Consider the following 57671-nt stretch of genomic DNA (forward strand, 5'->3'; position numbering starts at 1 on the left):
ACCCACGAGAAATTACGTGACCGACTGGATCGGGATTTTGCGAAATATGAGCAGAAGCACCTTCACAACGGGATGATGGATCTCCTGCCAAAACGTCTGATTGACATCGTACTGAGCGCAGCGCAGCTTTCTCCCGACAGCATCGTTGGCCATATATCTTCGAAGCAGCGTGAATGTCTCGTTCGAACACTGCAGGAACTTCCGCTGACCATCGTGGGGACGCGACCTCTTTCCGAGGCGATCGTGACCGCAGGGGGCGTTGCAACACGTGAGATCAACCCGCGCACCATGGCATCAAAGCTGGTGCATGGACTTTATTTTTCCGGAGAATTGGTTGATGTGGATGCGTATACGGGTGGATATAATCTTCAGGCAGCATTTTCGATGGGACATGCTGCTGGAACTCACAGTGTATTGATGGAAGGTGGTTAAATAATGGCTGATGTCAAGACAGTCACTGCCGCAGCACACGGATGGCAGGGGACGATTGATATTCCGGGGGATAAGTCGATCTCGCATCGCAGCGTGATGTTTGCAGGACTCGGGAATACGCCGGTGCACATCAAAAATTTTCTCCATGCGGCGGATTGTCTCTCGACCGTCGGCGTGATGCGGGCACTCGGCGTCAATGTTGAATTTCTGAACGAAAAGGAACTCATTGTTACGGGCAGGGGACTGCATGGTCTCTCTGAGCCATTGACCGTGCTCGATGCAGGCAACTCGGGGACGACGCTGCGCCTGATGATGGGCCTCCTTTCCCCGCAGCCCTTTCTTTCCGTGTTCAGCGGCGATGCTTCGTTGACGCGCCGCCCGATGGGCCGTGTACTCCGCCCGCTCTCAACGATGGGCGCACGAATTTATGGACGGAACGAGAACCATAACCTCCCGCTTACCATTGTTCCGGCAGAGAAGAAGATGCACGGCATCCATTATGACAGCCCTGTTGCGAGTGCACAGGTAAAGTCCGCCATTCTGCTTGCGGGACTTTATGCGGATGCACCAACCACTGTCACGGAGCCGTACATCTCACGCGACCATACCGAGCAGATGCTCACGGGGTTCGGTGTCCATCTTGAGCGCTGTGGAACGAGCGTTACCGTCTTTCCCGTGGAGGAGGACAGCTTCCATGCGCCGAGCGAGATCACGGTGCCGGGGGACATCAGTTCGGCGGCGTACTTCCTTGTCGCTGGGACGATCATCGCAGGCAGCCGTCTGCGCCTGAATAACGTCGGAATCAACCCCACACGTACGGGGATACTGGATGTGCTGAGAGATATGGGGGCGCATATCACCGTGCAGAATGAGCGTGAGAGCGGCGGGGAACGCGTTGCTGATCTCCTTGTTGAGGCAGCGCCCCTGCACGGCGTTTCTTTTGGCGCAGAGATTATGCCGCGGCTGATCGATGAGATTCCTGTACTCGCCGTCGCTGCACTATTTGCCGAGGGCGATACAATCATTACAGGAGCGGGTGAACTCCGCGTCAAGGAGACCGACCGCCTCCATGCCATCGCGACGGAGCTGCAGAAGTTATCTCCCGAAAGCATCGAGGAGCGCGAGGACGGCCTCGTGATTCACGGAAAATCCGAGATACGGCGGGCGCAGGTCAAGAGCTATGACGATCATCGCATGGCAATGTCGCTCGCTGTGCTTGGTGCAGCAGGGGAGGGAGTTCTCATTGAGAACTCCGAAAGCGTGAATATTTCCTATCCGACATTTTTTTCCGAGATCGATCGGCTGTGAATGAGGAGGATTTCGTATGAAACGTGTTATAGCAATTGATGGACCGGCAGGCGCCGGGAAAAGCACCGTTGCCAAAATTGTGGCAGAAAAGCTCGGCTATACCTACATTGACACGGGCGCGATGTATCGCGGTGTGGCATGGAAAACACTGCAGCAATCGAAGGAAGCGACCGATGCGGACATCCTGCAGGCTGTCCATGACATCGATGTACGGCTCGCCTGCACAGAGAGCGGGACACGCGTCACCGTCGATGGAACGGATGTGACGCATGAGATCCGAACGCCTGAGGTCACACACATCGTCTCGCGCGTCGCTGCCCTCGGCCCGGTACGGGAAAAGATGGTCGAGCTCCAACGTGCGATGGCAGCAGATGGTGCCGTCGTGATGGATGGGCGTGATATTGGGACGAACGTGCTCCCCCATGCTGATGTGAAGGTATTTCTCACGGCATCTGTGGAGGAGCGGGCACGCCGCCGTTATGATGAGATGAAGGAAAAGGGCTATGCAGTGGATTTTGACGAGCTGAAACAGGAGATCGCCGCACGTGACAAGCAGGACAGTGAGCGTGTCATCTCGCCGCTGCGTCAGGCAGATGATGCCGTTTTGCTTGACTCGACAACACTCTCCATCGACGAAGTTGCCGCGCGGATTATGGAACTCGCAGAATAGGCAGGCGCATATATGTTTTATGGATTTTTGCAGCATCTCTTTCGGCTGATTTTCTACATTATCTTTCGCACGCGTGTCTATGGCCGCGAGAACATCCCAGCAGAGGGAGCCGTGATTCTCGCCGCCAACCATGCAAGCAATATTGACCCGCCGCTGATGGCAAGTCTCATCGATCGTCCCGTCAGCTACATGGCAAAGATCGAACTCTTTGAGAACCCCATCTTCGGTGCGGCGATTCGCCGCTGCCATGCCTTTCCCGTGAAACGTGGCGCATCTGACCGCGGCGCGATCAAGGCGGCAGTTAATGTCCTAAAGGAAGGACGCATTCTTGGACTATTCCCCGAGGGGACACGCAGCAAAACTGGAGAACTCCAAAAGGCGGAAGCAGGCGTCGCGCTCATCGCCGCCATGACTGGGGCTCCGATCGTGCCCGTTGCCATCCTCAATTCCCATCGTATTTTTTCCAATGGCGGACTGATTCCACAGCTACGGATCATGTACGGCGCACCGATCATGTTTCACGGCGATCGCAAGAGCAAGGAGGAGCTGGATGCCTTCTCCGAGGAGATCATGGCACATATTGCACGGATGAAGGATGAACTCGTAAAAAAGTGAGGCGATCTCATGGAGTTATTCGATGTCTTACCGGAGCGCTTCTTCGGGCTTCTCGCGGGGAAATGTCGCCGCATCTATGCGGAAGCTGGACTTTGTCTCTATGAACAGTACCGTCTTGCCCAGTTTGGTATCGAGCAGGAGATTCTACGAGACAAGTTTCAGGAACTCATCGAGAGCTGGGCAGAGGCGGGCGTAGCCTATGAGGACGATGTTTTTTCGGAAAAGGACAATGCCATAGAGGAGTCGCGTGCCAAAGCTAACCACATGATTCGCCGTATGAAGGAATTCGGTTGGCTGGATTACGAACAGCGCGAAAACTTCAAAATCTTTATTTTGCTCCCACACTACAGCAGTCGTTTGTGGGGGCTTTTTGCGAATCTGTGCGAAGGCCGAGCCGTTGAATACCAACGCTTTGCCTTCACTACATATCAGGTGCTTTCAGGTGATGGAGCAAAGGTACAGCCAAGCATGGCAGTACTCGAAGCGGAGCGCTTGGCAGAGGAGTTTGTTGAAGAGTTGCGCATCCTGCTGAACAACATTAAAAGCAAAATGGAGCAGGTATCTTCCCAAACGAGTCTACAGGATGTACTCTCCCATCATTTTGTCGAATATCGGGCGGATATTGTCGATCGAAGTTATCACCGCCTTAAGACCTCAGATCACGTTTCCCGCTACCGTATCCATATCCTGCAGGAGGTGCAGGACATACGGCAGAATAAGGAGCGTTTTCGCTCGCTTTGCGATGATGCTGTTCGACGTCAGCTTGCCGAATCGATGGATGCGGCAGAATATCGTATGAAAGCGTCGCTTCAGGCAATCGAGGAAATCTATCGAGGACTTGATGATATGTTTGCGCAGATCGACCGACGACACAATCAATATGTTCGTGCCTCCTATGAACGTGCACTCTATTTGCAGCAGGAGGGAAGCGCTCGCACGGTGAGTATGATCGCGGGGATTCTCATGGCAGTCGCTGAGGCACACGATCAGAGACGGGATATTGATGAGCTTCCGTGTATTTTTCGTCTGCAAACAACGAATATGCTTCTTCCGTCATCACGTTACGTACCGCGCAAAAAACGCGTCCTGCGCCCAAATACGGACACACCCGTACGCAGTGTCGATGAAACACTGCGTGAGCGGGTACGCCGCGAAAGTGCAGAGCGCGTCGCACGCAGTATATCACGGCAGAAAATTGAAACGTGGATTTTGAATGTTCTTGGGCAACGGAGTTCCATGGAGATTGGCGAATTGCTCGCGCTGCTGAGGGAAACTGAATCTCCGGATCTCCTACAACTGCTCTACGTTTATCTCTATGGATATGATGATTGGGCAAAGTACCGGCTAGGCAAAAATAAGGAGATCGAGGAGCAAGATACGGTACGATACAGCAATCGCACCGTCAGGCGCAAGGGGAAAATAAAATGAAACTTGAGCTGCTGAACGAGGAAGAACGTACTCGTATTCGGAGTGTCATACAGGCATTGTTATCGTGCAATTTTTTGACACGCGAACACGATGCTGCACTTTATATTGCGGCACGTCGCTATCGGGAAGAGATTGCGGAGTACTTTCAGGTCATCGGCTGGGAGTTTCGTGTAGACGAACGTTATGAGATCGTATGGCTTCTCTCCACGGGCATGGCACACAGACGGGCTCTGACCATGGAGGAAAGTATATGGCTGCTTGTACTGCGCCTCATCTACGAGGAAAAGCGGACAAGTCTAAACCTGAGCGCGTTTCCAATGACGACGCTCGCAGAGATCCGCGCCAAATATTTAGCACTTCACCTGCCCGATCTCAAGAAAACGGCGATACAGCGCCTGATCCAGCTCACGAAGCAATATCGCCTCGCAGATGTGTTGGATCGGGATCTCTCCGAAGAGTCACGCATTCGACTTTTCCATACACTCGCCCTTGCTGTAGACGGGGAAGAACTTTCAGCCCTATATAGCAGACTTGACGTCTATCGACAGAGGAAGGAGGAGGACCATGAAGACGCTGCGGAAAATGAAGGTGATTAACTGGCATTATTTTGATGAGGAAGAGATCGCCTTCGGCGCGGCAACAATGCTGTCAGGACACAGCGGTGCAGGTAAGTCCACACTGCTGGATGCGCTGCAGTATCTCTTTATCGGAAGTCAGACACAGACGCGCTTCAACGCTGCAGCGACGCAGGAGGCACGGAGGACTCTGCTGCACTACCTGCGAGGCAAAATCAAGGCAGAGGGCGTACAGTATCTGCGTGCGGACGAATTCACCTCCTATATTGCACTTGAGTTTTATGATGATGTAAAGAGAAACTCCTTCATTGTCGGATATGTGGTCGATGTCTTTCATGATGACAGGATGCAGGAGGAATTCTTTCTCATCGATCAGCATACGCTCTCGGATCTTGACTTTCGCAATACGGACGGCACACTCTATACGCAGGAGACATTCCATCGCAGGTATGCGCACGGCAGCAGTGTGTTTGAGACGGGGAAGAAACAATGGCAGAAACGCTTGATGAACCGTCTGGGGCAACTGTCCTCGCGTTTTTTGCCGGCGTTCTCTCGTGCGATTGCCTTCCGCCCCATCGACCAGGTGCGCGATTTTATCTATGAATATGTCCTTCTTCCCCGCGATTTGAAGCTAGATGTTCTGCGCGAGGTGTTCTATTCCTATCAGAAATTCGAGCGTGATCTGCAGGATCTGCGTGCTCGAAAGCATGAACTGGAGATGCTGAAAGAGCACTACGATACCTACTGTAAATTGCGGGATACGGCGTATGAGCAGGAATTCGTATTGCTGTCTTTTCGGCATAAGAACGCCGAGGAGAAACTGGATGTGGGACACCAGCAGAGACAGACCTGTCGTGATCGATTGGACGATTTACAGACGAAACTGCATGCACAGGAACGCCTCTCAAAACGCAGAAACCAGGAACAGCAGGAGGCGTATGCTGCCTGGCAGGGAAATGACGAAAAGCGCAGACGGGATGAGCTGCTGGAGACACAAAAGGAACGGGTGGAAAAATACCGTTCGCTCACAGACGCACGACAGCTCATGCGTAAGGAACTCATGTGTGAGTTCGAGGAAGTATCCGCACTCGGCGCATATCCCGCAGGAGAGTTTTTTCGTCTGCCAGAGGGAATGCCACAGGCGTTGGAGGAACTCGCGCGGACTCTCAAGTATGCGGCAGAAGATACCATCCAGACAACACAAATCGAACAGATCCAGGAGCAGCTGAAGGCGGGCGGCGAAATACTTGCTGCTGTCAGCGATCTATGGCAGCGCGGCAATCTTCTCTTGGAGCAGGCACAGAGTGAAGCTGTCCAGCGGTGGGAGGAACTTTGCTCGGAGATTGAAGGTCTGAAACGGAGGCAACGCAGATATCGTCCGGAGATGATGCGTCTTAAGGCTTTGCTTGAAGAGCGACTTGCGGGTCGCTCTAAGGTCTATGTGCTCTGTGAGGAGATTGAGATTTTGGACGAAGAATGGCGTGATACGTTGGAGGGGTATCTGAATACCCGGCGATTCGACCTCCTCGTGGAACGAGAATTTTTTCGCGAAGCACTGCACATCTATGAAACAGAAAAAAGAGAACGCAACATAGAGGGCGTTGGTCTTGTGAATACGGAGGCGGAAAAAAAGTATCTCGGCCAACAGGAAAACAAATCCATCGCCGCACTCCTGCTGACGCAGAATCCGCTCGCACAGGCGTGTATTGATCACCTGCTTGGAAACGTGATGCAGGCGGACAATGAGCAGGATATGCTCAGGTATAGAAGCGCGGCGACAAAAAGCTGTATGTCCTACAAGGGCTTGGTTGCGCGTCAGATACCACGACGCTTCTATGAGATTCCATACATCGGTGCAGGTGCTATAGACCGCCAGCTTGAAATTCGTGAGCGAGAACTTGCAGAAGTAAGGCGGCGCCTAGTCATGCTTGCTGAAGAGGCGGACCACATGAAGCGGATCTCCTCCGTTCTTCATGAGCCGCTGCATCGATACGCAAACGCTGCGAAGAGAATGAATGTTCTTGCCGAACTTGACGCCTGTAAAGCAGACCTTGAGCGCATTTCTGGAGAATTGAATGCCATGGATCTCAGTGAGGCAGTACGCCTGAAATCTGTCTATGAGGAATCCAAACGACGCGCCGAAGAGGCAGCGCATGATTGTGCAGAGACGATGCGGGCACAGGCACATGCTGAATCCGAGCTAGATCAAGCAGAACGGTCTATACCAATCCTAGAACGTACGGCAGCTGCTGCGGCAGAGGCCGTCGAGTCATGGCGGGAGACTTATCCTGATCTCTGTACTGGCGCAGAAGCACGTCTTACCTCGCTCATGCAGGAGGCGCGTGGAGGACGGAGCATGGAGGAACGTCTGCAAAGCTATGAGATCAGCCGACGAGGGAATGAGACCCGGCGCGACAACATGTGGCAAAAACTTCTCGTTGCGCGAGAGCATTATGGGCTCGCGCACGGAGATACGGGACATGTCTATGATCCAGATCACAGTTATTACAAAGAGATCCTAGAGCGACTCTCTGGGACGGATATACCTTCCTTTGAGGAGAAGGCACGTGAGGCTCTCGCTCAGTCGGAGATGGAGTTTAAGGCTCATTTCATCTTCAGTATGCGCGAGGCGATTGAAAGTGCACGTTATGAATTTCGTGAATTGAACTATGCCTTGAATCAGTTTCAGTTCCACAAGGATAAATACAGTTTTCTTGTTACGCCAAGTGCGAAGTACAAGCCGTTCTATGATGCAGTGATGATGGCGGATTGGGAAACGGCGGGCGGGCTCTTTGCCGATGCAGACACAGCGGCAAACGAACAGGCAATGGAGCTGTTTGACAAGCTAGTCAAAGGAACACCTGAGGAGCAGGAAGAGTTTTCAGATTATCGGCGGTATCTGGACTATGACATCCGTATCACAGATACGGCAGGTCAGAATTATCTTTACTCTAGAGTCCTCCGGCAAACGTCGGGCGGAGAGACGCAAACTCCTTTTTACATTGCAATTCTCGCCGCTTTTCAACAGATTTACAATGATAAAACAATACGCCTGACTGTCTTTGATGAAGCATTCAACAAGATGGATGAAGAGCGTATTAAATCATGCATCGAACTGATAAAACGGATGAAAATGCAGCTGATTGTTGCTGTTCCCGATGAGAAGTTGGCAGCAATCGCCCCGCTGATGGATCAGTCAATTATTGTCACCAATGTGGGAAATCATTGCTTTACTGACGAATTGGGGGATGTTGCAACGTGGGAGAAAGGGCTGAATCATGGAGCTGATGCCTCTGCAGATGCACTATGAGGATATTATTCTAACGATCTTATTGGAAAAGTACGAAAATAGTAAAGCAGCAGTTGGGGAGCGGGGGCGTCGTCCACAGTTTCGTATCCTGAAATCCGCACTTTCTGCTGACTATACCGACGAAATGGATGTCGATAAGCGGGAAGCGATTCATGCAGCAGCGTGTGAACTTGAGCGTCAAAGACTGATTGTCGTCGTCTGGGAACGCCACGGGACAGGACGGATAGAGCGTATCCTTCTTTCTGCAAATGTATCTACTCTGTATCAACGGATGGGGAAAGTCATGCCTTTGATACGGGTGAAAGAATATCAGACAAAGCTTTTAGCTCTTGCAAATGCACGTACGCCGTGGGTGCAGAATTTTTATGCCACGATGATGGAATCACTTGCAGATAACGTGATTCCCGCGATCTTACCCAAAGAACAGATTCTTTACGCGAATTTGATACGCGCTATCCTTGCTCTTCCAGCCGAAGGCGAGAGCGCCATCCCAAGACGTGTATTTAGCCAGCGTATTTTCCGCAACAGCAAGTATTTTGAACAACACATAGAGTTTCCGCTGCTCCGTCTCTTACGTCGATTTGTCGATGAACCATGTGAGTCGGACGCAGAGTATTTGGATGCAGCTGGGATTGCCGTGACACAAGGAAAGGTGTGGATCGCAGGAAATCTAACTTTTCTGCTTGGTGATCGACGATATTTCCTCGCAGATTTTCCGGGTGGATTGATGCTTACCTACGATACAATCACTGCCATGAAAATAGATGTGCTTCCCCCTGAAATTCTGACCATTGAGAATCTGACAAATGCAGAAACTCTGACACGAACGGTAGATACCAATCACCTCCTCATCTATACGGCAGGATTCCCAAACCGTACGGTACAAGCTCTTCTTTTAAAAATTGCACCCCTCCATCGGACTTTCCATATACGCCACTGGGGAGACATCGATTACGGAGGTATCCGTATCTTTGAATTCCTGCGAGGACGGTACTTTCCGACACTCGGCCAATATCGTATGGACGTAGATACATTTCGTGCATATTTACCATTTGCGCAGAGCCTCACCCCTGCGCAGAGAAAACGTCTTTCGGGGTTACTCGAGCAGAAAGATTTTTCAACGTGGCATAGCCTCATTCGTGTGATGCTGGCCGAGGGGAAGTGGGTTGAACAGGAAGTCATGTTATGGCAGGATTCGTCTGAGATGGATTCCCTGAACGAAGAGTAATATTCTGTGAAGGATTCAGTCAAGATCGGGAAACATCGTCAAGAGATATCACAGGACTTTATCGGTGCGTCATTAACATAGTCCATAGAAATTATGCAGAAAATTTACAGACAGAAAGAATATGATGTGTTCACTGGAGGGGATATAGTTTGCAGGTAACTGTGTTAGCGAGTGGAAGCAAGGGAAATTCCGTCTATATAGAGCTGGACGGGGTGCGTCTTCTGATCGATGCCGGTATCAGTGCGGCACGGATTACCAAGGCGCTCAGAGCCAATGAAATCGATCCGCAAACCATTGACGCCATACTCCTTACCCATGAGCATATCGACCATGTGCGAGGTCTAAAGACTCTGTCGAAGCAATACCACTTGCCGATCCTTGCGACCCGTGGGACTCTTGCTGGAATTGACGGGGGTGCCGCGTTTGCGGAGGATATGCATTGTATCTCTGGGGATTTTTGCGTCGGTGATGTTACCATACACCCATTCCCCATTTCCCATGATGCGGCAGATCCCTGCGGATTCCGCGTGGAGGGCTCATGTTGCTGTACACTTGCTACCGATCTTGGCGTTGTGACAGATTCCGTGCAGGAGGCGATGGAGGGGGCTGATGTGCTCGTCTTCGAGGCCAATCACGATACAGATTTGCTTCGTAAAGGAAAATACCCTTGGCCGCTCAAACGGCGAATTCTCTCCAACCGTGGACATCTTGCCAATGCCGAAGCGGGATGGGCACTGACGCGCATGAAGAAGATACCGCACAAGGTTTTTCTGGCGCACCTTTCGGAGGAAAACAATGGCCCCGATCTTGCTTTCAATACGATCAAGGATATTCTCACAACGCGCGGTATGACGATAGATATCGAATCCTGTCTTCCTGAGGGCGGAGCGAAAGTTAAGCTATAAAGAGGAGCTGTTATGATGAATTTACATTTCAAATGCCATCAGCGCAAGGGCGTTGTTTTGACCGCCGCCGCAGTATTGGCATCCCTTGCAATCTTGGGTGGTTGTTCCATGGGCACGGCTGCCGACACCCGAACGACAGGGACAAAACCCGCACAGACCGTGGATGTTTCCAATATCTCTGATGCGCGCAATACACCCGTAGTGCGTGCGGCAAAAGCTGTAGGTCCTGCTGTCGTTGGGATTACGAACAAGGCTGTGGCACGCGACTGGTTCAATAATCCGGTGCAGACAGAGGGCGTCGGCTCCGGTGTTATTTTTCGCAGCGACGGCTATATCGTCACGAACAATCACGTAATCAGTGGGGCAAAGGAAATCATCGTTTCTCTCGCAGATGGACGATCACTGAAGGGAAAATTGATCGGTCAGGATGAGTTTACCGACCTTGCTGTGGTGAAGGTGGATGAGGACAATCTTCCGACAGCCGTATTCGGTGATTCGGACGGCGTGGTTGTCGGAGAGCCTGCTATTGCTATTGGCAATCCCATGGGGCTTGAGTTTCAGGGCAGCGTTACGGCAGGTGTGATCAGTGCCTTGAACCGAACCCTTGACATCAGTGACAAACGCGTCAAGCTCTTTCAGACAGATGCAGCAATCAGTCCGGGCAACTCCGGCGGGGCGTTGGTCAATGCTGATGGAGAGGTCATCGGAATCAACAGCGCGAAGGTCGCAGCGAGCGGCGTAGAGGGAATGGGCTTTTCCATTCCGATCAATACCGTACAGACAATCGTAAATGAGCTGATTGAGAAAGGTTATGTGGCACGCCCCTATCTCGGTGTATCCGTCTTCGATCCGGACACGGCAGCTCGCTACGGCTACCAGCTGAACATCGATAAGGGCGTCTATATCTTCCGTCTGACACTCGACGGTCCCTGCGGTAAAGCGGGCTTCCAACGCGGAGACATCATCCTTGAGATTAACGGAGAGGAAGTCAACAGCGTTGCTGACCTGCGGAATAAGATTGCCTCCTATAAGGTCGGTGACAAGGTGGCGGTAACCTATGAACGAAACGGTACGAAGAACAAGGCAGAGGTCGTTCTGGAAGAGATGCCGCAGGAGGATCGTTGAAAATTACGATTGTCTGCGCGGGGAAGCTAAAGGAGAAATATTTACGCGACGGTATTGCAGAGTATGAAAAACGTCTCCGCCCTTATGCCGATCTGCGTACGATCGAGATCATCGAAGAACGCATGAAGGATCGACCTTCTCCCGCGGAAAAGGATGAAGTTCTTCGCCGCGAGGGCGAACGGCTGTCTTCGCAAATCCCACAGGGGGCTTACCTGATCGTTTTGGATGTGGGAGGCGAGGAGATGTCTTCCGAGAAATTTTCCGCACGGATCGATCGTCTGATGCTCATGGGAGAAAGCCATATTGCATTTCTAATTGGTGGTCCCTTTGGACTGTCTGATGAATTGCGCCAACGAGCAGATCTGCGTCTGTCCTTCTCACAATTTACCCTGCCGCATCAACTGATACGGCTGTTCTTAATGGAACAGATCTATCGCTCGTTCAAGATCAGCCGTCATGAACCATATCATCTATAACTTGAGAAGAGTGTTCCTTTCTCCTCATTGAACGGGGGGGAGGGGAACACTCTTTGTATTTGTAAATGCATATTGTATTCATGCCCACAACTGCTATACAAAACTTCATCCTCTATGCTATACTCATTTTCGTTCACTGGATAATCTCCAGGAAGGATAAGAGGGAGGAATTATTATGTCGAACATGAAACAGTACGTGGATGATATTTTGGATCTGGTATCGAAGCGCGATCCCGATCAAAGCCATTTTAAAAACACCGTCAGTGAGGTGCTGACCTCGGTTGTCCCTCTCTTGGAAAAGCATCCTGAGTATAAGGAGCACAAGATTCTGGAGCGCCTGATCGAGCCGGACCGCATCATCTCCTTCCGAGTCCCTTGGGTAGATGACAAGGGGGAGATTCAGGTCAACCGCGGCTTCCGCGTCCAGATGTCCAGCACCTTGGGCCCCTACAAGGGAGGTCTCCGCTTCCATCCAAGTGTTACGCTTGATATTCTGAAATTCCTTGCTTTCGAGCAGGTCTTCAAGAATGCTCTGACCGGCCTTCCCATCGGCGGCGGCAAGGGGGGCTCAGATTTTGACCCGCACGGCCGCTCAGATAACGAAGTGATGAAGTTCTGCCAGAGCTTCATGACGGAGCTCTATCGTCATATCGGTCCGAATGTGGATGTGCCGGCAGGCGATATTGGCGTCGGCGGGCGTGAGATCGGTTATCTTTTTGGACAGTACAAGCGCATTCGTGACTCCTACGATGCGGGTGTTCTGACAGGCAAACGTACGGACTACTGGGGAAGTCTTGCGCGTACTGAAGCGACGGGCTATGGTCTTCTCTACTTCGTGCAGGATATGCTTGCGGCAAAAGGAATCGACCTCGCAGGCAAAACAATTGTTGTCTCCGGCGCTGGAAATGTCGCTACATATGCCATTGAGAAGGCGCAGGAATTTGGTGCGAAGGTTGTGACGTGCTCCGATTCGAACGGCTATATCTATGATCCGGACGGCATTGACCTTGCCGCACTCAAGGAGATCAAGGAAGTGCGTCGTGCACGGATCAAGGAATATGCAGATACGCACCCGAATGCAGAATATCACGAAGGATGCAGCGGCGTCTGGTCGGTGAAGTGCGATATTGCACTTCCGTGCGCGACACAGAGTGAAATCGATCTGGATTCTGCCAAGTTGCTGGTCGCCAATGGAGTGCAAGCAGTCGGCGAAGGTGCAAATATGCCGTCTACGCTCGACGCCATTGCTTATTTCCAGAGCCACAAGGTACTCTTTGCCCCGGCAAAGGCGGCCAATGCGGGCGGTGTGGCCGTATCCGCCCTTGAGATGTCGCAGAACTCTGAGCGCCGCCAGTGGACTTTTGAGAAGGTGGATAAGCGCCTTCGCAAGATCATGAGCCATATCTACCGTGATGCAAAGAAAAATGCAGAGCTTTATGCTGACCCCGATGATCTCGTTGCAGGCGCAAATATCACTGCATTCTCCAAGGTGGCAGACGTCATGCTTGCACATGGTTTGGTCTAAAAGAAATCGTTTGAACGAGGGCTGCTTCGGCAGCCTTTTTTCTATGCATATCGTTCATAAGCCTGACAAGTGAGCTATCATGGGCGAGATTTTAGTGGTACCACGCAGGCGTATGCGTATATGGTATGCTTCTGCTGGATGAATTTTATGATGGCGTGAAAAGAAATTCTTGCTGAAATATATGTTATAATGGCAGCAGAGAAGTCGAGGTGGATGTATGGAGAAATACGACGAGATCGTCTTGGCGTGGAAGAATCAAAAGCTCAGGAGTGCTGCCGAACTCGAGGCTGCACTCAATGGGTACGTGATTCAGTTCGCCTATCATTCCGGGAAGATCGAGAACCCGCAGATCACCTATAACGACACGCAGGAGATTTTCGATCATGACGGCGTGACGAACTATACAGGGGATGTACGCGCCATCTTTGAATAGAGCTTGTCAAAACATGGGATCATTTACGATTTTTGCGTCACGCCCATGATGCGGCCGTCCGTTGAGGAAAGGAAAGTCCATGCGCAACGAGAATGCAGCGGATATTTACGCAGAAGAGCAGATGCCGCAGGAGATTCGGGAGAAAATCGCTGCCCTTGAATCTGTGGGACAGGCCGCGCTGATCCCCAAGGCGCAGCACGAGCTGAAAGGCAGTATCGAATCCACCCTCGATACGGGAAAGATATCATCTGGAACGTGCGCATATCTTAAAGCGCATTATCTTCACGAGGCGTTTCTTCCTGCGCAGATCACGCAGCGACAAATTATTCTCTTTCACGGCTCTCGTGATGCCATCGGTTGGCCAAGCCTGTCGAAGTGCCGTGAGGCAAACGATTTCGGCAAGTGCTTTTACTGTACAGAGGATATGGAACTTGCTAAAGAGTGGTCTTGCCAGCGCGGAGAGAGCGGTGTCATTTCAGGCTACACATTAAAAACGGATGGGCTGAACATAGTCAATCTAAATTCAGAGCAGTACCATACACTCAACTGGATTGGGACACTGCTGCAGCACCGTCGGCCGAACAACCTGGACGATGACAGTGACTATGCGCGGGAGTATCTCATCCAAAACTTTGCGGTAGACTTATCGCGGGCAGATGTTGTTGTTGGGTATCGTGCGGACGATTCATACTTCCAGTATGCAACGGATTTTTTGCAGAACCGCATCAGTCTGGATAAACTCAGTGAAGCAATGCATCTCGGCAAACTGGGGGAACAGGTTGCGATAAAATCAGAGCGGGCATTTGAGCGGCTTACATTCAAACGCTCCTACCAGACAGCGCAGAAATACATCCGTTTATACATGGAGCGTGATGTACGTGCACGTGACGACTATCGACGTTCTCTCAGGGGACAGATCCGCGTTCCCAACAAGCTGACCATCGAGCGTATCATCCAGGAGGGAATCAGGAATGACGACAAGATCCTACTCAGACCTCTATATCGCGGACGCACAGGTGAATCTTGGCAACATGTTTGACTACGCAGTCAACACCTGCCATATCCCTATCGGGAAGACAGCAGAGTACTTTGTGAACTCCGGTGTGGCCGATCAGTTCGGCAAGGGGAATCCCCGCTATGTCGCCGGCCGCACCGGCTGTGAACTTCTCTGGGACTGCCTATGGGAGCTGAATATAGAGCAGCCTCCCTATCCGGCAGCACTCTATGCGGAGAAAACGCCCACATACTGGGCGGGATGGGCACTTGCCTATTACCAGTGGCTGCGCTGCATCCCCTTTGAGACGATCCTCACTGCCGTACCGATGGAGCAGATTGAGCGCAGCTACTATCCGCTGCATGAAGCCGACATCCGCAAATTCGTTGAGGTCATGGACGAATGGATGCACGAAAAGGCCGTGCATCCGCAAACAAAGAACCATACGCATAGGTTGCAAGCAACGTACACACGCTGACCGCAGTCTAGATACATAAAAAGAACTTGTCATGACGGCAAGTTCTTTTTATGTGTGCAAAAGAGCGGATTTTTTTCCCTTTCCTGTCGTTTATACTAAAAAGAACAGACAAGGAAGGAGAATGCTATGCACTATATCAGATTATTTGTCCTTTGTGCGCTCTCACTGAGCGTCCTCCTGCCGGGCAGGGGAGAAGCCGCCGATCTCTACAGCGTCATCTATACCGATGCCAGCTTCTATAACGGCGACATGGCGCAGTGCGACTGGATCACGAATGCCATCTTGTATGCTTCGGCAAGCTACAACGTCGATCCACTCCTCATCACGGCCGTCATGGAGACGGAATCCCACTTCTACATGGGCGCGGGCAGCCCCGCCGGTGCGATTGGACTCATGCAGCTCATGCCCGCTACGGCAGCCGGCATTGGCGTGAATCCCTACGATCCGCTCGGCAACATCCTCGGCGGAACGATCTACCTGCGCACACAGCTCGACAACTTCGGCGGACTTGGCGAATACGGCGTAAGTACGGCCGTCGCCGCCTACAACGCTGGCAGTGCTGCCGTCTACCAGTACGGTGGAGTGCCGCCGTACCAGGAGACGATCGACTATGTGGCCAAAGTACATCGTGCTTACATGAACCTCTATCAGATGTATCAATATGGGTGAGGGAGGGAGTTATGAATCTAATCCAAACCGCAGGTATTTCCCTGCTTGTCCTCATCATCGGCGGCTGGATCTACACGCGCTGCCATGGCGATGGCGTGCGGACACTCACAAAACTGCTGCTTCTCGTCAATGCACTGCTTCTATTCGTCACGCTCAACCTTTATTATGCAGCAAAAAACGAAATCGCCGTCAAGGAAGTGATCGAAAAATACAGTGTCGCGTCCACCGTCGACCTCCTCTCCCTGATGCACGAGCCGGGGCACAGCGTTGAGATGCAGGAGAATCGTCTTCTGATTGACAAGGGGAGTGATCATGAGCGCATTTTCATCCTGATGCGTGAGCCATTTTTCCACATCATCGACCAAGGAAAAATGATGCAGATGACAAAAGAACTGCCAAATTAACTTCAAAATGCAAAAAGATAGGATTTTTTGGCAAAAATTTCGGTTACCATAGATTATGGAGGAGAATTGTCAAAAAGGAGTGTTTACCATGACCATCAGAAAAACAGCTGTTGCGGTCGGTGTCGCATTCGGCATCTCTGCCTCGCTGCTCGCTATGATCCCGGCAGGGCATCACAGTGAGGCGGCGATTGCCGTCATCGACCAAAAGAACATCGAAGAAGCGATCAAAACGGCCATCCAGACCGCGAAAATCCTCTCGACCGAGGAGAAGGAGCTGGCGCTCATGATCCTCAATTCGAAGAAGATCGGCAGTGCAGAGATCGAAAAGTATGCGCAGATGCAGGGCGCACAGCAGAAACAGATCTTTGACGAGAAGATGGGGCAGGAGGGCGTGCTCGGCAAGATATGGGGTGACAAAAAGGGCGGGACGAATCCGAATCCTCTCGATACCGTCTGGCGTGAGCGTCTTGGCGATCTACAGTCCATTCTCAATGGCAACACGACCGTCGCCACAGGCATCCTGAACGAACGCCGCCGGGAGGAGACACTCGCGGCCACATTCAAGGATGCAGCGCAGTCTGCCCAGAACACGCAGCAGGCAAACCTTGAGATCGCAAAGTCCACACAGGAAGCCCTGAATGCGTCGAATCAGGCAGAGGGAGCCATGCAGGTCATGCAGTCGGGCAACGCCATCAACGCCAACAGCGTGCTGGCACTGCTCCAGATGACGAAGATGTATAGCAACGCCGTTGCCGCTGAGGCATCGCATTACCAGGCAGAGAACCTGCGCCGCGCGACCATTGAGTCGAATGAGCAACAGGCGGCACAGCGCAACCTTGCCGCAGGTAAGGCTGCTCTTGCCAGCATCAAGGCACAGCAATGAATGGAGTGGTGGATATGCACCGATACACTGAGACAATGCGGCACATCCTGCCGCTTGGCATATTTGTCCTCGTCGCTGTTCTCGTCCTGGCGGACGGCACAACGGCATCTGCCGCAGCGAGCTTTAGCTCGGACATTGGACTAAAGGGCGGCGACAATGCCTTCCAGAACAACCTCACTACCATGGCGAATGGAATGTTTACCGTCGCGCGGATCATATCGACCATCATGATCGCACTCGCGGGCATCATGATTGCCTTCAACGTCGAGACGGCCAACAAGACCACATGGAACATCATCCTCGGCATCGGGCTTGCGCTCAACTTTGGCACGGTGCTCATGAGTGCGTTCGGCGGGAGCTTCGGCGGTGCGGATCAGGCACCGTTCGAGTACCGGATGCACGTCACTGCGGACGAGGACAGCAAATGGTATGACTTCCTCCAGCCATTTACACGCACCTATATCGACTATACGAAGTCCGGCGCAGTCAGCATCATGCCTGTCGCTGCAAAACTGCTCCTCGTCTTGACGGCAATCTCCGCCTCTGTGAAGATCTCCCTCGATCTCATCAGCGGCGACAAGATGAAGTTCCTCGTCCAGATACTCCTCGAGACAGGGCTCTATCTCTTCCTCATCCTGAACTGGTACGGCCACGGGATTGACATTATGGGCAGCCTGTGCAGCGGCTTTCAGGCGATCGGGTATCACGCGGGCGGCTACAGTGACGGGATGGGCTCCGGCTCACTCATTGCAAATGCGGTCACGATGTTCACAACGGGGTACGGTGCAGCACAGGAGGCATTCTCGATCTGGTCGCCAATCTCCGGGCTGTTTACCATCCTCTGCCTTGTCATCATGTTCATCCTGCTCGTCCTGGCAGGGATTGAGATGCTCATGGCAAAGATTGAGTTCTTCACCATGGCGATGATCACCATCCCCCTGATTCCGTTCGCTGCGCTTCCGCAGACGAAGTTCCTCTTTGAACGGGCTCTTGGTGCCATGTTCAACCTAGCGATCAAGGTCGCTGTCATCTCCTTCCTCACGGCAATGAGCAGCAGGATCCTCACGGACTACTGTGATGAATTTGCAAAGATCGCACAGGATCCCTCTAAGGGCGGTATCATCGGCAATATGCCCGTCCTCATCCAGGCCGTTGTCGTGAGTCTCCTGCTGTATCTCCTCATCAAGAAGATCCCCGACCTGGTGCAGGGACTTCTCAGCGGCTCTCCCTCGCTCAACGGTGCGAGCATGACACAGACCGCAAAGAATGTGACTTCCGCCGGTGTCGCTGCCGGGGCGGCGATCGCGTCTGGCGGAACAAGTGTTGCAGGCAATATGGCAAAATCTGCGGTGGCGGGATATGGACAAGGCGGCGGTGGCATAGCCGGTCTCGCACGCGCTGGCGCGAATGCCATGAATACTGGGACTGGCATGATGATGTCTGCTGCTGGACGAGGTATGGGGCACTATGCAAGAGATTCTATGGTTGGCAAGTCCACGAAGGCGGGAATTGAGGCAGCACAAAAATACTTTGGCGTAGGCGCCAATCAACAAGCACCTACGGCAACGGGACTTGCCGTAAGCGGTGGAAAAAGTATCGCGCAGAGCGCAAAGAACGGGGTGAAAAGTGCGGGCAGCGGCATAGCAACAGTGGCGCGCGGTGCGGCAACTGTCGCGAATGATGTTGCAAGAGATATTTCGAAACTCTCACCGATCAAATAAAAAAATGCTTCTCGATCCAGTTGATGGATGGAGAAGCATTTTTTATCTCGTTAGAGGGGCGCTCTTCCTTGCAATTTCTGCAATGAGTTCGCTTTGCCTATCGTATTCTTTTTTGAGCTCGTCATACCGCTCTTTTAGTTCCTCATATCGTCCTTCCAGTTCGTGTAAACGCGAAACATCGGCTTGATTGCGGTAGATTTCTCCGAGCATTGCGGATATTTTAGGGGCTTGCCCTTTAATGAGTATATCTAAGTCGCATTCAGCGAATACATCGAGTAGATGCTTGATAACGTGTGCTGTATTGGGGTAGCTGTCGATATAATCCTCTATTTCCTGTTTCCACTTCAGGCGACGTTTTTCAGCTTCTTGCTGTTCAATGATTTTTCCCCGTTCGTTGCACTCATCGTTCCACTGTTTCAGGCTGGACAAAATTCCCATGGAAATCACTCTCCTTATCGTACCGATGTATCCTTTGGCGACTCATAGAGCGGCGCGTATGAAGACAGAATGTGCTCGATCAGGCGGTTGAGACTCGTCCCCGCTGCGATCGCATGGATCGCAAGCCGGCGGTGCAGTGCCGGGGAAATGCGGACATTGAAGCTGCCCTTGTACGGTATCTCCGGCGCAACGTTTTCCCGTGCGCAGCGGTCAAGATACGCATCAATCTCCGCTCGAAACAGTCTGACCAGTTCGTCCGCGCGTTCTGCACGGTACGTGATCTTCTCCTGGATCCCGAGCACGCGCCCATAGAGGAATCCCTCATGCTCGTCGATCTCCACCGAGCCAACATACTCTCTGTGCCGTAATATATTCTTCATCGTCCACCTCCCTCCTTCTTCCATTATACCGCACCTTGCACAAGATAACAACTGTATATAGTCGCTTATATCGTTAAAGTGTAAAAAAGATAGGAAAATTTCACAGATGTTCTGGGGTACTATGAATATATATCTGTATGAGAGGATTCCGCACATGAAATCGAGATACATTTTGCTGCTACTTGTCCTTTTCCTATTGGCATCATCCACACCTGTGAGTGCGGCCGCGCTCTTGATGATGGATGCGCCGCTGCATGGCCACGAGATCCAGGTGACCAGTCCGTTCAGCTCGGGGCGTACGCATCCCATCACGGGGGTGGTGCGCCGACACAACGGCATCGACATCGGCGGCGAGGCACATGAGCCTGTCTATGCTGTTGCAGATGGAATAGTTACCTATGCGGATTATAAGTACTCATTTGATGGTCTTGTAGTTATTGAGCATACTTCACCCGATGGCAGCAGGTTTGAGACTGTGTATGGTGACCTCGACCCAAACGATGGGTATCTTCCGGCTGCTGCCATCATGGGAGGTGTTGACAGGCATGTGAAGCGCGGGCAGCTGATCGGGTATCTGGGGCCGGCATTGGAGACTAGCGTATCAACGGGACCGCATCTGCATTTTGAAGTACGGATCAATGACTCGCCGATCAGTCCGGCGCTCTATCATCCGTATGCGCCGTGGCTTCCGGACAATGCGACAGATGACGGCCTTGCAGCGAGCCGTCAGGGAAAGCGCATGGTCTGGGATGCGGCATTTGCCTTTATGGAGCCCGTCAAGAAAGCGATAGATACCATTGCCCTCGCGTGTACCAAGGCGGTGGATCTCCTCAAGGACATCATCAAGTACGTGATCGGCATCCTCATGACGATTGATCTCGCGCTCACCTACATCCTGATGAGCGTCGATCGGGAGAAAGGACAGGAGCCGAGCTTCAGCATCTTTAAGCTGCTGGCACTCAAGATGCTGCTCTATCTGCTGCTCTTTTACACCATCACCTACTGGGGCGCGTTCCTTATCAACGGATCACGCGACCTCTTCCTCAGCCTGGGCGCAGCCACGAGCGGTGTAGATCTCACTCAGGCAAAGGCGATGCTCGTCGATCCGACAGCACTCGTGACAAAGGGCGCACAGATCATCGAGCCGATTTTTACCGTTCTCAACGAAACGGATTCGAGCGGATTTGACTGGCTCAACAAAATCGTCACGGGACTGTTCGGGAGCATCTTCCTCCTCATTATCTTTGGCTCGTTCCTGCTCTTTGCCTTTGAGATCATCCTAGCGTACCTCGAGTTTTACTTCGTTGCCGTGTTCAGCCTGGCGAACTTTATGTTTGCGGGACACAAGTGGTCACGCCGCTATGCAGAGAACAGCATGAACGGCATCTTCAGTGCCTCGATCAAACTGTTTTTCTTCTGCTTCTTTGCTCTGATGCTGCAGTCCGTCATGTCGAACATGGTGGTGGATGATCTCATCCATGTGCAGACTGTCCCCGTAGAAGAGGCAATGAAGAATAACAACGGCAACTTCGGCGGGCGCGAGGGCATCGATGAGGTACTCGAGGCAATCCGCCGTGTCGAGACCGGTGGACAGGAGCATCCCTTCCAGACACCCTCACAGGATGGATGGGGCTACGGTGCGTACCAGATCAGCTACGAATACTGGAACGTCTGGTGCGAAAGAGCGGGATTCGAGCCGCCGCCGATGCCATGGGCAGACGACTCGGAGGCATGGAGCGATCCGGGGTATCAGTCGAGACCCTACAGCGGGGCTTGGGAAGATCAATTCCCGCCGGCAACGACGCCGTGGCCGGAGAATGTGCAGACCGCCGTGGCGCGTCATCACCTGCTGGAACTCTATGATGCAAACGGCAGCTGGGAAAAAGCAGCGGGGGCATGGAACGGTGACCGCAGCGGCGGATATTGGCGCAAGGTCGTGACAGCATCAAACTCCATCCAAAAGACCAAGCACGTCCTTCAGGTCGCTATTTTGCTGAAACTCGCCCTGGTCTGCTTCCTGTTTGTCATGATGGGAGACAAGCTATCCCAGCTGGTCATCAAGCAGTTTGGCATAGGCAACGGGTTCAAGTTCCTGCCCGGCACATAATAGAGAGGAGATCAGATATGAAACGATGGAAACGGTCAAAGAAAGTGACCGCAGCACTCTGCGCATGCTTTATGGGGGCTGCCGGCATCGGCTATGCGTGGTCGATTCCGGGCGTAACAGAACCCTATGATCCGCCGAACTATTACAGCCCCACAAGCATCTCCTGGGCGGACAGTGCACCGTCCCCCTTTGCCCTGAAAGACCTCGCCGCGAACGGGGGCAACGTCTATGACTACACGCGGCATATCAAGAGCATCCTCTATGGGACGAAGTTCGTTTCCTGGCTCGAAAAATTGACGGCTAAACTCGGCATCGAGGAGGAAAACGCCAGAAAGCTCCCGGAGGAGAGCAGAAAGCAGGGGATGAAGGACATCAAGATCCTTTATCACTCCATGGCAGAAAACCGGACGAACATCGACCTCCATCCGGAAGCCTTTGAGCGGGACTATGACGATGGTGTTGCGGGCAAGGCGATCGACTACCGCAAGACGAGCAAATTCATGTCGGACAGCTACACAACGGCAACGCAGAACACCATCAACCGCTACCAGGACATGGATCAGATCATGACGGCACTCCAAACGGCACTGGAAAACTCGAATCAGGCGGTCGGAGAGACACAGGCACGTCAGGCAGGAGTGCAGATCGAAGCCATCAAGCAGATGGCCATCATGCAGCTCTCAAATGCCATGGGGGATCAGATCCAGATCCGCAACGTTCGCCAGATGCAGGATACGGCAGACAAGCAGCGGCAGGAAGAGCAGCAGATGAACGGCTCCTATCACTTCTTTAACCCCGGTGATCCCGGAGATCGGGTCATGCTCGAATCCTATGAGGCGGATACAGGAAGAAAATTCTATCAGTCACAGCCAATGCCGGATTTTTGATGCAGAGGAGGTGCGCGTATGCCGGAAGAAAATGGCAACATAAATGAAGATGCTGCAGCAGCGGGAGGATTTTGCCTACGGGAAGGATTATACAAGCCTGTATGATCCTGTTATATATGCTCCGCAGAAAGAAGAGGAGCGTAATGTTGAGGCGCGTGAGCAAAGGAGGAACAACATGCAGAGCGAATGGTTTGTCTCAAGCAATCCGATTCCTGGCCCAGAGAAAAGAATCATGATGTATCAGGCGCAGCGCAGGAAGGACACGTCCGCTGTTGATTACAGCGGCAACCGTGATTATGCAGGAGGTTTCTACGAGAACAAAGAAAAGGCGCAGGAAATCGTCGACAAGCTGAATGCGGAGGAGAAGGAACGCGGGGAGGCACTGACGGCACAGGAAGCACAGGCAATCGCCGACAAGCTGAACGCGGAGGAACATCGCAAGGAAGCGCAGGAGGAGGCAAAACCAATGGCAGAGCAGGAGGAAAAGCAGCCGGAGAAGGAAACCCAGGCAAAAAAGCCGCAGGAAAAGAAGACGACAAAAGAGCTGGTCAGCGAGGCAAGCAAAGCCTTTAGTGACCGTATGCAGGAAGCCCATGCCAGCGGGAATGCCGTCTGGCAGAAACCGTACGAAGAGCGGCAAAACATCCATGCGCCTGTCCTGATCTATCAGGGCAGGGATGGAGAACACAAGTCGTTCTACCCGCCTGTTGCGAATATGCTGCCCGCCGTTCAGCATCAGCTGGATATTGGCAGTCAGGATAATCGCTGGATTCCCGCCAAGGAGGCAGGGGCAAACCCCGACATCACCATCCGTAAGGATGCAAAAGCCGTTACCTTTGTGCTCTTTACCAAAGACAAGCAGCCGTATACGAAGAAATTCTTCAATATGGCCGACGTGTCAGGGAAAGGCGTTCCCGCACTCGCGCCGACACCGGAACTGCGGCGGGATGCCTATCTGCACGATATGATCGACTATCTTGCACGGCGCACCGAGCGCGGCACGTTCAAGGGGGACAACTACTTCCTGATGGTCATGGACGCGAAGGAAGCGGCCAATAAGAGCTATCAGGCGAAAAAGGAAGTCTACGACTTCCAGAACCTCGACTACGGTACATACATGAAGGCACGCCTTGAAGCTAATCGACGGCTGGACGCGATCCTGGGCGCGGATGTTCAGGAAGTCATTCCCGCGAAGGACTATGAAAAAACCTTTATCCAGCTGCTGGCAAAGGAGATTCGCGAGCCATCCAAAGAGACAAACTATGTCATTCGTGCGGCACGTAAGGCACTAAATGAGCTGAAATGGCAGCAGAGCCACGTAAAAGCGGCGATGAAGGCTCTTGTGCCACAGGCGGCGTTCGATTCGCTGGCACGCAGCGGGAAGGTGCCGTCGCAGACACTCTTTATCATCGCAGTCAAGGGTGCGGAGCAGAATAAGGCACAGGAGGCCGCCCGCTGAAGGAGGTGAACACAATGACGGATGAAGAAATCTATGAAATGTACTGCGGAGATGTTGACGACATGCCCGCAGACGATGCGCTGATGGAAGACTGAGCGCAGCTGCAGCAAGTGAATCATGAACGAAAGTCGGATGTTTTGCATCCGGCTTTTGTGTTTCTCATCAAGTTCTAACAGGAAAGTAAAAAAGATAGGAATTTTTTCCATTTCCTGTCACATATACTAAAGATGGAATGGATATGAAAGATTTGCATGAACATCCGCATGTATTTATGCGGCACACAGCATAGAAATCGTATCTGTTTCTGAATGAATGGTAAGAGTATAGGAACGACGAGGAGGAACGGTCATGCAGTTTTTGGTGGCAAATGACAATGGAAACGCCGAACAGGATCTGGTGATTAACGGCCAGCGGATCAGTGCACCGAATGTTTTTGCGCGTGTCGGAAAACTGGTGAATTTGGACGAACTGAACCCGGAGTATGTGCTGAAGCACATCCACGACAACCTCATTGTCTCTGTAGAAGGAGCGATCTACTACGTCGGCGCGTATGCACTCTCGAGCGGGCAGCGGTGCCGGTCGATCACCGTCGGTGTAGATAATGACAAGGTGTCCAGCGATATTGTCTATGTGAATACGCTCGCACATATCGCAGGAGAGGCAGTCGCTGCGTGCTATCGGGAGAGCGGAGCTGTTCCCGATACGGGAGATGCGATCAAGGTGCATGTGGATATGGCGACAGCGATTCCCGTGTCCTACTACACGAAGGCAAAGGCGGCCGCATTCGCCGAGAAGTTCATGCACAAGCAGCATAAGGTTACCGTGTATGTCGGGGCAAAGGAGTATGTCGTCTTTATTCAGTTTGATTTTGTCAAGGCGATCCCCGAGGGCGTCACGGCAGCACATGCCTTTATGCACCGTCCGACACTGATTCATCAGCCCGAGAACCTCTCCGCCGGAACGTTCAAGACGCTGCGTGTCCTTCATATCGCCATCGGTGAGGGCACGACGGAGTTTCCCATCACGACGGGAATCTCCTTTAAGCCCGACTTTATCATGGGGACGCATAACGGAAACGGCCACGCGATTGAGCGGGTGCTGGATCCGTTTAAGAGGGACTTCGGATTGCAGAGTGTGACCCGGCAGGATTTCTCCCGCTATCTGCGTGATGCTGCACACAAGTATCATGATGCGGCTATGTCCTATTTCATGCCGGCACTCGAGGATGAGGCGGAGGAAATCCTGACGATGGCCGAGCAGGTCATCTCAAGAGCCAACAACGAAGTGGATGTTGTTGCTGTCTATGGAGGCGGCTCTATCCTGATGCGTGAGGCACTGGAAAAGCGGCTTATGGCATTCTGCACACGGGCGAAGATTGAGCTCGCCTACATCGACGATCCAAGCGATGCCGTGTTCCTCGAGGCAGAGGGGCTGAACGCATTTATCAACAGCCCGCTCTTTCAGCTGCTGGGCGACAAGGCGCGTAGTGGAGAGAAAGGATAACGGAAATGGCAGAGAAGAATGTGATCACAAAGTCCGTCTGCTTCCCACGGACAGCGGAATTTGAGGAGTTTGTCGCAAAGCAAAAGAATTTCAGTCGGACGATGTGTATCCTGGTTCAGCAGTCCATCTTTCAGCACGGCGGTAAGATCGTTGATGTGCTGGAGGAGTATGAAAGCGTGAGCAGGGACATCGTGTTTCGCCGTCAGATCAGCGAGCTCTCAAAAACAATGGAGGAGAGCGAAGGGGGACTGTTCCTCGTCGATGAAAATCCGACGATTCCTGCCGAGGAGGAACCCCGGAGGGAAGAACCAACGGCATCACAGGGAGATGACAGCATCCCCGAGGGGTACCAATAAGAAGCTGTTGTCGCGGCATCTGCTCTGCGGTATAATTGAGGTAGGAGGCGAGGCGCATGGAGCAGTACAAATATAATCCGAGTGACTACGTTGATTATCTCTGTGAGAGCATGACGAATTTTTATGCGGCACTTCCGGAACAAAACGCGCTGCGTTTATCCTGCATCTGGGAGCGGATTTTTTTCGATACGAAACAGGCAATGAAGGAGCGCTTTATATCTCCTGATGAACGTGATGCTATCCTTGATTATTTTGGGGAGTTGATACCGGAGGATGAAGCTTTATCATGAGGCGTAATCAGGCTTATGAATCCTATGAGAGGCGATAACGATGGAGTACAAATATAATCCGGAAGACTATGAAGAGGTGCTTTGTGAATATATGACGGCATTCTACCGGGCGTATGAGGAGAAGAACCGTCTCTATATGAGTGCAGAGATGCAGCACCTCTATGCTGAAACGAAATATGCTATGAAGGAAGGCGATATTACATCTGCTGACCGTGAGGAAATGTTGATGTATTTTGGAGGGCTGATAGATGATTGACATTACAAATGCAACATGGCGCAGTAATCGCTTTGGCGGTTCAGAGCGAAAACGTACATTGATCTATGACGGGAGTACCTACATGGTGAAGTTTCCTGATCCCGTTCGTTCGACAAAGAAAACATCTCTTAGCTACATTAATAATCAGTTTTCCGAACACATCGGATGCAGCATCTTTCGCCATCTCGGTATCCCGGCACAGGAGACATTCCTCGCAACGTGCATAGACCCTATGAATAAGAGGGAAAAGATTGTTGTTGCCTGTAAGCTCTTTTGTCAAAACGGCGAAGGGAATTTGGTTGAATTCAGCAAGTTCCTTCTCAACGACACAGACAGTACCTCCCGCAGGACAACAACCGTTGAAGATGTGATGGATGTTCTCGACCATTCACCGCTCCGCCTGGATCGAGAAAAGATCAAAGACTACTTCTGGGATATGTTCGTTGTAGACGCATTCATTGGCAATGGAGATCGTCATCTGGATAACTGGGGGCTCATTGAGATGACGGATGGGACATTATCCCCTGCACCGATTTACGATTGTGGATCATCCCTTTCGCCATTGAAGTCGGATGAAAAAAAACGAGAGCTGCTGGCAGATGGGAATGAGTTTAAGCAGGAAGAGTACAATCTGAACTCGGTTTATCGAATGAATAACAAGCGTGTTCTTTACCACGAAATATTCAAGGACCCCCCGGAAGACCTGCATCGTGCGATCCAGCGCATCGTGCCGAGAATCAAGGCGGCATCCGCACAGATCGACCGGCTGATTGACAGCACGGAAGGACTATCGGACATCTCCAAAGAGTATATGAAAAAGTCCCTGCTGCTCAGAAGGGAGCTGATCCTGCTTCCGGCTCTGAAAAAATGCAACAAGGGAGACGAGTCGCGGGGCTTTGCCCGGTAATATGGGTTGCAGCTGCGCACAGAAATGTGTGCAGCTTTTTCAAAAGGTATACTTTTTAGGAGAGTGGCAGCCGGCATGAAAAAGTGTCTCAAAATATCATGTATATCATTTTGAAACATCTCAAAAGTAACATAGAGGTTTTGAAACAGATTGATCGAATGATGAAGGAAAGGAGGGCAGGATGAACATAGGATACATTCGTGTCTCCGACAAAAGTCAGAATCCTGATCGGCAGATTGAAAAAATGAAAGCGATCGGCATCGAGGAGCGGTTTATCTTTGTGGATCGACAGAGCGGAAAAGACTTTTCACGGCCGGCCTACCAATCCATGAAGCGAGTTCTCCGCGCAGGGGATCTGCTCTACCTGGATGCGCTTGATCGCTTGGGACGCGATTACGACGGGATCATCGATGAGTGGAAAGATATGAAACGAAACATCGGTGCTGATATTGTCGTGCTGGAGCAGGAATCACTGTTTGACAGCCGCAAGTTTCGCGAGATGGGGGAACTGGGAAAACTGATGGAAGACCAGTTTCTCAGTCTGCTCAGTTACGTTGCTGCGCAGGAGCGTAAAAAAATACGCACGCGGCAGCGGGAGGGGATTGATCTTGCGCGACGGAAAGGCGTGCGTTTTGGCCGGCCACGGGTCGAAACGACAAAGGATTTCAGAGAGACGATAGAACGATGGAAGAACGGGGAAGTGACGGCAAGGGAAGCGATGCGCATTTGCCGTATGAGCCCGTCGACCTTCTATCGCCGCGTAGAAGAATGGAAGGAAGAGTTACGATGAAGCGATTGTTGCTGTTGCTCCTCTGTATGCTGGCCTATATGCCTGCGGCGTTTGCCTCGACATGGCAGGAGGATGTGGAGGCCGTTACAAGCCATCCGGAGAAAGTCTATGAAGTGTATTGCGGAATGCCTTATGAAGACTTTGAACAGACATGGGCGAATGTACCGAACTGGAGCTGTAAGGATAAAAAGCCGCGTCGGCAGGTATTTGAGAAGATCATGGAAGGAACGCCGCCGCTGCGGGAGACGTTCACCGTGCTCGGTGACCGTACGAGCGTCATACACATGGAGGTTTCCTTCCTGACTGATGACAAGAAGCTGACGGACTGGATCTTTAACTATACGCGAAATCGGTTGGCCATCAAATTTGGCAATCCGGGAGAAGTTGAAGGGTGCCAGGTCATCGACATGAATTATCCGACGTTTATCACATGGCCGGGACATCCTGTAATGCTGACACGCGGTTCCGTTGAACGGGGCGGAAAGACGTACCGGGTTACGATTATGCTTTAGCACACATAACGATGATAAATAGGGACTGCACCAACTTGGTGCAGTCCCTATTATCGTCTCAATTATTCCTCGTCGTAATATTCCATAGCCCATACCTTGTACTTTTCGAATCGCGGGAGCAGTTCCTTTTCAATATGCAGTGAATCGAAGGATTCTCCATTGGAAAAGTACACGTCGGCCAGGCTCTCTTGTATCACTTGGTTGTCGCCATCAGCACGTAAAAGATCATTGATGGTTTGATTCACAGTTGTGCATAGAAGGCCATTGCGCCGCTCATAGTCTACCGTATCGAAGGATGGGATTATGTGCTCCCGCGTTCCCTTCAAGTTCAATGGCGATAGTACGTAGATGTCGGCCGCCTCATGAAAACTGCTTCCGTTGGATAGACCTAAGTAGTCCGCAGCGGTGTCGTATGCCAAGATGCAGGGAGCATCCTTCAGCAGATCCCGCAGATAGTCGTTGTACGTGTATATTGCCATGTTTTCATCCCCCCTTCCATGTCTTAGTCATATCTTATCGGAAAATGATGCTTGCTGTCAACGAATGGGCATCTATAGATCACGATACATCCGCTTATTTGTCTCTTCCTCTTTCGATGCATCAGACATGAGCGTCCATGTTTTGAGTGCGAAATTATCGTCCCGCATGGTGGCGACAAGGCTCGCATAATGTTCGTTCCCGGAGACAGCCTCGGCGATAATACCGGGTCTGTCTTTTATTTTTTCCGGCGCAACGATCTTGTAGCGTCTCACGTCGTTCCGATCTGTTTTTACCGCTTTGGCGAGCGCATCCATTTGCACTTTGGCACGGTTCATTCTTTCCGTTGCACGATCCAGCCGTGCTTTTAGTGCATCGTATCGTTTCTGATACGGCGCATTTTTCCGCATGATGCCGAGGGAAATCCTTCTGATGATGTGTGTCAAGCGTCCACACCGGAGGAGACATTCTGTTCCGAATCTGCTGTGCAGTGACTTTGACAGAGATACGACGAGGATGGTAGTATATGGATAAGCGACAGCTTTCTATGGACGAGATACAACGTGCGTTGAAGGAGCATCAGCGATTGTTGGACACAAATCATCAGTCCGGTGCTCAGGCGGATTTCTCCAACTGCGATTTTCATAGCTTCGATTTTTGTCATGAGAAACGCGGGAAGCTGCATGACTTTCGTTCCATGAATTTTCGTGGAGCTGATTATGTCAGATGATGGAGGTATTACGATGCAGTATTGGGTAGATGCACAACGATTGAATGACTTCATCGCACTCCGTGGAATGACGATTGATGATGTCGAAGCGGAATGCAGTACGAAAGGACGACATGATGTTTTTCAGCATATAGTAACAGAGGGGGGACCGACGCGTGAGTTCTTTTTGATTGGTGAGATTGGTCGGGCGATCCGTATTCCAGATCCGGAGTTTGTAAAGTATAAACGCGAAGAAGGAGACAAGACGGATGATCTTGCTGCAATAAAGAAAAAACAACTGATGCCGCTTGATTATGATGAAAGTCATTACATTGATCAGAGCATGGGCATTGAGCGTTTGAAGGAACGCGGTATAATCTGATGGATCACCAATGTGCAAGGTAGTACAAAAGATAGGATTTTTTATCCTCGTTTCAAGATATACCGTATATATGGTATGTCTTGAAAGGAGGCTTTATCTATGCGACCTGTCTGCAAAGATTTGGGTAAAGTGATGCGGCTGCGTAAGGGGAAGTATGGGAACTTCTGGGCATGCACTGGTCATCCTTTGCCGATCATAAAGACGCTCTGCCTTTTTGAATATCCGCTGCATGAAAAAAAGACGAGTTGTGCAAATCGCAGGGCTCGTCTTTTGACTGTAATCTCGTTGTTGGTTGATCCGTCACTACGATCTATTCTCTTCTATTTTTGCCTCTAATTTGCCCCCTAAGAGATTGAAAAAGACGTAGAATATGTGTAATATGGAGAACTGAGAGAAAAAGAGTAGGCGAAATACACGGTTTGATATATAATGTTAAACTGCTGTAGTTTTGCTGATATGGTCGAAGGAGGATTTAAATACTGTGGAAATATCATTGGCGGAGATGCTAAAGGTCGTTATTCTGGGAATTGTTGAGGGACTCACCGAGTGGCTTCCTGTGTCCAGTACAGGGCACATGATCCTCGTTGACGAATTCATTCGACTGAATGTATCAACTGCCTTTATGGATATGTTTTTGGTTGTCATCCAGCTCGGTGCCATTCTTGCTGTTGTGGTGCTGAATGCAAAGAAGCTGAATCCGTTCCTTGGAAGTAAGTCTAGGGCAGAGCGCCGTGAGACATTGGATCTATGGGGGAAGGTCATCGTTGCCTGTCTTCCTGCTGCGGTGATCGGGCTCGCGTTCAACAAATATATGGAAGAACATTTCATGAACGCGCCTGTTGTCGCTTCCATGCTGATACTATACGGTATTCTTTTTATTGTCGTAGAGCGCTGGAATAAACGTCGGACGCCGCGTGTCGAGAGCCTTGCTGCGCTGGACTATCGTACAGCATTCATCATTGGCGTCTTTCAAGTGCTTTCGCTCGTTCCGGGGACGAGCCGTTCCGGGGCAACAATCCTTGGCGGCATTATCTTTGGAGCAAGCCGCTATGTCGCAACGGAATTCACTTTCTTTCTCGCCATTCCTGTCATGTTTGGCGCATCCTTTCTGAAACTTGTCAAATTTGGCTGGCACTACACGGGAGCAGAGCTGCTTATTCTCGCCGTTGGCATGGTCACTGCATTCGTCGTGTCGATTCTCTCGATTCAGTTCCTCTTAAGATACATAAAGCGCAACGACTTTACCGCATTCGGCTGGTATCGTATTGCTCTTGGCATCTTAGTACTTGCCTATCTCTTTATGGTTGGTGATCCGACGAAGGAGTAGTGAATGAAACTTATTGCGGGGCTTGGGAATCCCGGAGCAGAGTATGCCAATACCAAGCACAATGTCGGCTTCATGCTGATCGATGCGCTGGCAGAGCATCTAAACGCTTCTGCATGGAAAGAAGATTTCTCTTCATCTGTTGCAGAAGCACGTATCGGCGGAGAAAAAATTTTCCTTGTCAAACCATTGACTTATATGAATAACAGCGGGGAAGCGATTGGGCCCATGCTTTCCTACTACAAACTGAGCAGTGAAGATTTGATCGTTGTCCACGATGATATGGATATTCCTGTTGGGACGGTACGTATTCGAAAGAAAGGGAGCTCAGGCGGCCATAACGGGATTAAATCCATCCTTTCTCATGTTGGCAGCGAGGCATTTGCTCGTGTCCGTATTGGTATCGGGCGTCCGCCAGTCGGACGGACCGTCATCAACCACGTTCTCGCTCCATTTGCACCGGAGGATCTGCCAAAGATTCGCGAGGCGATAGCATATCTTTTGCCCGCAGTGACATGTATCGTAACGGAGGGGATAGATTTTGCAATGAACCGCTATAATCCACATAGAAAGAAGAAAGATCGTCAAGAGGGCAATCATGAAACGAACGAGAACGACGACACTTCTGCATGAGAAGAAAGATAGGATTACCGCAGTCTATGCCGACCATCACGGCAACATCTGTGACGCAGCGAATTTACAGGGGTTAGGTCGAGTTGGCACATTAAATGTTTCACTTCATCCCGATGAACTCATTCCGCTTCCTGACAGTGCTGATCTTATGTTTATGCCTTCGCATAAGGCGGTGGGTCTGCGTATGGATGGATGTGAGGAAGAGATCAATGGCACTGCCGTAGCCGCCATTCTTCCACAGGGCTATACCCGAACCCATCTTCCTGCTTTCCATCGCACAGATGATGCATCTCTACTCCCATTATATGGCTATACGGCCGTATTGTCCTATCGCGGACAGCTGTGGGTGACTGCCGTATATACGGACGAAAATGACAAATGGGATCCATCCAACTATAATGGTACTGGACTCAAGAAGCTGGTGCGCCGCACGATGAAAGAGCTCCCCCATAACCGCATCGTAGAGCAGGTGGGGAACTGCTCGCTGAACTATCATTGCCTCACGGCACAGAACCTGTTCTACCGGCGCTGGGAATGCGGTGTGCCGACATCACCCGCCTGTAATGCCAACTGTCTCGGCTGCATCTCCCTACAGAGTTCAGAATGCTGTCCGTCTCCGCAAGAACGAATTACATTCGCACCGACAGCAGATGAAATCGCTGAGGTCGGCATCTATCATCTCTCGCTCGCCCCGGATGGAATCATCAGCTTTGGACAGGGCTGTGAAGGTGAACCGTCGCTTGCCGCGGATCGGATTTCTGATGGAATCCGTAAAATACGCAGCGTTACCACGCGCGGTCAAATCAATATGAACTCCAACGCCGGATATCCGGAAGGCATGAGAAAAATTGTCGATGCAGGGCTTGATTCTTTGCGTGTATCCATGATTAGCGCACGGCCTGAAAGCTACAATGCATACTATCGCGCAAGCTATCAGCTGGACTCTGTTAAGGAGTCCATCCATTATGCATTGAAACACCAAGTATATGTCTCCATCAACTTGCTGCATTTTCCGGGATTTACCGATCGCCCCGAGGAACTCCATGCTTGGCAGCAATTTTTCCGCGAGCTTCCGGTTCAGATGATTCAGATGAGAAATCTCAATATTGATCCAACACAATTTCTGCAAGTCATGCCGGTGGCGGAGGGGATGCCCGTTGGGACGAAAAATTTTATGCATCTTCTTCATGAAGAATTTCCGCAACTTGTCATCGGGAGTTTCAGTCACTATGTTGCCAAAATGTCATGAATCAACAGTATTTTTTCTGCTCGCAGAAGTGAACGATTGACTTATTGCGCTATATCGGATAGAATGTCCCCATGCATCATCTGATGCATGGGGGATTTCATTTATAAAAAAGAATTAATCTTAGCGCTGGCTCTGGGAAGGTGTTTTCTCAGAGGACGAGGAGAAGGTTGTCGAGCCGTCAGCGGATGCCTTCCGGCATACTCTGCCGATAGGCTGTGGTCAAATCATGCGGGTGACCGCGTGGACAAAGCTGCAGTCAGAGTGAAATCCCTGAGCGATGTTTTACTCGATCAGGAGGTATTTTTATGTGTGGAATTGTTGGTTATGTCGGTGATCGTCAGGCAGCAGAGTTCCTGCTGGATGGTCTGTCCAAACTGGAGTATCGCGGTTATGACTCAGCCGGAATCGCTGTTTACGACAACGGAAGCATTCGTGTCGAGAAGAGCGTTGGACGCCTGTCTGCACTTCGTGACAAGATCAAGGGAAATGTCCCCATTGGCAACATCGGTATCGGTCATACACGTTGGGCGACGCACGGTCGTCCGTCGGATGTGAACGCACATCCCCATGTGGATTGTCACAACGATTTCGCCATTGTCCATAACGGCATTATCGAAAATTATCTTTCACTGAAGGAAGAGCTCATCGAAAAAGGTCATGTATTTAAGTCCGAAACGGATACAGAAGTAGTTGTTCATCTTCTGGAGGACGTATATCAGGGCGATTTCGTTGCAGCTGTTCGCGAGGTTCTGCGTCGTATCGAAGGGTCTTATGCTCTGGCATTTATGAGCCGCAAACATCCGGATATGCTTGTCTGCACAAAGCAGGACAACCCACTGATCATTGGCCTCGGCGAAGGGGAGAACTATATCGCCTCGGATATCCCCGCGATTATCTCCCGTACACGCCGCACCTACATCATGGGGGACGGCGAACTTGCCATTGTACACAAGGACAGTGTCGAGATCACTGACCGCAAGGGCGAGCCCGTTGCCAAGAAGGTATTTGAAGTCACATGGAATGCTGAGGCAGCAGAAAAGGGCGGCTATGAGCATTTCATGCTCAAGGAAATTCATGAACAGCCGAAAGCCGTTCGTGACACGATGAGCCAGCGTATTACGAGTGACAAAAAGAGTATTTCTTTTGAAGAACTTTCTTGGACCCCCGAATATCTCAATTCCTTCAACAAGATCTATATTGTCGCCTGTGGTACGGCATATCATGCAGGACTCGTTGGGAAGTACTATATTGAGAAAATGGCGCGCGTCATTGTCGAAGTGGATGTCGCATCAGAGTTCCGTTATCGTGATCCGATCGTCGATGACAAGACGCTGCTGATCGTTGTATCGCAGTCCGGCGAGACAAGTGACACTCTTGCAGCACTCAAGGAGTCCAAGCGTCGTGGAGCGAAGACACTTGCGATTACGAACGTGGTCGGATCCTCTATCGCACGCGAGGCAGATCAGGTCGTTTATACATGGGCAGGACCTGAGATTGCCGTCGCATCGACGAAAGCATACACAACACAGCTTGTTCTCTTCTTCATGCTTGCACTCTATATGGCAGAGATCAAGGGAATGATTGCGCCAAAGCGTACGTCGGAATTGGTAGAGCATCTGCAGGAGATTCCCTCGCAGATTTCAGAGATCTTGTCTGATGTTGATCCCATCAAGACCTTTGCCAAGCAGTACGGGTTCAATGAGGATGTTTTCTACATTGGCCGTGGTCTTGACTATTCCGTATCCCTCGAGGGAGCACTCAAACTCAAGGAGATTTCGTACATTCATGCGGAAGCCTATGCTGCGGGCGAGCTGAAACATGGTACGCTTGCTCTGATCGTAGAAGGCGTTCCGGTCATCGCACTGGCAACCCAGCGGAATGTCTACGAGAAAACGCTCTCCAACATCAAGGAGGTCAAGGCGCGTGATGCTGTTGTTATCGGTATCGCCGCCGAAGGGGATACCGAATTGAAAAAGTACGTGGATCATGTGATGCACATACCGGCATCCGACGAGTTCATTATGCCGATTCTCTCGGTTATCCCGCTTCAGCTGCTTGCCTACTATGCTGCAATCACACGCGGCTGCGATGTAGATAAGCCGCGGAATCTCGCAAAGTCTGTTACCGTAGAATAATATCGTACATGGTGTATGCAGCAGGACTGTGAAAACGGTTCTGCTGTTTTTCTTTGAAAAAGCGTGACATAGCAATAAAGACATGTTATAACTATGTTCATTATGATAAACGAAACAGCACGAATTAACATCAACAAGATTCTGGAACGTGCCATCGATATTGGACAGCGCATGCTCGTAACGGGTGCGGAGGTAAGCCGCGTAGAGCGAACGATCAATTTTATATGTCGCGCCTACGGAGTTCGCCATGTGGATGTCATGGTCATTACCTCCAGCATTGTTGTGACGATACGTGGGGAGGACATCGGCGTCATTACACAGATGCGTCGTGTTCCGGGCCAGAACTTTGATTTTCAGCGATTGATCGCATTAAATCAACTTTCACGAGAAATTTGTGCACGTCCCATCACTTCGGATGAAATAAAGGCGCGTATACGCGACATTGATACGATGGATGAGATTTCTCTCAAAGCGTCTGTATTTTATTGGGCCATTATCGCGGGCAGTTTTTCTGCTTTTTTCGGTGGGCGTTTAGAAGATGCCGTATGTGCCGGGATCGTTGGTGTTTTTCTTCGGCTCATTCAATATTTGCTTGGCAGAACAAAACTGAATCCATACTGTGCCCTTGTTTTGCTTAGTTTTATCGGTGGTGTTTTTGCCAACTCATTCATGTGGATGGGGATGGATATTCATCCGGCTGCGATAAATATGGGCAACATTATGCCGGTGATCCCAGGGCTTGCCCTCATGAACTCGATTCGCGATATGTTCAGTCAGGAAACGATTTCCGGGCTGCTCAAGAGTGCAGAGGCATTTATTCTGAGCCTGCTGATCGCTACCGGCTTTGCGTTTAGTTCATCAGGAACCATCATCGCTTTTCAAACAACGTGGTGGGTCTATCTCCTCACGTCTCTCATCGGTGGATTCTTTTTTCATCTGCTTTGGCATGGGCATATCAAAGATGCCTGTGTAGGAGCTGTAGTCTGTATGATTGCCTGGGGATTCACCATCCTGTTCATAGCACTCGATTGGAATGAGTATGCCGGTTACTTTGCTGGAGCTGTATTTGCGACACTTGCCGCAGAAATTCTGGCACGTTTTTATAAATGCCCCGCAACAATTTTTTTGATCATCGGTGTTATCGCCATGGTTCCCGGTGGTTCGCTCTACCGAACAATGTTCTATGCGGTTGCCGCTGACTGGGATAAATTTGGTACGCAGGGGATAAAGACCTTCCTCTATGCGGCATCCATCGCAGCGGGAATCGTCATTGCAACTGCAATATGGGAAACGATAAAGGCATGGCTGATGAGCCGCGGAAAGAAATCAACTGCTGCAAACGCTGCTTGAAACAATTGGTACATACAGCAAACGAGGATCAGGGAGAAATACAATGGACATGAATGCGCGTACGCGGCTTTGGCTGACCATATTCCTTGGTGTTATGACGGCAATTGCACCGCTCTCAACGGATATGTATCTCCCGGCACTGCCTGAGGTGCAGGAAGCCTTTTCTGTCCCAACGTCATTGGTACAGATGACGCTTACTATGACAACGCTGGGCATGGCACTTGGACAGATTCTTGCCGGTCCATGGAGTGATCTCTGGGGACGCCGCAGGCCTCTTCTGATCGGAATGCTTGTCTTTGTCGGTGCAACGCTCGGCTGCGTACTCGCGCAGAATATATATCTTTTCCTCTTCTTTCGCTTCTTTGCCGGTTTCGCTGGGGCGAGCGGAATTGTTATCTCACGTGCAATCGCACGTGATGTTTGCGAAGGCTCAGAGCTCACACGGTTCTTTTCTGTACTCATGATGGTCAACGGATTTGCCCCCATTATTGCGCCTGTGATCGGCGGACAGATTCTTCTTTTTGCAAATTGGCGCGCCACTTTCATTTTATTGACACTCATCGGCGTAGTGCTGGCTGGTGCAACTCTCGCTTATCAAGAGACGCTCCCCAAAGAACAGCGCAGCAAGAACGTGATGGATTCTCTGAGGAAATTCCCCATCCTTTTACATGATCGTTATTTTCTCGGACATTGTCTGTTGCAGTGCTTCGTATTTGGTGGTTTCTTTTCCTACCTCTCTGGCTCTTCATTCGTCTTTCAGAATATCTATGGTGTCTCTCCACAGGGATTTAGTATGATTTTTGCCGTAATTGGAGCGGGGCTTCTCCTTGCCGGAATTTTACCGGCCCGTTTTGCCGGACGTGTGCCGGATATCGTTATGTTGAAATATGCCGTACTTGTTCCACTGATCGGGAGCAGCTTGCTTCTGATTGGATTTTTTGTTTCCGCACCGCTTCCTGTTATCTTTATTCTACTCTTTATTACCATCATACCACTCTCGGTGATGGGTGCGGCGAGCTTTTCTCTCGCGCTTTCACGACAGGGGAAAAATGCGGGCAGTGCTTCTGCATTGATCGGGTGTTTCTCGATGCTGCTGGGAGCCTGCATGATGCCTGTGGTAGGCATTGCAGGTGATTATACTGCCATTCCGATGGGAGTCATTATGCTGACTTGCTACGGGCTTGGGATGTTTGTCTTTTATCGCATGATTGCATCAGTGCACATAGCGATGCGTTAGCTCCTTTTTCAGCTATCTTTCACCCCCCTTATCTATAATTTTATTCGATATAGCAGGGAGATGGTATTATGCGTGTGCTTTTGGCAGAAGATGATCTGCGCCTTGGCAAGCTCATCCAATATATGCTTGAACAAAACGACATCAGTGTTGAGTGGGTGACAGACGGCAGTGATATTTATGCGTATGCAACCTACACAGAGTACGATATTCTGATCTTGGACTGGATGATGCCGGGCGAGTCAGGAGTCGATGCCTGTGCACGCCTGCGCCGAAACGGCTATGATCGTGCCATTCTCATGCTGACAGCACGGGACTCTGTGGAGGATCGAGTGAAGGGACTCGATGCTGGTGCGGATGATTATCTCGTAAAGCCATTCGAGTTTTCTGAGCTTTTGGCGCGCCTGCGTGCACTTGGCAGACGATCAACGCAGCGTATACAGCATGAGGTTGATGAAATCGGCGGTTTTAAGCTGAATCGTACGGCAAATATTCTCGAAAAGAATGGAAAGATCATTCAACTCTCTCCACGAGAATTTCAGCTGTTTGATCTCCTAGCACAGAATATCGGAATCGTGGTTCCGCGCGATATCATCCTCGATCGAATCTGGGGCTTGGAGGCAGACGTCAGCTCGAATAATATCGACTCCTATATGAAAATGCTGCGAAAGAAGTTAGACGCAGCGGGAGAGGGGGCCTCCATCAAAACGATACGTGGTGTCGGATATAAGCTGGAGGCACCGAATTGAGCGAACAGAATCTGTTTGGACGCAGCCGCTTGCTGTTGATGCTGCGCTATGCACTTGTTATGGGAGGGCTAGTTATTGTCCTCCTTTTTGCTATGCACAAGACGATGCAGTGGGCGATTACTTCTGAGCAGGCGCGGGAACTTTTGGATACAGCGAACAGCGTCGCAGAGTCTCAGGTGTATCATGAACTGCATACGGGAACAGATGCAGATGAGGCACAGCTGTATCGCAGTACCAATGATCGTCTCTTTTATTATGTGTTTGATGATCGTGGACGTCTCATAAATTTTTCGCGTGCCTCATCCCGTATCGAATCCTTTGTCTTGGACATCGTCGGCACATGGAATCCGTCTGACCGTGAGGTACGCGTATTTACAAAGACGAGTGAGCGCGGCGTTCAGACGAAAGTGATGATGATCTCACAAACGGTATCCAGCCCCCCCATGCCAATGCAAACGGTATACGTAGGAAAAGACGTTACCGCCATGTATAATGGACTGGAAAAAGCAACATCAGCACTAGCGGCATTGGGCGTTATCGCCATCATCTTTGCCGCTGCAATCGGCTATATTCTTTCGGGTGGTGCCATGCAGCCAATCCGTGAGGCGTATGAGCGCCAACGTCAATTTGCAGCAGACGCTTCCCATGAACTGCGCACCCCTCTCGCTGTTGTCCTAGCTTCTGCTGATCTTCTTCACAGTGATCCAACAATAACATCACCATTTTTAAAACAAGTCATTGAAGATGTACGTGATGAAGTAAAAAAAATGACAAAACTCGTAAGTGATCTGCTTACAGTTGCGCGCACAGATGGACGGGCAACACAGTTCAAACCGGTACGCATGGATATCGCTGCAGCAGCCAGACAGACGGTACGCATGATGCGCCCGTTTGCCGAGAAGAAAGATATTGCGATCCAAGAGCTCCTGCCCAAACGTGCAGAGATATATGCGGATGAACAGAAAATACGTCAACTTATACTGATTCTCGTCGACAATGCAGTGAAATATACACCGGAGCATGGTCACATTGAAGTTTCCTTGAGCACAGAGGAACGCGGCACGGTATGCCTTTCTGTCACAGATTCGGGAATCGGTATTGCAAAAGAACATCAGGAACGCATCTTTGATCGATTTTATCGTGTTGATAAAGCGCGTTCGCGCCGTATGGGCGGTAATGGTCTCGGCCTCGCCATTGCACGTGAGATAGTTGAGGCGCACCACGGCTCAATTACCCTCAACAGCGAACTTGGCAAAGGTACGACATTCCATGTTCGCCTGAAAACAAAGTCTAAGGAAGCGCTGAATTTATCAGTGCTTCCGTGAAAACATACGGGATGATAAAGACGAATGGAAGCACAATCATTTTTTTCACTTGACCATGTGACGCATATCTATCAAGGCACAGATAACGAAGACCACGAGGCACTCCGCGATGTATCTCTGGAAATTCCAGCCGGTGCGTTTGTCGCTGTCCTTGGCGCTAATGGCTCAGGAAAATCTACACTAGCACGTCATCTAAATGCACTTCTTCTGCCATCATCGGGAACCTGTCTCGTCGATGGCATGGATACGCGGGACGAATCCCAATGGTGGAAGATTCGCCAAAAAGTCAGTATGGTATTTCAGAATCCTGACAATCAACTGATCGCCGCTGTTGTTGAGGATGATGTAGCATTTGGCCCAGAGAATCTCGGTGTTCCTCCAAGCGAGATACGGACACGTGTCGAGGATTCGCTTGCATTGGTCGGGATGAGTAATCATGCGACTGATGCACCGCATCTGCTTTCCGGAGGACAGAAGCAACGTATTGCTATCGCGGGTGCTATCGCTATGCAAACGCAGTGTATTGTCCTAGACGAGCCCACAGCTATGCTGGATCCGCGCGGACGCGCGGAAGTTCTTTCTGCCGTGAAAAAACTGCACAAAGAGCAGGGGACAACGATCATCTATATCACGCACTTCATGGAGGAGGCAATTGCTGCGGATCGCATCGTTCTGATGGATCAGGGAAAGGTTGTCATGGATGGAACGCCGCAAGACGTATTCTCTCACACAGAACGTATACAGCAGCTGGGACTCGATCTCCCCCTTGCTGCCGATCTTGCACAACACTTGCGTCAAGCTGGAAAGCATCTATCGGAAAATATCTTAACAGACGAGGAGTTGATCCATTGTCTATCGAAATAGATTCTGTTTCCTATACCTATATGGAGAACACACCTCTCTCCCATACGGCACTTCATGACGTTTCACTTGTCATTAACGAGGGAGAATTTACTGCAATAGCAGGGGAAACAGGCGCAGGAAAATCTACGCTTATGCAGCTGATCGGCGGGCTGATTCAGCCCACTTCCGGCACCGTCTCCGTGGATGGCGTACTGCTTGGGAAGAGAACGCAAAAAAATGATATGAAAGATCGTTCCGCTCCCTTTCGCGTAGGCATGGTTTTTCAGTACCCTGAGCATCAGCTTTTTGAAGAAACTGTCTACGAGGATATTGCCTTTGGGCCGCGCAACCAAGGCCTACCCGAAGCCGAGGTTGAGCAACGTGTGCAAGAGTCAATGGCGCTTGTTCATCTCCCACAGGTCTATCGGGATCGTTCTCCCTTTGCGCTCTCCGGAGGAGAGCGCAGGCGTACGGCAATTGCAGGTGTATTGGCTCTTGCACCACGCTATCTCGTTTTGGACGAACCGGCAGCCGGTCTCGATCCACGTGGTCGCGAAGAACTTTTGTCGATGCTCTCGATTCTTCACCGTGAGCGTAATATGTCCATTGTTCTCGTCTCACATAGCATGGAGGATATCCTTCGTTCTGTCGAACGTTTAATCCTGCTGGCGAATGGACGTGTTATCGGAGAAGGTGCTCCATGTGACATATTTCGCAATACAGAGCTGTTGGAACAAGCCTCGCTTACACCACCGCATCTCCTGCGGCTTGGAAAGCAAATTGAAGAGATCGGCTATCCCGTCGGTCGTTGTAATACAGTACGAGAGATGGCCGATGTGATCCTGAGAACGCAAAAATAAGCAACAAAAAGTCCATTAGTGTATGATAAGATGTGCGAGATCTATCATACGCTAACGGACTTCGTTGTATCTTAACTCAACTTCGCACGCGGCGCCGTCGTCACACCGGAGGATTTTATCCCAGCAGCCGCATCCTTTTTTCGTTCCTCTTCGAGGTAGTAGGATGGGTCGACACCTAGTTCATGGATGAAGTGATAGAGTTCATTTCCTGTAGGAACAACCTGTATGGATTTTGCTCCATCCGGCGTCTCATAGAGATCGATGACACTTCGCTCATTCAATAATTTTCCGTTTGTATCGGCAAAAAGAATGATGATCGGCGTTGTTGTGCGTCCAAACTTACTCTCTTTCACAACGGCGAAGCCAAATGTTGTCTTTAACACAGCCCCCTCTGGATAGAGTGCGACGTTGTTAAAAAATGTATCCAGCAAATCTTGGTCAAACTGTCCCTTGCTGATATTATGCATGATATTGTAGGCGATATTGGGCATGTAGGCCTTTTTGTAAGGACGTTCACTGGTTAGTGCATCATAGACATCGGCGATTGCCGTGATCTTTGCATAACGATGCATCTCATTGCCTGTAATCCCATTGGGGTAACCTGATCCATCGATATGTTCGTGATGCTGCGCAGCAATGGTTGCCAGAATACTTTTCTTGGGAAGATCACTGACATTGAGGATGCGGCGAGAACCATCGAGTGGATGTTTTTTCATTATCTTGAACTCACGGTCAGAGAGTCCTCGATTTTTTGTCAGGATATCTGAGCTTACGTCTACTTTGCCAAGATCATGCAGGAGACCACCGAGTGTAATCAGAGAGATTTCATCCCTTGGCATATGACAGAGCATGCCCATCATGGCAGAGAGTACGGCCACATTGACGCTGTGCGCGAAAGTATAAGCATCATGGGCACGTATATCGGTCAGCTGGACGAGGTTATTCCGATTTTCAAAGAGATCAAAGACAATGGAGTCTGTCACCCTCTGCAATGCCGTCGTATCAAGTGTTCCGTTCTCTTCAATGGATTGAAACGTATTGTAGACCGTACTGATTGCATTGATTCGTGTTTTTTCTTCAATGACATCGGGAGGCGGCGGCAGTTTATATGCCGGATCCATGGAAGTAACCGTTACAGATTGAATGCCAATCTGGCGCAGTTTCCGAATATAGTCAATGGTTACCGGCTGTCCCTTAACAAGATAGCTTCCTCCTGCCGTATTGAACAAGCTCTGTCCAAGGACCATCCCGTCTTTTAATTTCGATACAGGAAGTCGAAGCATAATTCCCTCTCCCTTGCAGCATTAGGCAACATCCCCATCCGTATTGCACCATGCCGATATACAGTTACAAATCTACATGTAAGTATAAATCATAGTTTACATGAAACGCCTTATTTTGTAAAGAAGGATTAAAACGACACGGTTGCAGAAAGTATGTTTTATTGTAAGCATTACATTGCTCCCACTTATCATACGCAGAGAATTTGCGCGGAACGCCTGTTTTTGCTATACTGAATCCAATTGGTATAAGCGGAGAGGGAGATTTACGAATCGATGGCACAAGAACCAGAAATAACTCCATCAGACAAGAAAACAACAGATCGTATGTTCATTAAGTATGCAGGAATTATATTTACGTTTTCATTTATTCTGGTGTGTGCGATTTATTATGCAGGAGGATATTTTTTTTCCAGTTCATTAAAGGAAGCCGATGACGGCACCAGTGTTTCTGACGATCTCGGGTATGTGTTGCTCATGGGAGTAGATCGCAGAGATGACGACATTGGACGGAGCGATACGCTGATGCTTGCCGCCGTCGATGAAAAAAAAGATCGGATATCACTGCTGTCCATCCCTCGCGACACACGCGTTGAAATTGGAAACTATGGATATGATAAAATCAACCATGCGTATGCGTTTGGCGGTCATGATCTGACAATTGCATCCATTCGCAAGCTGCTTGGTGTTCCTGTCTCGCACTATATTTTGATTGACACGTCAGCATTTGAGCGGATTGTCGATGCCGTCGGCGGTGTCGATATCAACGTAGAGAAACGAATGTATTATGAAGACCCCTGGGACGACAATGGCGGTCTTATCATTGACCTTCAGCCCGGCATGCAGCACATGGATGGTGCTCATGCTATTCAGTATGTGCGTTATCGTGATGGGGAAGGGGATATTGGACGTATTTCACGCCAACAACGCTTCATGCGGGCTTTTTTTTCGCGTCTTATATCCCCTGAGATTCTTCCTCGCATCTCTGCCATCATCGGAGAAGTAAAGAATGCAGTTCAGACCGATCTTTCTCTGCGGCAGTTGATTGCGCTGGCAAAACGGTTTAAAAACATTGATGCAGATGGGCTTTCGATGGCTATGGCTGCAGGAGCCCCTGCATATCTTGGCGATGTGAGCTATTGGATCCCAGACATTGTCGCGTCAAGATCACTGCTCATGGAAGGCGTTGGCAGAGAGCTGTCAGCCCCCATGCGTGAAGAGGCCGAACGGGATGCCGATAAATACCGTGCCGATATGCCAGAACGACTGCGCAGAATGATGGAGAACAGCATAAAAGTCAATTTTCCTTCTTCTGACGAACTGCTGGCGGAGGGCGATCGCGTGATCGGCGCACATCGTATCGCCGAAAAAAAAGAATCAAAAGAAGCTGGCGTGGAAAAGCTCCAGGACTCAATGGATCGTATTTCCGTCCTCATTGTTAATTCCAGTGGAATTGATGGTGCAGGGGCAGAGGTAGCAGATACTCTGCAGGCAAAAGGGTTTCGGATTTCAAGTGTAGAGACGGGACGATCATCAGATCGTCCAAAAACTGCAGTCATGACGGCGGATTCGCATGTCAATCTTTTTTATGGCATGCCATTTCCATGCGTTATTATGCCGGTGGAGGGAGCCGGAGAACAGCAGGCAATCATATATATTGGGCGTGACTATCAGTCAACGCGAAAACACAAGGATGGGGAAAGGTAATATGGGGAGTTTTAAGGCGGTCGGTCTGGAAAAATCGTATGGGATACATACACTTTTTTCTCATGTGAACCTTGAAATTATGCGCGGCAATAAAATAGGTCTTGTGGGTGCCAACGGAAGCGGTAAAACCACACTGATGCGTGTTCTCCTTGGGCGGGAAGAGGCGGATGATGGTACAGTGTCTGTCGATCCGACCGATACCATCGGCTACGTTGAGCAGCAGGCAATATTTTCTTCGAAAACACTATATGATGAATTATACAGTGCCTTCTCTGATATTATTTCACTTCGTGAAGAAAAAGAACGGATGGAACGTCGTATCTCCTCCGGACATAACAGTGAAGAAGATCTCAAAGCCTATGGAAATCTTGTGAATCGATTCGAATCCATGAATGGGTATGATTTTGAACGGCATATTCGGCGCGTTGCATTTGGTCTTGGTTTTTCCGAATCGGATTTGTCTAAGGATGTTCATCATTTTTCCGGTGGTCAAACAACACGTATATGTCTTGCCAAAGCGCTTTTGCGTGAACCGGATTTTCTTTTTTTAGACGAGCCGACCAATCATCTGGATATCGGCATGATCGAATGGTTGGAGGAATTCATCCGCTCATACAGAGGTGGTGTGCTTTTAATTTCTCATGATCGTTATTTTCTTGATCGTGTCGCCTCACATATTCTCGAGCTCGAACATCAAACCATTACGTCGTATACAGGAAATTATACGCATTACATACGCATAAAAAATGAGCGCCGCGCAGCACTTCAGCATGCTTACGAAAAACAACAGGACCATATCCGCAAGACAGAAGAATACATTCGCAAGTATAAAGCAGGGATAAAAGCAAAACAGGCGCGTGGCAGACAGAGTCAGCTCAATCGCTTGGAACGCATCGTACTTCCACCTGAAGCAGCACAGTTTCAATTCTTTTCCTTTGCTCCCCCGGAGGAGTGCGCACAGCGTGTTGCGGAGTTTGAGGATGTCTCATTTTCCTATCAGGATGGGCACCGTATTCTTGATCATATCTCCCTCTTAATACGAAAGGGAGACGGTGTCGCACTGATTGGAGAAAATGGTGCAGGAAAGACGACACTCCTCCAAATTCTGGTGGGAGAACGTGAAGCAGAAGGACGTGTGAAGATCGGCAGCCGTGTCAAGATCGGATATTTTTCCCAGCAGCACGAAGGCCTTAATCCCAATAATACGATTTTAGATGAAATTAGCTATACCTACGGATTAAGTGAGGAGACCACACGCAGCTATCTCGGTGCATTTCTCTTTCATGGAGATGATGTGCTCCGGCGTATTGGAGAATTGTCCGGTGGTGAACAGGCACGCGTCGCATTTCTGAAACTGATGCTGACAGGCGCTAATTTTCTTGTTCTGGATGAGCCAACGAACCATCTGGATATACCGGCACGAGAGGCAGTAGAGGAGGCACTTATGGCCTTCCCGGGAACATTTATTGCCGTATCTCACGATCGTTATTTTCTGGATAAGACAGCAAACTGCACATTGGTATTGAACCAAGGAACGATCACGGAGTATCTCGGTGGGTACAGTTACTATCTGATGAAAAAAGAAGAGGAGTCTTCACGGCCACAAGAGCAGGATCAAGTCTCCCAAAAGAAGAAAACAGAACAACCTCCTGCACAAAAAAATAATTCCCATAGACAGTCGTCAGCAAGCACGCTTCCTACGGGCCGCCGTCAGGAAATGGTTGAACGTGCTGAAGCAGAGATCGCTATGGCAGAGGCAGAGCTAAAAGGGTTGGAGTACGAGATGAATTTGTCGGAAACACAATGTGACCCCGAACGCAGCCGTACCATCGCTGCAGCGTATGCAGAAAAGGAGCAGGAAATTTTACAGCGTTATGCTAAGTGGGAGCAGCTGATGGAGGTCGATGATGCAGCTTCAGCAAGATCTTGATTTCAATAACAAGGAAGAACAACTAATCGGTATTGTAGATCATATCATTTTTTCGGCTGCAAATGATGCATTTTCTGTTTTTCGCCTGCGCCTGCAAGGTCAGTCGAAATGTACAGCAACAGTGAACCTTCCCGCACCGCTTCTCGGGCAGGAAGTGCAGTTAAGCGGAACATGGGTTGTTCATCCTCGCTTTGGGAGACAGTTTCGAGCTGTGCAAATGCACGTTAGTGCACCGACGACAACACATGGCATCGAACGGTTTTTGTCTTCCGGCGTGATCGAAGGAATCGGCTCGGCGATGGCACGTCGTATCGTTGAACGTTTTGGTACAGACACGCTAAAGGTCATAGAGAGCACACCACGTCGTCTAACGGAAGTTACCGGGATTGGACCTAAAACGGCAGAGAAAATTACAGCATCCTATCTTAGGCAAAACGAACTGCGTGATATTATGCTTTGGCTGGAAGAGCATGGCGTGACGGGTGGCTATGCTGCACGTATCTTCAAAAAATATGGCTCACTCTCTCTGAAGATGATGGAGACAAATCCATATCAGCTGGCACAAGAAGTAGATGGTATTGGGTTTATCACGGCGGATACGATTGCTGCGGCATGTGGGTGGGAAAAAAACTCAACGGAACGGATTGCAGCAGGCATCCTTTTTGAACTGGCACAAATTGCCTCCAATGGGCATTGCTGCATTCCGGAAACTCTGCTGATTGAGCATACCGCCAAGCGCCTTAGTGTTGAGCACGTTGATATTATGGATGTACTTCGGCGCGAGGTGAAAATGCACCGCATCTATGCCGTGGACGAGATGGGAGAGCGTCTGATTTACTCGCCGCAATTGTATCATGCAGAGGTGGAAACCGCAGATCTTCTCCGCATGCTGAAGCATAAAGCAGAACCAATTCACGTTCACAACCCTGCAGCACTTGTCAGCAAATGGGAGGAAGAACATGAGGTAACACTCGCACAGCAGCAGCGAGATGCCGTGATTGCATCCCTGCTTCATGGCGTTGTCATACTTACTGGCGGCCCTGGCACAGGAAAGACAACAGTCATTCGAAGCATGATTGATATAATGGGAGAGCAGGGGCTGGAGATCCTTCTCGCCGCGCCAACAGGTCGTGCTGCGAAACGCCTTTCAGAAGCGACAGGGGCTCCCGCAGCCACTGTACATCGCATGCTTGAAGCACAAGGGCGTGAAGACGGTGAGATGCATTTTGCGCGTGATGCAGAATGTATGCTTGAGGCAGATGTTGTTATCATCGATGAGGTATCCATGATGGATATTGTGCTGATGCAGCATCTGCTTTCCGCTGTCCTTCCAGGCTCACACATCGTCTTCGTTGGAGATGCAGATCAACTTCCAGCAGTCGGGCCAGGATCGGTATTAAAAGATATTCTTCGTTCGAACGTTTTTCCATGCGTGCGTCTGACACAGATTTTTCGTCAGAATAACAGAGGAACGATTGTGCTCAATGCACATGCAATCAACACTGGATCTATGCCGACATTTACAGGAAGCGATTTCTCCTTCGTTCCAGCAGTATCTGCCGAGGAAGCTGCGAAGCAAGTCCTATCAATTTGCCAATCATTGATCGAAACGGGGCACTCTGTGATGGACATGCAAGTGCTTTCACCCATGCGTCGTGAAGCATGTGGCGTAGATGCACTAAACCGCACACTACAGGAAGCACTCAACCCAGAAACGGAAGACAATGCGTCAATCGCCGGATTTCGCAGCGGCGATAAGGTCATGCAGATACGAAACGACTATACCAAAAATGTTTTCAACGGTGATGTTGGTCGTATTGTATGGATTGATACGGAAAAACTTATCGTACAATACGCAGATGATGTGGATGTCACGTATACGAGGGATGAGTTCGCATCGCTTACACTCGCCTACGTCATGAGTGTACACAAGAGTCAGGGCAGCGAATATAGTACTGTTATTTTACCGCTTGTACGTGCGCATCATATTATGCTGCAGCGTAACCTCCTCTATACGGCTGTCACACGCGCAAAAAAACGTGTGGTTCTTGTCGGAGATCGCACGGCACTCTTTACCGCTGTAAGCAATGATCGAACAAGACGACGCTATACACTCCTCGCTGAGCGACTCGCCGAAAGGATTTGAGTACAGTCAAATTTTGGCTTGCTGTCAATCTGAAATAATGATATTATTGGGGTGTGATTTTTCTGTATGTACCTCCAAGTAAATGTATTCCTGGGGAGGATCTGGATTTATGTTTAATTTCAAACAGAAGGATGATGAGTTCTTTGATCTATTCCTTGAAAGTGCGAAATTCTTTCATGCAGGATCTTTGATTCTGGACGAGGTCATCCAGGATTACAAAACGACAGCGGTTAAGGTCGAAGAAATCAATAAAATTGAACACGAAGCAGATGCTATCAACGACCGTATTATTGACAAGCTGAACCTCACTTTCATTACACCGATTGATCGTGAAGACATATACGCATTGGCAAACAACCTCGATGACGGCGTTGATCTCCTTCAAGGAATATTACAGCGATACGACATGTACCATATGGGGGAACCAATGCCTGGGGCAGTAAACCTGACCAAGTTATTGCTCTCTGCAACAGAGGAGATCGTCCGTGCGGTATCTTTTTTGGGGAATATCCGCAAAAATCAAGTGGGTATATTGGACGCATCGCACAAGATTGAACGTTTTGAAAGTGAAGGCGATCTCATCTACCGTCGTGAAGTTGCCTACCTGTTTGAACACGAGAAGGATCCGATTGAGCTCATTCGCTGGAAAGATGTTCTGGAGCAGCTGGAAGACACGCTGGATCATTGTGAACATATTGCTGATATGCTGCGAGGAGTGGTAATGAAGTATGCCTGATTTGCAGCTATTGATCTTTCTAGTCATTCTGTTGGCATTGATATTCGACTTTATCAACGGTTTTCATGATACAGCGAATGCGATTGCCACTTCTGTTTCCACAAGAGCGATTCATCCGCAGCACGCCATTATTATGGCCGCAGTCCTTAACTTTTTCGGTGCAATGTATAGCACTGGTGTGGCAAAGACTATTGGTTCAGATATCGTAAAATCAGCCTCTCACGTAGATGAACACGTTCTTATTGCTGCGCTCTTCGGCTCTATCGTATGGAATGTGATTACATGGAAGTTTTCGATGCCTTCCAGTAGTTCACATGCACTTGTCGGTGGGGTGATCGGTGCTGTTCTGATGACGTCCTCAGGCGTTGATGGATTAAACTTCACGGGAATCGGAAAAATTGTCCTCTCGTTGATTTTATCTCCTTTAGTTGGTATGGTTTCCGGATGCATCATCATGTTGCTTCTGTTCCGCGTGTTTGGGCATTCACGTCCAACATCCATCAACGGGAAATTCAAGAAGATGCAGATCCTATCGGCTGCTACTATGGCATTTTCTCACGGCTCCAACGATGCACAGAAGTCTATGGGTATCATTACACTCGCCTTATTGGCTGGTGGATACATTGATGCGTTCGAGGTTCCCACCTATGTCAAAATCCTTGCCGCAACTGCAATGGCTTGTGGAACGGCCGTCGGCGGCTGGCGCATCATCAAGACCATCGGAGGTAAGATATTTAAGTTACAACCGATTTCAGGATTTTCGGCGGATTTGAACTCATCCATTATCATATTTGGTGCAACTTTGCTGCATCTGCCTGTGAGTACAACACATGTCGTTTCCGGCTCCATTATGGGGGTAGGAGCAGCAAAACGCATTAACGCTGTTCGATGGGGTGTCGCACAGCAAATGGTAGTAGCGTGGGTGCTGACAATCCCATGCACAGCTATCATGGGTGCAATCACCTACAAAATTGTTACATTCTTTATCTGATGATAACCTGCTCGCGATGGGCAGGTTTTTCTGTAAAGAGAGAAGAGGGTTCTGATGAAAAAAACATTGATGCAGCTTGCACAAGGGGAAGAGCAGAATTACTCCAGTCCGATTGTTGCAGCTAAAATCAACGGTGAAGTACGAGATATACAGTCAGAATATGATCATGATGATGAAATTTCATTTATCGAGTTGAATACTTCCCTTGGATGGAGAATTTATCAGCGCTCCATCCTCTTTCTCTTTATCGTGGCCGTATCCAATATGAACAAAGAAGCAGAGGTCGTCGCCAAGTTTACAGTCAATAAGGGATTATATTGTGAAGTAAAAATCCCAGGAAGACCAATCAACGCGCATTTGATCCATGATATCGAACAAGAAATGCGTGAGATGATTGCGAGCAACACGCCCATCGTCAAGCACAGTATTCCGCGTCAGGAAGCAATTGAACTCTTTCAGGCGCATGGCAAGAGGGGAAAGGCTGCACTGATTGCTTCACTCCCACACTCCATGATCAGTATATATACGTGCCGTAACTATCCCGATTACCTGTATGGAGCGATGCTCCCAGAGACAAAGCTTCTCGGACAGTTTGCATTAGATGTGGAACAATCCGGTGTATTGATACGCACACCAGATGAAATGACAGACGGGAAAATCAGAACGCGTGTAGAGCAACCAAAATTTGGACACATTCTTTCTGAAGCGAAGGAATGGGCGAAGATCTTGGAGTGCCCATACATCTCGGATCTGAATCAGATCAATACTGAACATCGTATGGGAGAGCTCATACGCATATCTGAGGCACTGCAGGAGAAACGTATCGCTCAAATCGCGGATCACATCGCTTCACATCGGAACAATATACGGCTTATTTTGATTGCCGGACCATCATCTTCCGGGAAGACATCCTTTGCTCAGAGACTGCAGATACAGCTTCGCGTCAATGGTCTGCATCCCATTATGATCTCATTGGATGATTATTTTCTGAACCGTGAGGACACGCCACGAAATGAAAAAGGACAGTATGACTATGAGTCGATTGACGCGATCGATACAGCTCTCTTCAATCAAAATATGTTGGAACTCCTAAATGGACATAAGGTACAAATTCCTTACTACAATTTCATTACGGGAAAGAGGGAATGGCGCGATGATAATTTCTTACTGCTGAAAGAAGATCAACCCGTTATTATTGAGGGTATTCATGGCCTAAATGAACGGCTCACCGCAGATATAGCGCGAAAAAACAAATACAAAATATATATTAGTGCATTGACACAGCTGAACATTGATGCACATAATCGTATCCCAACAACGGAGGTGCGCTTCCTTCGCAGATTGGTTCGGGATCATCAATTTCGTGGTGCAAAGGCCATTAAGACAATTAAGCAGTGGCCAGACGTCAGGGCAGGGGAGGAAAAATATATTTTCCCATTTCAGGAGGAAGCCGATGTTTTGTTCAATTCCGCGCTGATCTATGAAATTGGTGTGTTAAAAAAATATGCAGTACCTCTCTTAGAGGCGATAGGCAGAGGGGAAGAGGGATATACAGAAGCGCGATTGATTCTGCGTTTTCTTCAATACGTCAATGAAATTCATGACATCGATGATATCCCCAATAATTCCATCTTTCGAGAATTTATTGGAAAATCGGTATTCTTCAAGGAAAAATAAAAGAAGATGGAACGCGGCGAACCGTGTTCCATCTTCTTTTTTAGATATATTGTTTTACTCTTTTACGTATGCCGTAATCGGCTTGTAGTGTGCCTTGAAGAACTCCTCCGCAACTTGCGGGAAGAGAGCATAGGAGAGAACATCCTCATCGGTCGGATTGAGATATCCTTTTCCTTTCAGTTCTTCCTTAAACTCGTCGAATGTCTTTGCCTTTGCATCTTCGATCGAGCAGTCCTCGATGATATCCTCCGGAGCAATCCCAAGCGTATCGGTCAGGAACTTACGATCGACCTCAACGGGGGTTCTGCCGAATTTTCCACGAGCAAGATCCTTGAACTCATTCGGCACCATCTTGTAACGCTGGCCACTCATAACGTTAAACGTTGCCATAGTTCCAACGATCTGAGAAGAGGGGGTAACGAGCGGCGGATAACCGACATCTTTGCGTACGCGCGGCATCTCGTCGAGAAGATCCTGGTACTTGTCTTCCATGCCGGCTTCTTTGAGCTGGTTAGCAAGATTGGAAAGCATACCGCCAGGAATCTGGAAATCCAACACGTTCGGATTGACGTCAAAGTATCCCTTAAGGTTGAACGTCTTAATGAGATCCTGCTTTACCTTGAGGAAGTACTTGGAGATCGGCGTCATTGCCTGACGGTCAAGCCCGGTATCACGCTCTTCTCCTTCCAGCATCGCAACCATCGTTTCAGTACACGGCTGAGATGTGTCGCTGGAGAAGGGAGCCAGTGCTGTATCGATGATATCAACACCCGCCTCGATGGCTTTCAGATACGTTGCATGACCAAATCCAGAGGTGCAGTGTGTATGGAGATCGATGGGGATCTTCACCGCTGCTTTGAGCTTCTTGACCAGATCCTCAGCAACATATGGCTTCAGCAGGCCTGACATGTCCTTGATGCAGACGGAATGACATCCCATCTTCTCGAGCTCGACAGCCAATTCAACAAAGCTTTCGTTTGTGTGAACCGGGCTGATCGTATATACAAGGCAACCCTGGACATGCGGTTTCTCCGGGCATTTCAGAGCCGAATCAATAGCAACCCTCAGGTTGCGGATATCGTTCAATGCATCAAAGATGCGGAAGACACCGACGCCGTGTGCAGATGCTTTCTGGACAAATTTTTCAACAACATCGTTGGAATAATGATTGTATCCAAGCAGGTTCTGGCCACGAAGGAGCATCTGAATTGGCGTCTTAAGGTTCTTCTTCAGAATATCCAAGCGCTCCCACGGGTCCTCATCGAGGAAACGAAGGCATGTGTCAAATGTGGCACCGCCCCATGCCTCAAGAGCATTGTAGCCGATGGCATCAAGCGCCGCAAGCTGCGGAAGCATGTCCGAAATGCGCATGCGCGTTGCTACCAACGACTGATGTCCGTCGCGGAGGACAGTCTCGGTAATTTTGACCGGATTCTTTGCCATAAAAGAACACTCTCCTTGATTAAAACTATAATCTATAGTTATATAACCCAATATCTAAATTATAGTTTCAAATTGCGTTATTGTCAATGACAAGTTATAAGATTCACATATCTTTTGCTCCAGTTTTTCTTTATTTCACCAGCTATCCATAATTACCATTATGGATAGCTGGTGAAAAACAGAGGGATCACATATCTGGACGTATGCCTGTCTTGCCGGCAAATTTATGATATTTTCCTCCGCTGTTTCTCCGCTTCAATTCTTCCAGCAGATCTTCCGGCGTCATGTTGTGATACGCCAACAAGACGAGACAGTGATACCACAAATCTCCCATCTCATAGAGGACATCTTCGCGAATGTTATTCTTGGAGGCAATGATCGTCTCTGCCGTTTCTTCGGCGAGTTTCTTCAGGATCTTATCCTGTCCTTTATCAAATAGATAGTTGGTATAGGATCCTTCGACTGGATGCAGGCGTCGGCTCTGAATGACCTGATAAAGGGACGCCAAAACTTCAGTCAATGGATGCTCTTCTTTTTCTGTTAGAGGGATAATACTCTTACTGTCTGCGTCATAGAGTTTACGGCCGCTAAAACATGAGTAGGTGCCTGTATGACACGCTACGCCTGACTGCTTGACACGCAGCAATATGGTGTCACCGTCACAATCGTAAGAGATTTCTTTTACGCGTTGGACATTACCTGATGTTTCGCCTTTTTTCCATAGTTTTTGGCGGCTGCGGCTGTAATACCATGCAAATCCGGTCTCTATTGTTTTTTCAAGCGATTCCCGATTCATATATGCCAGCATCAGGACTTGATTGTTTTCTTCCTGTACAATTGCCGGCACCAGCCCTCGGTCGTCAAATTGAATCATTGACATATCTACATTCATCATAATCGAACCCCCAGTCCATGTGACCTAAGATATGTTTTTACCTCTTCTATCGTGAACTCACCATAGTGGAACAGCGACGCAGCAAGAACAGCATCCGCTTTTCCTTTTGTGAGAACATCGTAAAAATGCTGCAGTGTTCCTGCTCCTCCGGAAGCAATCACAGGAACGTTAACGCTTTCTGATACAGCACGTGTAAGTTCTATATCATAGCCGTTTTTTGTCCCATCTGCATCCATGCTCGTCAGCAGAATTTCACCGGCTCCAAGACGTACTGCATCCTTTGCCCACGCTACACAGTCAAGTCCCGTTGCCGTACGCCCACCATTGATATACACTTCCCATGTATCTCTTCCGGTACGACGTGCATCGATTGCGGCGACAATACACTGACGGCCAAATCGTAAAGCACCCTCTCGGATCAATTCTGGATTTTTTACACCGGCGGTATTGACTGCGGTCTTATCGGCTCCCGCCTTGAGTATATGCTGCATATCATCTAGGGTGCTTATTCCGCCGCCAACGGTGAGCGGAATGAATACCTCGGACGCACAGCTAGAGACGACGTGATCCATCGTCTTCCGTTTTTCATGAGATGCTGTGATGTCCAAAAATACAATTTCATCAGCACCTTCTTCATCGTATCGTTTGGCTAATTCGACAGGATCTCCTGCATCCCTTAGTCCAACAAAATTTGTTCCTTTGACAACTCGTCCGTCTTTGACATCCAGACATGGGATGACACGTTTTGCAAAGGTTGTTTGCATGATGATATCAATCCTTTCGAAAGATACACGTATATGTCAGCGCGATGCTGCAATTGCCTCGGTGAGAGTTAGTGTTCCTTCATAAATAGATTTTCCGACAATCACCCCAATGATGCCATCACATTCCCTTTTCTTGAGTTTCTCAATATCGCTGATGGATTTCACTCCGCCCGAGGCAATCACCTTGATCCCGGAGGAACGAGCCAAATGTGCCGTTTCTGTGACGTTCACACCGGAAAGTGTCCCATCACGTGATATATCAGTATAGATGATCGTCTCCAGACCAAATGCGCCGAGTTTTTTCGCAAGCTCTACTGCCGATATGCCGCCTGATTTTTCCCATCCATCCGTTGCGACAATTCCCTTCTTCGCATCAATGCCAACGACGATACGATTTCCGTATGAGCTGCATGCCTCCTGTACCAGTTCCTCTTTATGCACGGCAACAGAGCCTAAGATAACACGCGAAACGCCGATGGAAAGGAGACGATCAATCGATTCCATTGACCGTATGCCGCCTCCGACCTCAACGGGTATTGTCACCGCCTGAAGAATACGCTTTATCGCGTCCATATTCTGCGGCTCTCCAGCAAGAGCTCCATCCAAGTCGACGACGTGAAGAAATTCTGCACCTTCTCCTTCCCAGCGAAGAGCAATTTCTTCGGGATGTTCACTGTAGATCGTTTCTTGTTTGAAATCTCCTTTAACAAGGCGGACACAGTTCCCGCCGCGTAAATCAATAGCAGGGAGAATCAGCATAAAAACCCTTCCTATCAACAGTTTGCAAAATTCCTTATCATCGCCAGCCCGATTTTCCCGGATTTTTCCGGATGAAACTGCGTTGCCATGATGTGCTCAGAAGCAATCGATGCGGTGATCTCCTCTCCATAGCAACATGTCGATGAAATTATCGAAGGATCTGAAGGAACCGCATGGTAGCTGTGTACAAAATAAACATAAGAGGCATCCGGGATGTTTTTGAGCAGTCCACTCCTCCTATAATTCTCTTCGATATGCACGGCATTCCAGCCCATATGCGGTATTTTCTCATTTTTTGCAGAGATTTTTTTCACATGTCCGCGCAGCAGTCCCAGCCCCTGCACATCCGGTGATTCCTCACTGCCCTCAAATAGGATCTGAAGCCCAACACATATTCCAAAAAGTGGTACTCCTTCGGCAATACGCTCTTTTAGCAAAGGAACCAGTCCCGACGCATTGAGTCTGGTCATGCAGTCTCCAAATGCACCCACGCCTGGCAGGACAATTTTATCTGCAGATGTAATATCCTCTGCTCTTTCGCTTACACATACCTCTGCTCCGATTGCCGAAAATGCTTTTTCGACACTAAATAAATTACCTGCCCCATAATCTATTACGGTAATCATGTACTCTCCTTACAGAAGCCCCTTCGTGGAAGGAATCTCGTCACCTGCTCGTGCGTCCTTCTCTATGGCAATACGCAGTGCATGTGCAAGTGCTTTGAACACGGCTTCTACACGGTGATGTGAATTTTTTCCGTATAAAATTTTCACATGAAGTGTGATTCCTGCATGGGAGGAAAAAGCACGCAGAAACTCCTCGGTGAGTTCTGTGTCATAGGTTCCGATCATCGGCGTCATTGGCTCAGTTCCCGGGTCATAACACAAAAACGGACGTCCACTGATGTCCAAGGAGACCATTGCCAACGTTTCGTCCATTGGCAGGAAGAAGGTACCGTATCTGGAAATGCCACGCTTTTCTCCAATGGCTGTCCGAAATGCATCGCCTA

At 49.7% G+C, this 57671-nt stretch carries 58 protein-coding genes (2 of these 58 only partly in view); 47 read left to right on the top strand and 11 right to left on the bottom strand.

Features of this window, described 5'->3' with window-relative positions:
- The 19 genes from ADJ74_RS09555 to ADJ74_RS09645 all read left to right on the top strand — a co-directional run.
- Positions 1 to 432: the final stretch of an NAD(P)/FAD-dependent oxidoreductase gene (locus ADJ74_RS09555; protein WP_371257538.1), read on the top strand. Its footprint begins 780 nt before the window's first position; the window shows 432 of its 1212 coding nt (coding positions 781-1212); its start codon lies beyond the left edge, outside the window; it ends in the stop codon at positions 430 to 432.
- 3 nt (positions 433 to 435) lie between these two features.
- Positions 436 to 1740: a 3-phosphoshikimate 1-carboxyvinyltransferase gene (gene aroA / locus ADJ74_RS09560; RefSeq protein ID WP_050343808.1), complete on the top strand. Its 1305-nt coding sequence runs from the start codon at positions 436 to 438 to the stop codon at positions 1738 to 1740.
- Positions 1741 to 1756: 16 nt separating this feature from the next.
- Complete coding sequence (gene cmk, locus ADJ74_RS09565) at positions 1757 to 2410, top strand: (d)CMP kinase (protein ID WP_050343810.1); 654 nt, start codon at positions 1757 to 1759, stop codon at positions 2408 to 2410.
- Positions 2411 to 2422: 12 nt separating this feature from the next.
- The gene (locus tag ADJ74_RS09570) at positions 2423 to 3025 is read left to right on the top strand and encodes a 1-acyl-sn-glycerol-3-phosphate acyltransferase (RefSeq protein ID WP_050343812.1); all 603 of its coding nucleotides are present in this window, start codon (positions 2423 to 2425) and stop codon (positions 3023 to 3025) included.
- A 9-nt stretch (positions 3026 to 3034) separates the two neighbouring features.
- The gene (locus ADJ74_RS09575; RefSeq protein WP_050343815.1) at positions 3035 to 4453 is read left to right on the top strand and encodes a Wadjet anti-phage system protein JetA family protein; all 1419 of its coding nucleotides are present in this window, start codon (positions 3035 to 3037) and stop codon (positions 4451 to 4453) included.
- Complete coding sequence (locus ADJ74_RS09580; protein WP_050343817.1) at positions 4450 to 5049, top strand: DUF4194 domain-containing protein; 600 nt, start codon at positions 4450 to 4452, stop codon at positions 5047 to 5049. Before ADJ74_RS09575 ends, ADJ74_RS09580 begins: the two co-directional genes overlap by 4 nt.
- Positions 5018 to 8338 (top strand): ATP-binding protein, encoded by a 3321-nt coding sequence (locus ADJ74_RS09585; RefSeq protein ID WP_050343819.1) that lies wholly within the window; start codon positions 5018 to 5020, stop codon positions 8336 to 8338. Before ADJ74_RS09580 ends, ADJ74_RS09585 begins: the two co-directional genes overlap by 32 nt.
- Positions 8307 to 9566: a Wadjet anti-phage system protein JetD domain-containing protein gene (locus ADJ74_RS09590; protein ID WP_050343821.1), complete on the top strand. Its 1260-nt coding sequence runs from the start codon at positions 8307 to 8309 to the stop codon at positions 9564 to 9566. The genes ADJ74_RS09585 and ADJ74_RS09590 overlap by 32 nt, the downstream gene beginning before the upstream one ends.
- A gap of 149 nt (positions 9567 to 9715) precedes the next feature.
- Entirely contained in the window at positions 9716 to 10471 is a 756-nt protein-coding gene (locus tag ADJ74_RS09595) for an MBL fold metallo-hydrolase (protein ID WP_050343823.1), read from the top strand.
- A gap of 12 nt (positions 10472 to 10483) precedes the next feature.
- Positions 10484 to 11596, top strand: coding sequence for a S1C family serine protease (locus ADJ74_RS09600; protein ID WP_371257521.1), 1113 nt, complete (start codon positions 10484 to 10486; stop codon positions 11594 to 11596).
- Positions 11593 to 12072 (top strand): 23S rRNA (pseudouridine(1915)-N(3))-methyltransferase RlmH, encoded by a 480-nt coding sequence (gene rlmH, locus ADJ74_RS09605; RefSeq protein ID WP_050343825.1) that lies wholly within the window; start codon positions 11593 to 11595, stop codon positions 12070 to 12072. Before ADJ74_RS09600 ends, rlmH begins: the two co-directional genes overlap by 4 nt.
- 175 nt (positions 12073 to 12247) lie before the next feature.
- On the top strand, positions 12248 to 13597 hold the full coding sequence (gdhA, locus tag ADJ74_RS09610; protein ID WP_050343826.1) for an NADP-specific glutamate dehydrogenase: 1350 nt from the start codon (positions 12248 to 12250) through the stop codon (positions 13595 to 13597).
- Between the two features lie 217 nt (positions 13598 to 13814).
- Positions 13815 to 14030 carry a hypothetical protein gene (locus ADJ74_RS09615; protein ID WP_050343828.1) on the top strand — a complete coding sequence of 72 codons (216 nt, stop codon included), beginning with the start codon at positions 13815 to 13817 and terminating at the stop codon, positions 14028 to 14030.
- 79 nt (positions 14031 to 14109) lie between these two features.
- Positions 14110 to 15069, top strand: coding sequence for a DUF3990 domain-containing protein (locus tag ADJ74_RS09620; protein ID WP_050343830.1), 960 nt, complete (start codon positions 14110 to 14112; stop codon positions 15067 to 15069).
- A complete protein-coding gene (locus ADJ74_RS09625) occupies positions 15002 to 15502 on the top strand; it encodes a hypothetical protein (protein WP_050343831.1) in 501 nt (166 codons plus the stop codon). Before ADJ74_RS09620 ends, ADJ74_RS09625 begins: the two co-directional genes overlap by 68 nt.
- A gap of 126 nt (positions 15503 to 15628) precedes the next feature.
- Complete coding sequence (locus tag ADJ74_RS09630; protein ID WP_050343833.1) at positions 15629 to 16171, top strand: lytic transglycosylase domain-containing protein; 543 nt, start codon at positions 15629 to 15631, stop codon at positions 16169 to 16171.
- A gap of 11 nt (positions 16172 to 16182) precedes the next feature.
- On the top strand, positions 16183 to 16575 hold the full coding sequence (locus tag ADJ74_RS09635) for a hypothetical protein (RefSeq protein WP_050343835.1): 393 nt from the start codon (positions 16183 to 16185) through the stop codon (positions 16573 to 16575).
- Between the two features lie 88 nt (positions 16576 to 16663).
- Positions 16664 to 17458: a hypothetical protein gene (locus ADJ74_RS09640; protein ID WP_050343836.1), complete on the top strand. Its 795-nt coding sequence runs from the start codon at positions 16664 to 16666 to the stop codon at positions 17456 to 17458.
- Positions 17459 to 17472: 14 nt separating this feature from the next.
- Positions 17473 to 19179: a type IV secretion system protein gene (locus tag ADJ74_RS09645; RefSeq protein ID WP_050343838.1), complete on the top strand. Its 1707-nt coding sequence runs from the start codon at positions 17473 to 17475 to the stop codon at positions 19177 to 19179.
- A 42-nt stretch (positions 19180 to 19221) separates the two neighbouring features.
- Here ADJ74_RS09645 and ADJ74_RS09650 read toward each other — a convergent pair whose 3' ends face one another.
- Together ADJ74_RS09650 and ADJ74_RS09655 are read right to left on the bottom strand one after the other, a co-directional pair.
- Complete coding sequence (locus ADJ74_RS09650) at positions 19222 to 19617, bottom strand: hypothetical protein (RefSeq protein ID WP_050343840.1); 396 nt, start codon at positions 19615 to 19617, stop codon at positions 19222 to 19224.
- Between the two features lie 14 nt (positions 19618 to 19631).
- The gene (locus tag ADJ74_RS09655) at positions 19632 to 19997 is read right to left on the bottom strand and encodes a type II toxin-antitoxin system HicB family antitoxin (RefSeq protein WP_050343841.1); all 366 of its coding nucleotides are present in this window, start codon (positions 19995 to 19997) and stop codon (positions 19632 to 19634) included.
- 154 nt (positions 19998 to 20151) lie between these two features.
- Here ADJ74_RS09655 and ADJ74_RS09660 point away from each other — a divergent pair, with 154 nt between their 5' ends.
- The 10 genes from ADJ74_RS09660 to ADJ74_RS09705 all read left to right on the top strand — a co-directional run bounded on the left by ADJ74_RS09660 (position 20152) and on the right by ADJ74_RS09705 (position 29064).
- Entirely contained in the window at positions 20152 to 22104 is a 1953-nt protein-coding gene (locus tag ADJ74_RS09660) for a peptidoglycan DD-metalloendopeptidase family protein (RefSeq protein ID WP_050344277.1), read from the top strand.
- Between the two features lie 17 nt (positions 22105 to 22121).
- Positions 22122 to 22991 carry a hypothetical protein gene (locus ADJ74_RS09665; RefSeq protein WP_253271699.1) on the top strand — a complete coding sequence of 290 codons (870 nt, stop codon included), beginning with the start codon at positions 22122 to 22124 and terminating at the stop codon, positions 22989 to 22991.
- 175 nt (positions 22992 to 23166) lie between these two features.
- Positions 23167 to 24450: a hypothetical protein gene (locus tag ADJ74_RS11370; protein WP_216594519.1), complete on the top strand. Its 1284-nt coding sequence runs from the start codon at positions 23167 to 23169 to the stop codon at positions 24448 to 24450.
- A 348-nt stretch (positions 24451 to 24798) separates the two neighbouring features.
- Positions 24799 to 25953, top strand: a complete 1155-nt coding sequence (locus ADJ74_RS09675) for a ParM/StbA family protein (RefSeq protein WP_050343843.1) — start codon at positions 24799 to 24801, stop codon at positions 25951 to 25953.
- A gap of 5 nt (positions 25954 to 25958) precedes the next feature.
- Positions 25959 to 26309: a hypothetical protein gene (locus ADJ74_RS09680; protein ID WP_050343845.1), complete on the top strand. Its 351-nt coding sequence runs from the start codon at positions 25959 to 25961 to the stop codon at positions 26307 to 26309.
- A gap of 56 nt (positions 26310 to 26365) precedes the next feature.
- Positions 26366 to 26599, top strand: a complete 234-nt coding sequence (locus ADJ74_RS09685; RefSeq protein ID WP_050343848.1) for a hypothetical protein — start codon at positions 26366 to 26368, stop codon at positions 26597 to 26599.
- A gap of 40 nt (positions 26600 to 26639) precedes the next feature.
- The gene (locus tag ADJ74_RS09690; RefSeq protein WP_050343850.1) at positions 26640 to 26855 is read left to right on the top strand and encodes a hypothetical protein; all 216 of its coding nucleotides are present in this window, start codon (positions 26640 to 26642) and stop codon (positions 26853 to 26855) included.
- Positions 26848 to 27762: a HipA domain-containing protein gene (locus ADJ74_RS09695; protein ID WP_050343852.1), complete on the top strand. Its 915-nt coding sequence runs from the start codon at positions 26848 to 26850 to the stop codon at positions 27760 to 27762. The genes ADJ74_RS09690 and ADJ74_RS09695 overlap by 8 nt, the downstream gene beginning before the upstream one ends.
- A 181-nt stretch (positions 27763 to 27943) precedes the next feature.
- Positions 27944 to 28552: a recombinase family protein gene (locus tag ADJ74_RS09700; protein ID WP_050343853.1), complete on the top strand. Its 609-nt coding sequence runs from the start codon at positions 27944 to 27946 to the stop codon at positions 28550 to 28552.
- On the top strand, positions 28549 to 29064 hold the full coding sequence (locus tag ADJ74_RS09705; RefSeq protein ID WP_050343856.1) for a hypothetical protein: 516 nt from the start codon (positions 28549 to 28551) through the stop codon (positions 29062 to 29064). The genes ADJ74_RS09700 and ADJ74_RS09705 overlap by 4 nt, the downstream gene beginning before the upstream one ends.
- A gap of 62 nt (positions 29065 to 29126) precedes the next feature.
- Here the strand turns inward: ADJ74_RS09705 and ADJ74_RS09710 are convergent, their stop codons facing one another.
- Both ADJ74_RS09710 and ADJ74_RS09715 read right to left on the bottom strand, forming a co-directional pair.
- Positions 29127 to 29543 (bottom strand): hypothetical protein, encoded by a 417-nt coding sequence (locus ADJ74_RS09710; protein WP_050343858.1) that lies wholly within the window; start codon positions 29541 to 29543, stop codon positions 29127 to 29129.
- A gap of 72 nt (positions 29544 to 29615) precedes the next feature.
- Entirely contained in the window at positions 29616 to 29987 is a 372-nt protein-coding gene (locus tag ADJ74_RS09715) for a hypothetical protein (protein ID WP_084708981.1), read from the bottom strand.
- An 80-nt stretch (positions 29988 to 30067) separates the two neighbouring features.
- On the opposite strand from ADJ74_RS09715, the gene ADJ74_RS11320 reads away from it, so the two are divergent.
- The 12 genes from ADJ74_RS11320 to ADJ74_RS09775 all read left to right on the top strand — a co-directional run bounded on the left by ADJ74_RS11320 (position 30068) and on the right by ADJ74_RS09775 (position 42334).
- The gene (locus ADJ74_RS11320) at positions 30068 to 30271 is read left to right on the top strand and encodes a hypothetical protein (RefSeq protein WP_050343863.1); all 204 of its coding nucleotides are present in this window, start codon (positions 30068 to 30070) and stop codon (positions 30269 to 30271) included.
- Between the two features lie 13 nt (positions 30272 to 30284).
- The gene (locus tag ADJ74_RS09725) at positions 30285 to 30632 is read left to right on the top strand and encodes a hypothetical protein (RefSeq protein ID WP_050343865.1); all 348 of its coding nucleotides are present in this window, start codon (positions 30285 to 30287) and stop codon (positions 30630 to 30632) included.
- Positions 30633 to 31113: 481 nt separating this feature from the next.
- Positions 31114 to 31959: an undecaprenyl-diphosphate phosphatase gene (locus ADJ74_RS09730; protein WP_071844311.1), complete on the top strand. Its 846-nt coding sequence runs from the start codon at positions 31114 to 31116 to the stop codon at positions 31957 to 31959.
- Positions 31960 to 31962: 3 nt separating this feature from the next.
- Positions 31963 to 32589: an aminoacyl-tRNA hydrolase gene (pth, locus tag ADJ74_RS09735; RefSeq protein ID WP_050343868.1), complete on the top strand. Its 627-nt coding sequence runs from the start codon at positions 31963 to 31965 to the stop codon at positions 32587 to 32589.
- Entirely contained in the window at positions 32555 to 33838 is a 1284-nt protein-coding gene (locus ADJ74_RS09740) for a radical SAM protein (RefSeq protein WP_050343869.1), read from the top strand. The genes pth and ADJ74_RS09740 overlap by 35 nt, the downstream gene beginning before the upstream one ends.
- 305 nt (positions 33839 to 34143) lie before the next feature.
- Complete coding sequence (gene glmS / locus ADJ74_RS09745; RefSeq protein ID WP_050343871.1) at positions 34144 to 35973, top strand: glutamine--fructose-6-phosphate transaminase (isomerizing); 1830 nt, start codon at positions 34144 to 34146, stop codon at positions 35971 to 35973.
- A gap of 93 nt (positions 35974 to 36066) precedes the next feature.
- A complete protein-coding gene (locus ADJ74_RS09750) occupies positions 36067 to 37323 on the top strand; it encodes a threonine/serine exporter ThrE family protein (RefSeq protein ID WP_006689486.1) in 1257 nt (418 codons plus the stop codon).
- A gap of 43 nt (positions 37324 to 37366) precedes the next feature.
- Positions 37367 to 38560: a multidrug effflux MFS transporter gene (locus tag ADJ74_RS09755; protein ID WP_050343873.1), complete on the top strand. Its 1194-nt coding sequence runs from the start codon at positions 37367 to 37369 to the stop codon at positions 38558 to 38560.
- 68 nt (positions 38561 to 38628) lie between these two features.
- Positions 38629 to 39306, top strand: a complete 678-nt coding sequence (locus ADJ74_RS09760) for a response regulator transcription factor (protein ID WP_009442141.1) — start codon at positions 38629 to 38631, stop codon at positions 39304 to 39306.
- Positions 39303 to 40631: a cell wall metabolism sensor histidine kinase WalK gene (locus ADJ74_RS09765; protein WP_050343875.1), complete on the top strand. Its 1329-nt coding sequence runs from the start codon at positions 39303 to 39305 to the stop codon at positions 40629 to 40631. The genes ADJ74_RS09760 and ADJ74_RS09765 overlap by 4 nt, the downstream gene beginning before the upstream one ends.
- Positions 40632 to 40655: 24 nt before the next feature.
- On the top strand, positions 40656 to 41495 hold the full coding sequence (locus tag ADJ74_RS09770; protein WP_050343877.1) for an energy-coupling factor transporter ATPase: 840 nt from the start codon (positions 40656 to 40658) through the stop codon (positions 41493 to 41495).
- On the top strand, positions 41480 to 42334 hold the full coding sequence (locus ADJ74_RS09775) for an energy-coupling factor transporter ATPase (RefSeq protein ID WP_050343880.1): 855 nt from the start codon (positions 41480 to 41482) through the stop codon (positions 42332 to 42334). The genes ADJ74_RS09770 and ADJ74_RS09775 overlap by 16 nt, the downstream gene beginning before the upstream one ends.
- Before the next feature lie 71 nt (positions 42335 to 42405).
- Here ADJ74_RS09775 and ADJ74_RS09780 read toward each other — a convergent pair whose 3' ends face one another.
- The gene (locus tag ADJ74_RS09780; protein ID WP_050343882.1) at positions 42406 to 43617 is read right to left on the bottom strand and encodes an HD-GYP domain-containing protein; all 1212 of its coding nucleotides are present in this window, start codon (positions 43615 to 43617) and stop codon (positions 42406 to 42408) included.
- A 273-nt stretch (positions 43618 to 43890) separates the two neighbouring features.
- Between ADJ74_RS09780 and ADJ74_RS09785 the strand changes: the two genes are divergently transcribed.
- The 6 genes from ADJ74_RS09785 to ADJ74_RS09810 all read left to right on the top strand — a co-directional run bounded on the left by ADJ74_RS09785 (position 43891) and on the right by ADJ74_RS09810 (position 52801).
- The gene (locus tag ADJ74_RS09785; protein ID WP_050343884.1) at positions 43891 to 45321 is read left to right on the top strand and encodes an LCP family protein; all 1431 of its coding nucleotides are present in this window, start codon (positions 43891 to 43893) and stop codon (positions 45319 to 45321) included.
- A gap of 1 nt (position 45322) precedes the next feature.
- Positions 45323 to 47251 carry an ABC-F family ATP-binding cassette domain-containing protein gene (locus tag ADJ74_RS09790; protein WP_050343886.1) on the top strand — a complete coding sequence of 643 codons (1929 nt, stop codon included), beginning with the start codon at positions 45323 to 45325 and terminating at the stop codon, positions 47249 to 47251.
- Positions 47229 to 49397 (top strand): ATP-dependent RecD-like DNA helicase, encoded by a 2169-nt coding sequence (locus ADJ74_RS09795; protein WP_050343888.1) that lies wholly within the window; start codon positions 47229 to 47231, stop codon positions 49395 to 49397. Before ADJ74_RS09790 ends, ADJ74_RS09795 begins: the two co-directional genes overlap by 23 nt.
- 109 nt (positions 49398 to 49506) lie before the next feature.
- Entirely contained in the window at positions 49507 to 50133 is a 627-nt protein-coding gene (locus ADJ74_RS09800) for a DUF47 domain-containing protein (RefSeq protein WP_050343890.1), read from the top strand.
- Positions 50126 to 51124 (top strand): inorganic phosphate transporter, encoded by a 999-nt coding sequence (locus ADJ74_RS09805; RefSeq protein WP_050343892.1) that lies wholly within the window; start codon positions 50126 to 50128, stop codon positions 51122 to 51124. Before ADJ74_RS09800 ends, ADJ74_RS09805 begins: the two co-directional genes overlap by 8 nt.
- A 54-nt stretch (positions 51125 to 51178) precedes the next feature.
- Positions 51179 to 52801, top strand: a complete 1623-nt coding sequence (locus ADJ74_RS09810; protein WP_050343894.1) for a nucleoside kinase — start codon at positions 51179 to 51181, stop codon at positions 52799 to 52801.
- Between the two features lie 54 nt (positions 52802 to 52855).
- Here ADJ74_RS09810 and ADJ74_RS09815 read toward each other — a convergent pair whose 3' ends face one another.
- The 6 genes from ADJ74_RS09815 to hisB form a co-directional block, all read right to left on the bottom strand.
- Complete coding sequence (locus ADJ74_RS09815; protein ID WP_050343895.1) at positions 52856 to 54244, bottom strand: pyruvate carboxylase subunit B; 1389 nt, start codon at positions 54242 to 54244, stop codon at positions 52856 to 52858.
- A 187-nt stretch (positions 54245 to 54431) separates the two neighbouring features.
- Positions 54432 to 55136 (bottom strand): bifunctional phosphoribosyl-AMP cyclohydrolase/phosphoribosyl-ATP diphosphatase HisIE, encoded by a 705-nt coding sequence (gene hisIE / locus ADJ74_RS09820; protein ID WP_039981499.1) that lies wholly within the window; start codon positions 55134 to 55136, stop codon positions 54432 to 54434.
- Positions 55136 to 55903, bottom strand: coding sequence for an imidazole glycerol phosphate synthase subunit HisF (gene hisF, locus ADJ74_RS09825; protein WP_009442153.1), 768 nt, complete (start codon positions 55901 to 55903; stop codon positions 55136 to 55138). The genes hisIE and hisF overlap by 1 nt, the downstream gene beginning before the upstream one ends.
- A gap of 36 nt (positions 55904 to 55939) precedes the next feature.
- Complete coding sequence (hisA, locus tag ADJ74_RS09830) at positions 55940 to 56662, bottom strand: 1-(5-phosphoribosyl)-5-[(5-phosphoribosylamino)methylideneamino]imidazole-4-carboxamide isomerase (RefSeq protein WP_050343897.1); 723 nt, start codon at positions 56660 to 56662, stop codon at positions 55940 to 55942.
- A gap of 14 nt (positions 56663 to 56676) precedes the next feature.
- Positions 56677 to 57288, bottom strand: coding sequence for an imidazole glycerol phosphate synthase subunit HisH (gene hisH / locus ADJ74_RS09835; RefSeq protein WP_050343900.1), 612 nt, complete (start codon positions 57286 to 57288; stop codon positions 56677 to 56679).
- 9 nt (positions 57289 to 57297) lie between these two features.
- Positions 57298 to 57671, bottom strand: the 3' portion of a protein-coding gene (gene hisB / locus ADJ74_RS09840; RefSeq protein WP_050343902.1) for an imidazoleglycerol-phosphate dehydratase HisB. Its footprint extends 226 nt past the window's final position; the window shows 374 of its 600 coding nt (coding positions 227-600); its start codon lies beyond the right edge, outside the window; it ends in the stop codon at positions 57298 to 57300.

The organism is Selenomonas sp. oral taxon 478, assembly GCF_001189555.1.
Classification (GTDB): Bacteria; Bacillota; Negativicutes; order Selenomonadales; family Selenomonadaceae; genus Centipeda; species Centipeda felix.

Excerpts from the sequence above, each read along its gene's own strand:
- aroA (WP_050343808.1), top strand. The coding sequence starts at position 436 with ATGGCTGATGTCAAGACAGTCACTGCCGCAGCACACGGATGGCAGGGG.
- cmk (WP_050343810.1), top strand. The coding sequence starts at position 1,757 with ATGAAACGTGTTATAGCAATTGATGGACCGGCAGGCGCCGGGAAAAGC.
- ADJ74_RS09570 (WP_050343812.1), top strand. The coding sequence starts at position 2,423 with ATGTTTTATGGATTTTTGCAGCATCTCTTTCGGCTGATTTTCTACATT.
- ADJ74_RS09575 (WP_050343815.1), top strand. The coding sequence starts at position 3,035 with ATGGAGTTATTCGATGTCTTACCGGAGCGCTTCTTCGGGCTTCTCGCG.
- ADJ74_RS09580 (WP_050343817.1), top strand. The coding sequence starts at position 4,450 with ATGAAACTTGAGCTGCTGAACGAGGAAGAACGTACTCGTATTCGGAGT.
- ADJ74_RS09585 (WP_050343819.1), top strand. The coding sequence starts at position 5,018 with ATGAAGACGCTGCGGAAAATGAAGGTGATTAACTGGCATTATTTTGAT.
- ADJ74_RS09590 (WP_050343821.1), top strand. The coding sequence starts at position 8,307 with ATGGAGCTGATGCCTCTGCAGATGCACTATGAGGATATTATTCTAACG.
- ADJ74_RS09600 (WP_371257521.1), top strand. The coding sequence starts at position 10,484 with ATGATGAATTTACATTTCAAATGCCATCAGCGCAAGGGCGTTGTTTTG.
- gdhA (WP_050343826.1), top strand. The coding sequence starts at position 12,248 with ATGTCGAACATGAAACAGTACGTGGATGATATTTTGGATCTGGTATCG.
- ADJ74_RS09615 (WP_050343828.1), top strand. The coding sequence starts at position 13,815 with ATGGAGAAATACGACGAGATCGTCTTGGCGTGGAAGAATCAAAAGCTC.
- ADJ74_RS09620 (WP_050343830.1), top strand. The coding sequence starts at position 14,110 with ATGCGCAACGAGAATGCAGCGGATATTTACGCAGAAGAGCAGATGCCG.
- ADJ74_RS09625 (WP_050343831.1), top strand. The coding sequence starts at position 15,002 with ATGACGACAAGATCCTACTCAGACCTCTATATCGCGGACGCACAGGTG.
- ADJ74_RS09630 (WP_050343833.1), top strand. The coding sequence starts at position 15,629 with ATGCACTATATCAGATTATTTGTCCTTTGTGCGCTCTCACTGAGCGTC.
- ADJ74_RS09635 (WP_050343835.1), top strand. The coding sequence starts at position 16,183 with ATGAATCTAATCCAAACCGCAGGTATTTCCCTGCTTGTCCTCATCATC.
- ADJ74_RS09640 (WP_050343836.1), top strand. The coding sequence starts at position 16,664 with ATGACCATCAGAAAAACAGCTGTTGCGGTCGGTGTCGCATTCGGCATC.
- ADJ74_RS09645 (WP_050343838.1), top strand. The coding sequence starts at position 17,473 with ATGCACCGATACACTGAGACAATGCGGCACATCCTGCCGCTTGGCATA.
- ADJ74_RS09650 (WP_050343840.1), bottom strand. The coding sequence starts at position 19,617 with ATGGGAATTTTGTCCAGCCTGAAACAGTGGAACGATGAGTGCAACGAA.
- ADJ74_RS09655 (WP_050343841.1), bottom strand. The coding sequence starts at position 19,997 with ATGAAGAATATATTACGGCACAGAGAGTATGTTGGCTCGGTGGAGATC.
- ADJ74_RS09660 (WP_050344277.1), top strand. The coding sequence starts at position 20,152 with ATGAAATCGAGATACATTTTGCTGCTACTTGTCCTTTTCCTATTGGCA.
- ADJ74_RS09665 (WP_253271699.1), top strand. The coding sequence starts at position 22,122 with ATGAAACGATGGAAACGGTCAAAGAAAGTGACCGCAGCACTCTGCGCA.
- ADJ74_RS11370 (WP_216594519.1), top strand. The coding sequence starts at position 23,167 with ATGCAGAGCGAATGGTTTGTCTCAAGCAATCCGATTCCTGGCCCAGAG.
- ADJ74_RS09675 (WP_050343843.1), top strand. The coding sequence starts at position 24,799 with ATGCAGTTTTTGGTGGCAAATGACAATGGAAACGCCGAACAGGATCTG.
- ADJ74_RS09680 (WP_050343845.1), top strand. The coding sequence starts at position 25,959 with ATGGCAGAGAAGAATGTGATCACAAAGTCCGTCTGCTTCCCACGGACA.
- ADJ74_RS09685 (WP_050343848.1), top strand. The coding sequence starts at position 26,366 with ATGGAGCAGTACAAATATAATCCGAGTGACTACGTTGATTATCTCTGT.
- ADJ74_RS09690 (WP_050343850.1), top strand. The coding sequence starts at position 26,640 with ATGGAGTACAAATATAATCCGGAAGACTATGAAGAGGTGCTTTGTGAA.
- ADJ74_RS09695 (WP_050343852.1), top strand. The coding sequence starts at position 26,848 with ATGATTGACATTACAAATGCAACATGGCGCAGTAATCGCTTTGGCGGT.
- ADJ74_RS09700 (WP_050343853.1), top strand. The coding sequence starts at position 27,944 with ATGAACATAGGATACATTCGTGTCTCCGACAAAAGTCAGAATCCTGAT.
- ADJ74_RS09705 (WP_050343856.1), top strand. The coding sequence starts at position 28,549 with ATGAAGCGATTGTTGCTGTTGCTCCTCTGTATGCTGGCCTATATGCCT.
- ADJ74_RS09710 (WP_050343858.1), bottom strand. The coding sequence starts at position 29,543 with ATGGCAATATACACGTACAACGACTATCTGCGGGATCTGCTGAAGGAT.
- ADJ74_RS11320 (WP_050343863.1), top strand. The coding sequence starts at position 30,068 with ATGGATAAGCGACAGCTTTCTATGGACGAGATACAACGTGCGTTGAAG.
- ADJ74_RS09725 (WP_050343865.1), top strand. The coding sequence starts at position 30,285 with ATGCAGTATTGGGTAGATGCACAACGATTGAATGACTTCATCGCACTC.
- pth (WP_050343868.1), top strand. The coding sequence starts at position 31,963 with ATGAAACTTATTGCGGGGCTTGGGAATCCCGGAGCAGAGTATGCCAAT.
- ADJ74_RS09740 (WP_050343869.1), top strand. The coding sequence starts at position 32,555 with ATGAAACGAACGAGAACGACGACACTTCTGCATGAGAAGAAAGATAGG.
- glmS (WP_050343871.1), top strand. The coding sequence starts at position 34,144 with ATGTGTGGAATTGTTGGTTATGTCGGTGATCGTCAGGCAGCAGAGTTC.
- ADJ74_RS09750 (WP_006689486.1), top strand. The coding sequence starts at position 36,067 with ATGTTCATTATGATAAACGAAACAGCACGAATTAACATCAACAAGATT.
- ADJ74_RS09755 (WP_050343873.1), top strand. The coding sequence starts at position 37,367 with ATGGACATGAATGCGCGTACGCGGCTTTGGCTGACCATATTCCTTGGT.
- ADJ74_RS09760 (WP_009442141.1), top strand. The coding sequence starts at position 38,629 with ATGCGTGTGCTTTTGGCAGAAGATGATCTGCGCCTTGGCAAGCTCATC.
- ADJ74_RS09770 (WP_050343877.1), top strand. The coding sequence starts at position 40,656 with ATGGAAGCACAATCATTTTTTTCACTTGACCATGTGACGCATATCTAT.
- ADJ74_RS09780 (WP_050343882.1), bottom strand. The coding sequence starts at position 43,617 with ATGCTTCGACTTCCTGTATCGAAATTAAAAGACGGGATGGTCCTTGGA.
- ADJ74_RS09785 (WP_050343884.1), top strand. The coding sequence starts at position 43,891 with ATGGCACAAGAACCAGAAATAACTCCATCAGACAAGAAAACAACAGAT.
- ADJ74_RS09790 (WP_050343886.1), top strand. The coding sequence starts at position 45,323 with ATGGGGAGTTTTAAGGCGGTCGGTCTGGAAAAATCGTATGGGATACAT.
- ADJ74_RS09795 (WP_050343888.1), top strand. The coding sequence starts at position 47,229 with ATGCAGCTTCAGCAAGATCTTGATTTCAATAACAAGGAAGAACAACTA.
- ADJ74_RS09800 (WP_050343890.1), top strand. The coding sequence starts at position 49,507 with ATGTTTAATTTCAAACAGAAGGATGATGAGTTCTTTGATCTATTCCTT.
- ADJ74_RS09805 (WP_050343892.1), top strand. The coding sequence starts at position 50,126 with ATGCCTGATTTGCAGCTATTGATCTTTCTAGTCATTCTGTTGGCATTG.
- ADJ74_RS09810 (WP_050343894.1), top strand. The coding sequence starts at position 51,179 with ATGAAAAAAACATTGATGCAGCTTGCACAAGGGGAAGAGCAGAATTAC.
- ADJ74_RS09815 (WP_050343895.1), bottom strand. The coding sequence starts at position 54,244 with ATGGCAAAGAATCCGGTCAAAATTACCGAGACTGTCCTCCGCGACGGA.
- hisIE (WP_039981499.1), bottom strand. The coding sequence starts at position 55,136 with ATGAATGTAGATATGTCAATGATTCAATTTGACGACCGAGGGCTGGTG.
- hisF (WP_009442153.1), bottom strand. The coding sequence starts at position 55,903 with ATGCAAACAACCTTTGCAAAACGTGTCATCCCATGTCTGGATGTCAAA.
- hisA (WP_050343897.1), bottom strand. The coding sequence starts at position 56,662 with ATGCTGATTCTCCCTGCTATTGATTTACGCGGCGGGAACTGTGTCCGC.
- hisH (WP_050343900.1), bottom strand. The coding sequence starts at position 57,288 with ATGATTACCGTAATAGATTATGGGGCAGGTAATTTATTTAGTGTCGAA.